This window comes from Marinilabilia rubra, from assembly GCF_003121985.1.
GTDB lineage: Bacteria > Bacteroidota > Bacteroidia > Bacteroidales > Marinilabiliaceae > Marinilabilia > Marinilabilia rubra.
On record NZ_QEWP01000008.1, the window covers coordinates 173,014 to 230,684 of the forward strand.

41 protein-coding genes (2 of these 41 only partly in view) are annotated in these 57,671 nt (G+C 40.9%); 28 read left to right on the forward strand and 13 right to left on the reverse strand.

Annotation, left to right across the window (positions count from 1 at the left end):
- From DDZ16_RS11675 to DDZ16_RS11700, 6 genes are all read left to right on the forward strand, one after another.
- Nucleotides 1-2,179, forward strand: the 3' portion of a protein-coding gene (locus DDZ16_RS11675) for an ATP-binding protein (RefSeq protein ID WP_158275656.1). The gene continues 614 nt to the left of window position 1, outside the view; the window shows 2,179 of its 2,793 coding nt (coding positions 615-2,793); its start codon lies off the left edge, out of view; it ends in the stop codon at nucleotides 2,177-2,179.
- Nucleotides 2,180-2,441: 262 nt separating this feature from the next.
- Nucleotides 2,442-3,023 (forward strand): thioredoxin family protein, encoded by a 582-nt coding sequence (locus DDZ16_RS11680; RefSeq protein WP_109264651.1) that lies wholly within the window; start codon nucleotides 2,442-2,444, stop codon nucleotides 3,021-3,023.
- 19 nt (nucleotides 3,024-3,042) lie between these two features.
- Nucleotides 3,043-3,738 (forward strand): fatty acid desaturase, encoded by a 696-nt coding sequence (locus tag DDZ16_RS11685; RefSeq protein ID WP_109264652.1) that lies wholly within the window; start codon nucleotides 3,043-3,045, stop codon nucleotides 3,736-3,738.
- Nucleotides 3,739-3,938: 200 nt separating this feature from the next.
- Complete coding sequence (gene gpmI / locus DDZ16_RS11690) at nucleotides 3,939-5,465, forward strand: 2,3-bisphosphoglycerate-independent phosphoglycerate mutase (RefSeq protein WP_109264653.1); 1,527 nt, start codon at nucleotides 3,939-3,941, stop codon at nucleotides 5,463-5,465.
- A 255-nt stretch (nucleotides 5,466-5,720) separates the two neighbouring features.
- On the forward strand, nucleotides 5,721-6,761 hold the full coding sequence (locus tag DDZ16_RS11695; protein ID WP_109264654.1) for a GMP reductase: 1,041 nt from the start codon (nucleotides 5,721-5,723) through the stop codon (nucleotides 6,759-6,761).
- Nucleotides 6,762-6,942: 181 nt separating this feature from the next.
- Nucleotides 6,943-7,542: a DUF3109 family protein gene (locus DDZ16_RS11700; RefSeq protein ID WP_109264655.1), complete on the forward strand. Its 600-nt coding sequence runs from the start codon at nucleotides 6,943-6,945 to the stop codon at nucleotides 7,540-7,542.
- A 68-nt stretch (nucleotides 7,543-7,610) separates the two neighbouring features.
- Here DDZ16_RS11700 and DDZ16_RS11705 read toward each other — a convergent pair whose 3' ends face one another.
- The gene (locus DDZ16_RS11705) at nucleotides 7,611-8,540 is read right to left on the reverse strand and encodes a GDSL-type esterase/lipase family protein (protein ID WP_109264656.1); all 930 of its coding nucleotides are present in this window, start codon (nucleotides 8,538-8,540) and stop codon (nucleotides 7,611-7,613) included.
- A gap of 164 nt (nucleotides 8,541-8,704) precedes the next feature.
- Between DDZ16_RS11705 and DDZ16_RS11710 the strand changes: the two genes are divergently transcribed.
- Nucleotides 8,705-9,415, forward strand: coding sequence for a YebC/PmpR family DNA-binding transcriptional regulator (locus tag DDZ16_RS11710; protein WP_109264657.1), 711 nt, complete (start codon nucleotides 8,705-8,707; stop codon nucleotides 9,413-9,415).
- 89 nt (nucleotides 9,416-9,504) lie between these two features.
- Here DDZ16_RS11710 and DDZ16_RS11715 read toward each other — a convergent pair whose 3' ends face one another.
- A complete protein-coding gene (locus DDZ16_RS11715; RefSeq protein ID WP_158275657.1) occupies nucleotides 9,505-9,972 on the reverse strand; it encodes a DUF302 domain-containing protein in 468 nt (155 codons plus the stop codon).
- Between the two features lie 218 nt (nucleotides 9,973-10,190).
- On the opposite strand from DDZ16_RS11715, the gene DDZ16_RS11720 reads away from it, so the two are divergent.
- From DDZ16_RS11720 to DDZ16_RS11780, 13 genes are all read left to right on the forward strand, one after another.
- Nucleotides 10,191-11,561 carry a dipeptidase gene (locus DDZ16_RS11720; protein ID WP_109264659.1) on the forward strand — a complete coding sequence of 457 codons (1,371 nt, stop codon included), beginning with the start codon at nucleotides 10,191-10,193 and terminating at the stop codon, nucleotides 11,559-11,561.
- Nucleotides 11,562-11,855: 294 nt separating this feature from the next.
- On the forward strand, nucleotides 11,856-14,048 hold the full coding sequence (locus DDZ16_RS11725) for a glutamine synthetase III family protein (RefSeq protein WP_109264660.1): 2,193 nt from the start codon (nucleotides 11,856-11,858) through the stop codon (nucleotides 14,046-14,048).
- A gap of 317 nt (nucleotides 14,049-14,365) precedes the next feature.
- Complete coding sequence (locus DDZ16_RS11730) at nucleotides 14,366-15,757, forward strand: carboxypeptidase regulatory-like domain-containing protein (RefSeq protein ID WP_232526627.1); 1,392 nt, start codon at nucleotides 14,366-14,368, stop codon at nucleotides 15,755-15,757.
- A gap of 109 nt (nucleotides 15,758-15,866) precedes the next feature.
- On the forward strand, nucleotides 15,867-17,027 hold the full coding sequence (locus tag DDZ16_RS11735) for an AIR synthase related protein (protein WP_198416705.1): 1,161 nt from the start codon (nucleotides 15,867-15,869) through the stop codon (nucleotides 17,025-17,027).
- Between the two features lie 213 nt (nucleotides 17,028-17,240).
- Nucleotides 17,241-18,329 (forward strand): peptide chain release factor 1, encoded by a 1,089-nt coding sequence (prfA, locus tag DDZ16_RS11740; RefSeq protein ID WP_109264663.1) that lies wholly within the window; start codon nucleotides 17,241-17,243, stop codon nucleotides 18,327-18,329.
- A gap of 62 nt (nucleotides 18,330-18,391) precedes the next feature.
- A complete protein-coding gene (gene pyrF, locus DDZ16_RS11745; RefSeq protein WP_109264664.1) occupies nucleotides 18,392-19,219 on the forward strand; it encodes an orotidine-5'-phosphate decarboxylase in 828 nt (275 codons plus the stop codon).
- Between the two features lie 1,056 nt (nucleotides 19,220-20,275).
- Nucleotides 20,276-21,565: a DUF2851 family protein gene (locus tag DDZ16_RS11750; protein WP_109264665.1), complete on the forward strand. Its 1,290-nt coding sequence runs from the start codon at nucleotides 20,276-20,278 to the stop codon at nucleotides 21,563-21,565.
- Nucleotides 21,566-21,639: 74 nt separating this feature from the next.
- Nucleotides 21,640-22,224, forward strand: a complete 585-nt coding sequence (locus DDZ16_RS11755) for a hypothetical protein (protein WP_109264666.1) — start codon at nucleotides 21,640-21,642, stop codon at nucleotides 22,222-22,224.
- A gap of 497 nt (nucleotides 22,225-22,721) precedes the next feature.
- Nucleotides 22,722-22,991, forward strand: a complete 270-nt coding sequence (gene rpsO / locus DDZ16_RS11760; protein ID WP_109264667.1) for a 30S ribosomal protein S15 — start codon at nucleotides 22,722-22,724, stop codon at nucleotides 22,989-22,991.
- A 189-nt stretch (nucleotides 22,992-23,180) separates the two neighbouring features.
- On the forward strand, nucleotides 23,181-25,316 hold the full coding sequence (locus tag DDZ16_RS11765) for a polyribonucleotide nucleotidyltransferase (RefSeq protein ID WP_109264668.1): 2,136 nt from the start codon (nucleotides 23,181-23,183) through the stop codon (nucleotides 25,314-25,316).
- 182 nt (nucleotides 25,317-25,498) lie between these two features.
- Nucleotides 25,499-25,990 (forward strand): hypothetical protein, encoded by a 492-nt coding sequence (locus tag DDZ16_RS11770; RefSeq protein WP_109264669.1) that lies wholly within the window; start codon nucleotides 25,499-25,501, stop codon nucleotides 25,988-25,990.
- A gap of 253 nt (nucleotides 25,991-26,243) precedes the next feature.
- Nucleotides 26,244-28,364, forward strand: coding sequence for a prolyl oligopeptidase family serine peptidase (locus tag DDZ16_RS11775; protein WP_109264670.1), 2,121 nt, complete (start codon nucleotides 26,244-26,246; stop codon nucleotides 28,362-28,364).
- A gap of 753 nt (nucleotides 28,365-29,117) precedes the next feature.
- Complete coding sequence (locus DDZ16_RS11780) at nucleotides 29,118-30,842, forward strand: tetratricopeptide repeat protein (RefSeq protein ID WP_109264671.1); 1,725 nt, start codon at nucleotides 29,118-29,120, stop codon at nucleotides 30,840-30,842.
- Nucleotides 30,843-30,918: 76 nt separating this feature from the next.
- On the opposite strand, the gene DDZ16_RS11785 is transcribed toward DDZ16_RS11780, so the two are convergent.
- On the reverse strand, nucleotides 30,919-31,455 hold the full coding sequence (locus tag DDZ16_RS11785) for an RNA methyltransferase (RefSeq protein ID WP_109264672.1): 537 nt from the start codon (nucleotides 31,453-31,455) through the stop codon (nucleotides 30,919-30,921).
- A gap of 124 nt (nucleotides 31,456-31,579) precedes the next feature.
- Between DDZ16_RS11785 and sucC the strand changes: the two genes are divergently transcribed.
- A complete protein-coding gene (gene sucC / locus DDZ16_RS11790) occupies nucleotides 31,580-32,767 on the forward strand; it encodes an ADP-forming succinate--CoA ligase subunit beta (protein WP_109264673.1) in 1,188 nt (395 codons plus the stop codon).
- Nucleotides 32,768-33,128: 361 nt separating this feature from the next.
- Here sucC and DDZ16_RS11795 read toward each other — a convergent pair whose 3' ends face one another.
- The 3 genes from DDZ16_RS11795 to DDZ16_RS11805 form a co-directional block, all read right to left on the reverse strand.
- Nucleotides 33,129-34,388, reverse strand: a complete 1,260-nt coding sequence (locus DDZ16_RS11795; protein WP_109264674.1) for an arginine deiminase — start codon at nucleotides 34,386-34,388, stop codon at nucleotides 33,129-33,131.
- 197 nt (nucleotides 34,389-34,585) lie between these two features.
- A complete protein-coding gene (locus DDZ16_RS11800) occupies nucleotides 34,586-34,873 on the reverse strand; it encodes a co-chaperone GroES (RefSeq protein ID WP_109264675.1) in 288 nt (95 codons plus the stop codon).
- Nucleotides 34,874-34,906: 33 nt separating this feature from the next.
- Entirely contained in the window at nucleotides 34,907-35,134 is a 228-nt protein-coding gene (locus tag DDZ16_RS11805) for a glutaredoxin family protein (RefSeq protein WP_109264676.1), read from the reverse strand.
- A gap of 144 nt (nucleotides 35,135-35,278) precedes the next feature.
- Between DDZ16_RS11805 and nfo the strand changes: the two genes are divergently transcribed.
- Both nfo and DDZ16_RS11815 read left to right on the forward strand, forming a co-directional pair.
- Nucleotides 35,279-36,130, forward strand: coding sequence for a deoxyribonuclease IV (gene nfo / locus DDZ16_RS11810; protein ID WP_109264677.1), 852 nt, complete (start codon nucleotides 35,279-35,281; stop codon nucleotides 36,128-36,130).
- Nucleotides 36,131-36,231: 101 nt separating this feature from the next.
- Nucleotides 36,232-36,849, forward strand: coding sequence for a DUF4294 domain-containing protein (locus DDZ16_RS11815; RefSeq protein ID WP_109264678.1), 618 nt, complete (start codon nucleotides 36,232-36,234; stop codon nucleotides 36,847-36,849).
- 37 nt (nucleotides 36,850-36,886) lie between these two features.
- Here DDZ16_RS11815 and elbB read toward each other — a convergent pair whose 3' ends face one another.
- Complete coding sequence (gene elbB / locus DDZ16_RS11820; RefSeq protein ID WP_109264679.1) at nucleotides 36,887-37,546, reverse strand: isoprenoid biosynthesis glyoxalase ElbB; 660 nt, start codon at nucleotides 37,544-37,546, stop codon at nucleotides 36,887-36,889.
- Between the two features lie 113 nt (nucleotides 37,547-37,659).
- Between elbB and thpR the strand changes: the two genes are divergently transcribed.
- On the forward strand, nucleotides 37,660-38,235 hold the full coding sequence (gene thpR, locus DDZ16_RS11825) for an RNA 2',3'-cyclic phosphodiesterase (RefSeq protein WP_109264680.1): 576 nt from the start codon (nucleotides 37,660-37,662) through the stop codon (nucleotides 38,233-38,235).
- A gap of 67 nt (nucleotides 38,236-38,302) precedes the next feature.
- Here the strand turns inward: thpR and DDZ16_RS11830 are convergent, their stop codons facing one another.
- The 6 genes from DDZ16_RS11830 to DDZ16_RS11855 form a co-directional block, all read right to left on the reverse strand.
- Nucleotides 38,303-39,679: an alpha-amylase family glycosyl hydrolase gene (locus DDZ16_RS11830; RefSeq protein ID WP_109264681.1), complete on the reverse strand. Its 1,377-nt coding sequence runs from the start codon at nucleotides 39,677-39,679 to the stop codon at nucleotides 38,303-38,305.
- Nucleotides 39,680-39,820: 141 nt separating this feature from the next.
- Nucleotides 39,821-41,689, reverse strand: coding sequence for a glycoside hydrolase family 13 protein (locus DDZ16_RS11835; RefSeq protein WP_109264682.1), 1,869 nt, complete (start codon nucleotides 41,687-41,689; stop codon nucleotides 39,821-39,823).
- On the reverse strand, nucleotides 41,676-44,003 hold the full coding sequence (locus DDZ16_RS11840; protein ID WP_109264683.1) for a family 65 glycosyl hydrolase domain-containing protein: 2,328 nt from the start codon (nucleotides 44,001-44,003) through the stop codon (nucleotides 41,676-41,678). The genes DDZ16_RS11835 and DDZ16_RS11840 overlap by 14 nt, the downstream gene beginning before the upstream one ends.
- 106 nt (nucleotides 44,004-44,109) lie before the next feature.
- Nucleotides 44,110-44,754, reverse strand: coding sequence for a beta-phosphoglucomutase (gene pgmB / locus DDZ16_RS11845; RefSeq protein WP_109264684.1), 645 nt, complete (start codon nucleotides 44,752-44,754; stop codon nucleotides 44,110-44,112).
- A 1-nt stretch (nucleotide 44,755) separates the two neighbouring features.
- Complete coding sequence (locus DDZ16_RS11850; protein WP_232526629.1) at nucleotides 44,756-46,099, reverse strand: MFS transporter; 1,344 nt, start codon at nucleotides 46,097-46,099, stop codon at nucleotides 44,756-44,758.
- Nucleotides 46,100-46,954: 855 nt separating this feature from the next.
- Nucleotides 46,955-47,971, reverse strand: a complete 1,017-nt coding sequence (locus tag DDZ16_RS11855; RefSeq protein WP_109264686.1) for a LacI family DNA-binding transcriptional regulator — start codon at nucleotides 47,969-47,971, stop codon at nucleotides 46,955-46,957.
- A gap of 649 nt (nucleotides 47,972-48,620) precedes the next feature.
- Here DDZ16_RS11855 and DDZ16_RS11860 point away from each other — a divergent pair.
- The 4 genes from DDZ16_RS11860 to DDZ16_RS11875 form a co-directional block, all read left to right on the forward strand.
- Nucleotides 48,621-51,623: a SusC/RagA family TonB-linked outer membrane protein gene (locus DDZ16_RS11860; protein ID WP_109264687.1), complete on the forward strand. Its 3,003-nt coding sequence runs from the start codon at nucleotides 48,621-48,623 to the stop codon at nucleotides 51,621-51,623.
- 15 nt (nucleotides 51,624-51,638) lie between these two features.
- Nucleotides 51,639-53,279 carry a RagB/SusD family nutrient uptake outer membrane protein gene (locus DDZ16_RS11865; RefSeq protein ID WP_109264688.1) on the forward strand — a complete coding sequence of 547 codons (1,641 nt, stop codon included), beginning with the start codon at nucleotides 51,639-51,641 and terminating at the stop codon, nucleotides 53,277-53,279.
- Nucleotides 53,280-53,297: 18 nt separating this feature from the next.
- Complete coding sequence (locus DDZ16_RS11870) at nucleotides 53,298-55,085, forward strand: SusF/SusE family outer membrane protein (RefSeq protein ID WP_158275658.1); 1,788 nt, start codon at nucleotides 53,298-53,300, stop codon at nucleotides 55,083-55,085.
- Between the two features lie 91 nt (nucleotides 55,086-55,176).
- Nucleotides 55,177-57,671 carry the 5' portion of an alpha-amylase family glycosyl hydrolase gene (locus DDZ16_RS11875; protein ID WP_109264690.1) on the forward strand. 292 nt of this gene lie beyond the right edge of the window, so only the first 2,495 of its 2,787 coding nucleotides appear in the window; the start codon lies at nucleotides 55,177-55,179; the stop codon falls past the right edge of the window.

The window sequence follows — 57,671 nt, forward strand, 5'->3', positions numbered from 1 at the left end:
CAATGCAAATAAAACCGGAAGGTCACAGTTTGTTGAAGAATTTTCACCGCTCTTCCAAAAATGGTTTTCGATAGATGTTACTCCCATCAACAATAAACAGGGAGCATCTGAAGAGTTCTTTTTGTCTGTTCATGATATCTCTGATTTGAAAGCTCAGGAAACCAAACTCAGAGAGACCAATCAGCAACTTAAAAAAAGAAATGCGGAATATGAACTGTTGAATGATGAGCTGGTTAGAAATAACATGCTCTTTGAAGCCACTCTTGAATCCACAGATAATGGTATTGTGGTTGTGGGGTGTGATGGAGATGTTTTGTTTTACAATAAAAGGTTTTTGGAATTGTGGAACCTTGACGAGAATATTTTTGTTCAGGGGGATGCAGACGGTTTGATGGAGGAAGTTAAAAGTCAGTTGAAATTTCCGAAAGCCTTTGAGAAAAAGATAAATGAGCTTAACGAAAATCCATCGATTTCAAGGGTTGATTACCTGGAATTTAAGGATGGTCGCATATATGAACGGTTTTCAAAATCCATTTTTTGGAAAGAAACCCCTTATGCAAGGGTTTGGAGTTTCAGAGATATTACCCGTACAAAACGGGCTCAAAAACGGTTGAAAGAGAGCGAGCATCGCTATTTGGAGATGTTTCGGAACATGCGAAGCGGAGTCGCTGTTTATGAAAGTGTTGAAGGGGGGGCTGATTTTAAATTCGTTAACTTTAACCGGGCTGCCGAGCAAATTTCCAAAGTTTCAAAAGATGAGGTTGTTGGACGAAGGCTTACGAAAATTTTTCCCGGGATGAAGAAAGGGATGTTGATTGAGGCAATGAGAAAAGTTTTAAAGACTGGTGAGCCTCTTGATCTGCCTCCGTTTTATTATAAAGATCAAACACGGGATGGATGGCGTAAGAATTATTTATACCGGCTTCCCTCTGGTGAAGTGGTTGCGATGTTTGACGATGTTTCGCTTGCTCTGGAGGCAGATAAAAAATTAAAGCAACATAATGAAGAGCTAAACATCATTAATCAGGAACTCCTGCTTGCCAAAGAAGCAGCTCAGGAAAGTGATCGCCTTAAATCTGCTTTTCTGGCCAACATCAGTCATGAAATACGGACACCCATGAATGGCATCATAGGATTTTCAGAATTGCTGGCCGGTAAAAAACTTCCCGTTGAAAAGGTTCAGTTTTATTCTAAAGTGATTGTTGACAGTGGACATCAATTGTTGAACCTTCTGGATGATGTTCTGGATACTTCCAAAATAGAATCCGGTTCATTAAAGTTGTCTGAGAAAGAGATTGTGGTGAATGATTTAATTAATGATCTTTTTGCCTTTTTCAACCCCATGACTGAAAACAAGGAGGTTTCTCTATATTTGCATAAGCCATTAAAAGATGAAGAGAGTTCCCTGAAAACGGATCCAAAGCGTTTACGTCAGGTGCTTACCAATCTATTATCAAATGCTTTTAAATTTACACTGAAAGGAGATGTCAGGTTTGGGTATGAAAAAAGGGGAAATACCTTCAGGTTTTTTGTGATAGATACCGGAATTGGAATAGCGAAGGATAACATTGAATTCGTTTTTGACCGTTTCTGGCAGGAGGAGAGTGGGATGAATAAAAATTTTGGAGGCACCGGCCTGGGATTGTCCATTTCCCAAAAACTTGTAGAAATATTGGGCGGCGATATTTGGGTAGAATCCCAAAAAGGTGAAGGGACGGCTTTTTATTTCGACATACCCGTTAAAAAAACTGAAATATCAGAGCCCGAAAAACCTGAAAAAGAAGAGCAGTCGGAAGTTCTCACAATTTTGGTAGCCGAAGATGAAGAGATAAACTACCTTTATCTTGAAGCTGTTTTATCCAAAGAGGATGTTGATGTAATACACGCTGTAAACGGTGCTGAAGCTGTTGATAAATATAAGTCTGTCAGCAATATAGATTTGGTGTTGATGGATATAAAAATGCCAGTGATGGATGGTTATGAAGCCCTGGATATTATTAAGGGGATAGATCCTCAAATGCCTGTAGTTGCACTGACTGCATATGCTATGGCTGAAGAGCGGGAGAAGGGACTTGAGCGCGGCTTTGATGAGTATTTGTCTAAGCCCCTAAAAGTAGATCAGCTATATGGAATAATTAAAAAAATAGAGAACCATAATGGCAAACTTACTCAAAAGTAGGAGAATCTGCGGCTTTAATCATTTCTATTAAACTCAATACTCCGTTGGATTTTTGTAAGGTGCTATAATTCAAATTTTTGAAATTGTACGCATAATCACTTTAAAGCCCGGTTATTAGTGTTATGTGGTTCGTCTTAAATCTTACCTGACTGCCGTCAGGCAGGTATCTAAAAATCTAAGGATCTATTGAAACTCAATAGACCTTTCAATTGTTATCTCACAAAGCATGAACTTAATTGTTTAATTGTGAAAACAGATTGAAATGGCATTTACGCTTGAGCCTGGGCAAAAAGCCCCTGATTTTAAACTGCCTGCTACTGATGGGCAAGAGTATTCACTCAAAGACTTTAATTCATATCCATGGTTGGTGGTGTTTTTTACATGCAACCACTGTCCTTATGTCCTGGGATCGGATGAAGAGACCAGAAAAACAGCAGAAAAATATGCCTCACAAGGCGTGAAGTTTTTAGGAGTCAACTCAAATAGCCAAAATACATATGCAGAGGATAGTTTTGAGCATATGGTGGAACGCATGAAGCAGCATCAGTTTCCCTGGTTGTATTTACGCGACGAATCTCAGGAAGCAGCAACAGCTTACGGAGCTCTCCGTACTCCCCATTTTTTCGTGTTTAATAAGACAAGAAACCTCGTTTATACGGGAAGAGGAGTCGATTCTCCCAGAGATGCCGGTAGAATGACTGAAAATACACTTGACATTGTGTTGGACGCTCTTGTTTCCGGTAAAAAACCACCAGTGGAAAAAACCAACCCCATTGGGTGTAATGTAAAGTGGGATGGTAAAGACGCCCATTGGATGCCGGCTGATGCCTGTGACCTTGTATAACCATATTTGATTTTGGAAAATGTCTGATAATTATAAAAACCGTGGAGTTATTATTGCCTCTTTGGTTGTCATCCTGTGGATAGGGCACCTTCTGTATGGCTTATTAGAGGTGGAGATCGCAGCAGATAATCCCTGGGTGTATTTACACATACTGGTGCAAACACATCTGTTTACCGGTCTTTTTATAACCGGCCATGATGGGATGCATGGTACCATAAAGCCACATAGTCCTGTCATAAATAAAGTATTTGGAACTGCAGCGAGTTTTTTGTATGCCGGGTTGTCTTTCACTAAACTTAAAAAAAATCATCAGAAGCATCACAATCATCCCGGAACACCTGAGGATCCGGACTACTGCGAAAGATCTCAGAACTTTTTCGTCTGGTACTTTACTTTTATGTGGCGTTACCTCACGATATGGCAAATTTTGGTGATGGCTGTACTGTTTAATGTTCTGGGAGTTTGGTTTTCTGAAAGCCGGCTCATTCTTTTATGGATTGTACCTGCGTTTCTGTCTACATTTCAGATGTTTTATTTCGGGGTTTATGCCCCGCATAAGCAACCTCATCTTAACCAAATGATGCCTTACCGGTCCAGGACTATGAACAAGAATCATATTTGGGCTTTTTTGAGTTGCTGGTTCTTTGGGTATCATTATGAACATCACCAATCTCCATGGACTCCCTGGTGGAAATTGCATGCTGTGAAGAAATGATCCGTCTTTATTTCAGTTTTTTAACTTCCTTAACACCCTCTGCTTTTTTTTTGATGGCAAATTAGGTACTTTTGGCGCGCGTTGGAAAACTGAATGTGGAGAAGTTTGTTTCTACAATGTAAAACTGCTGAAAATCTGGTGTTTTATTTAGCCGGTTATTCGGTGATTTATTACAAAAATTCAATAAAAATAAAATAATCATGGACAAAAAAACCATACTAATTATTCTCGACGGTTGGGGATACGGAAAAAAAGATAAGTCCGATGTTATCTCTGCCGGAGATACACCTTATTTCGACAGTCTTGTTAAAAACTACCCAAACTCTCAGCTTCAGGCTTCAGGCGAAAATGTAGGATTGCCGGACGGACAAATGGGTAATTCTGAAGTTGGTCACCTGAATATTGGTGCTGGTCGTGTTGTTTATCAGGATTTGGTGAAAATTAACCTGGCCATCAAGGATAATAGTATTTCTGAAAATCCTGAATTGGTTAAAGCCTATAACTACGCCAAAGAAAATAATAAGCAGGTTCATTTCCTGGGCCTTGTTTCTAAAGGTGGTGTTCACAGTAGTCAGGAGCATCTCTATAAATTGACTGATGTAGCTAAAGACTTTGGCCTGGAAAAAGTATTTGTACACGCTTTCATGGACGGTCGTGATACCGATCCCAAGAGCGGTAAAGGTTATATGAGCGAATTGGTTGACCATTTGAAAACATCAGCCGGACAGGTAGCTTCAGTGATTGGTCGTTATTATGCAATGGATCGCGATAAACGTTGGGAGCGGATCAAGGAGGCTTACGATTTGATGGTGAGCGGAAAAGGAAAAGAAACTTCCGACTTGATTTCTGCCATTCAGGAATCTTATGACAATGATGTAACCGATGAGTTTATTAAACCTATTGTCAATGTAGATGAAAACGGAAAACCTGTTGGAACCATTCAGGAAGGCGATGTGGTTGTTTTCTTTAACTTCCGTAACGATCGTGCACGTGAGATTACTCAGGTACTTACTCAGCAGGATATGCCTGAATATGATATGAAAACCATTCCGTTGCACTATTGTACATTGACACCTTACGACGCGACCTTTAAGGATATGCACATCCTTTTTGATAAGGACAATGTGAAAAATACCATGGGTGAGGTGGTTTCGCAAAACGGTCTTAAACAACTCCGCATCGCAGAAACTGAAAAATATGCTCACGTTACCTTCTTTTTCTCCGGAGGCAGAGAAGATGTTTTTGAAGGAGAAGATCGTATTTTGATTAACTCACCTAAGGTGCCGACTTACGATCATCAGCCCGAAATGAGTGCTTTTGAGGTGAAGGATGCCATTGTAGGTGAATTGAATAAACACAAATACGATTTTGTGTGTCTGAATTTTGCCAATGGTGATATGGTAGGGCATACAGGCGTTTATGATGCCATTAAGAAAGCCGTCAAAGCTGTTGATAACTGTTTGAAAGATGTGGTTGAAGCAGCCAAGAAGAACGGTTACGAGGCCATCGTTATTGCCGATCACGGAAATGCCGATAATGCTGTGAATCCCGATGGTTCACCTAATACTGCTCACTCTCTGAATCCGGTGCCTTTTATTTGGGTAACTGAACGTGAAGGTGACGTGAAGGATGGTATTCTGGCTGATGTAGCACCTTCATTATTGAAACTTATGGGTGTTGAAAAGCCTGGGGATATGACTGGTAACAGTCTTATTGATCTGAAATAATATTGAATTTCTCCTTGTGCAGATCCCCTGAGGTTTGCATATAATGTTAAGAAATATTTCAGAAGGACAGTAGTAATTTTAGCTGCTGTCCTTTTTTTGGGCTTTTTTTTAAGAGGAATTCTGCGCAGGGGTAATGGGGTGATATCTGGTTTTTATTTCAGACCAGCCTCATGGATTAATTTTGCACCCGCCCGGGTTTCGTTTTGTAATTGTTGAAGAGAAAATATTAACTTGTCTTGTTTAAAAACTTAAGAAATGAGAATAGAGAACGACATTAAGCTGGGATTTAAAGATGTAATGTTCCGACCCAAGAGGTCAACTTTAAAAAGCCGCTCGCAGGTTGAGGTGGAAAGAACTTTTAAACTATTGCATGCTGGTTTCGATTGGACAGGAGTGCCCGTAATGGCTGCCAATATGGATACGGTTGGCACATTTGAAATGGCCTTGGCTTTAGCCCAAAAGAAAATGTTTACTGCCATGCATAAACATTATTTGCCTGAGGAGTGGGATCAGTTTCTGGAATCGGCTCCTGGAGGTATTGAAAATTACATTGCCGTAAGTACCGGAACCGGTCGACAGGATCTGGAAAAGGTGAAATCGATTTTTGAAAAGCACCCAAACTTAAAATTTCTCTGTATTGATGTTGCCAATGGTTATTCAGAGCAATTTGTCGCTTTCGTAAAAGAAGCCCGCAAACAGTTTCCGGACAAAGCCATTATAGCCGGAAATGTGGTGACGGGTGAAATGGTGGAGGAGTTACTGCTGGCCGGAGCAGATATTATTAAAGTGGGCATTGGCCCGGGATCTGTGTGTACTACGCGTGTAAAAACAGGTGTGGGTTACCCTCAGCTTTCAGCCATTATTGAGTGTGCAGATGCAGCGCACGGAATTGGAGGGCAGATTATCAGCGATGGAGGATGTGCAACTCCCGGCGATGTTGCCAAAGCTTTTGGAGCAGGAGCCGACTTTGTTATGCTGGGAGGGATGTTGGCCGGACATGACGAAAGTGGTGGTGAAATTGTTGAGAAAGAGGGGTGCAAGTATAAACAGTTTTATGGTATGAGTTCGGCTACAGCTATGGAAAAGCATGTTGGCGGTGTTGCTGAATACCGCGCCAGCGAAGGCAAAACTGTGGAGGTTGAATACCGCGGACCTGTTGATCAAACTGTTAAAGATATTTTAGGCGGTGTCCGTAGTACCTGCACTTATGTGGGTGCTTCAAAATTGAAAGAGCTGACCAAGAGAACAACCTTCATAAGAGTGGCAGAGCAGGAAAACCGGGTATACAATCAGTGATATGTTTTCGAAGACCTTTGCCTTCTGACTTGCGATTGTATGATTTGGGGGTATTTGTGACCCACTGTTGGTCTCTTTTTTACTTCCTGATAGTTTGGAATTTATATGCAAAATGTAGGAGCGTGTTAATATTTCTTTAACTTTGCAGGTTCAAACTTTTAAAGAATTCAGCGAGACGTAAATGGTTCAGATTGACGATAAAATTATTAGCCTGGACATCTTTCAGAAACAGTTTTTGTGCGACCTGCCTAAATGTTTGGGAAGTTGTTGTGTAGAGGGTGAGTCAGGAGCACCTCTTGAAGATGAAGAGATCAAAATTATTGAGGGTCTTTACCCCAAAATCAAACATCTTCTGTCTCCTGAGGCAGTCGAGGTTATTGAGCAAAACGGAACCTGGGAAACCGATACTGATGGTGATAAGGTTACGCCTATTATTCACGGTCGGGAGTGTGTTTATACCTATTTTGATGGTGACGGGGTTTGCAAATGTGCTATTGAAAAGGCACATGATGAAGGATTGGTCGATTTCAAAAAGCCTGTCTCATGCCATCTTTACCCCGTCAGGGTTGACAAATACCCTGCCTATGAGGCTTTGAATTACCATGTTTGGCCGGTTTGTAATCCTGCCAGGGAATTGGGGAAGCAAATTGGATTACCAATATTCCGATTCCTGAAAGAACCAATAATTCGTAAATACGGAGAAGTCTTTTATAGTGAACTTGAGGATGTTGCAATGCATCTTGAAAAACAAGAGTCAGAGAAATCCGGCGAATTGAAGTAAAACAGGCAACTAAAAAACTTAGGCCATTGCTTTATCGGAAAAAAATCCGGAAGCTATGGCCTTCTTTTTTAACGTCCGGGAATTAGTATCTTACCCGATGCAATGAAATTGTTGTTGCTTTCCAGTCGTACGATGTACAATCCTGCATTAACAGAACTTAGCGCGATCTCATGATTTTGCTGAGGGGATAATCTCCTTTTTTGGAGTATCAGTTTCCCTTCAAGGTTGTAAATTTTTAAGTCTGTAGTCACACCTGTCGTGAGATATAAGTGATTGCCATTCAATGTGAGCCTTAATTTAAGCTTTTGGTTTTCGATGAAGGTGTCATCTGTAAAAACGATGTCCTCCATAATTTGATCAACCCATAGTTTATACATCTCTCCACTTGGGTGTAGTTCATCATCAGCAACCAGGTTGGGTTCTTCCAGTCCTCTTCTCGAAATTGGGGTGATGTTGTGGTAGGCAATATTATATTCGTTCGTGATCTCTCTGTTTGCTGCATTGAAGTCGTCAATTTCCCGGCTAATTGAGGTTGAACCATTGCCAAAGGGAGTGTAAGCATAATCAGGAATTGAAACAACCATAACTTTAGATCTGTCTCCTCCTGCTAAATCAATAGCTGTTTGTAATAGCTCCTCAAATTCCACCTCGTAGGCAGATAGGCTTCCTCCCTGGTACTGGTTGTTTACACCTATCAACAGAGAAACCAGATCGTACTCTTTCGTGAATGTTTGTGCATTAATGGCATCCTGTAAATTATCTGTACGCCAGCCTGTTTGAGCAATAATCCTTACTTCCTGAACATTGATGCCTCTGAATTGCAGAGCCTGCCCTAATTGAACCGGCCAACGTTCTCTTTCTTCCACGCTTTCCCCAATGGTATAGGAATCTCCCAATGCCAAAAAACTCAGTGAATTATTGGTGTTTATCGTTTGGGTGAAAATATTTCCGGCAAAGAAAAAGGCCATTGTTGCTAATATGTATTTTAAACGTTTCATTTTTTAAGATAAAACACTCCGGATTATATATTTGTTTAGGGCTCTTAAAATGAGATAGGAGGCAAAGTTTTTTTCCTGAAAATAATAGTTGCTGAAAGAAGGAATTTTAAAAAACGGGTTTAAATTTGCGACGCAAAAATTTTTCATCTAAAATCAGAATTAAAATGGGACGCGCATTTGAATACAGAAAAGCCAGAAAACTTAAGAGATGGGGTAATATGGCTAAAACGTTTACTAAAATTGGTCGTGAAATTGCCATTGCAGTTAAAGATGGAGGTCCCGATCCTGCGGCAAACCCGCGTCTCCGTGTGTTGATTCAGAATGCCAAAACCGCTAATATGCCCAAAGACAATGTTGAGCGGGCAATAAAAAAGGCTTCGGGAAAAGATCAGGCCGATTATAAAGAGGTCGTTTACGAAGGATATGCTCCACATGGTATTGCTGTTTTGGTTGAAACCGCCACAGATAATCCCACTCGGACCGTTGCCAATGTCAGAAGTTACTTCAATAAAGCAGGAGGATCATTGGGAACATCCGGAAGTGTAGATTATATGTTTGAGCACAAATGCAGCTTCAAAGCGAAAATGAAAGAAGGCATTGATCTTGAAGAATTGGAGCTGGAATTGATTGATTCAGGGGTGCAGGAAGTTTTTGCGGATGAAGGATTTATTATGATTTATGGAGACTTTGAAGCATTCGGGCCTATACAAAAGCACCTCGAAGAAAATGATTTCGAGATAGAAAATGCTGAATTTGAGCGCATTCCTCAGGATACACGAGAGCTTAACGAGGAGCAGAGTGCAGATATTGAGAAACTGTTGGCAAAATTTGAGGAAGATGAGGATGTGACAAACGTCTTTCACAATATGGGCTAATCACCATTTAATAAGAGAATGGGTTGAAGTTTTTTACAAATAAAAAAACCCGGGGCAGAACCTAATCTGTTCCGGGTTTTTAAGTTGCTTTAATCTTCAATAACCCCTTTAATTATATCATTTATATCATTTTGAACATTTGCCATTAATGCTTTTGTTTCCTGATCAGTGTTTTCAGAGAGAGCCTTGAGGTTCATCATAGATAAATATGTATTGCCATCAGCTTTTTCATAAACAGATACACGGCAGGGCATCAATGCCAGGAAGTGCTTCATTTGGTCGTTGTCCAATACCTTGAAAGCATGCTCCGCATTACATAGCACAATTATTTTGGTTGGCTTTACATCTTTGCCGGCCTTTTTCATGCTAGCCTGCATGTCGTGCTCGGTGGGAATGGACCAGCCGGCATCCTTTGCAGATTTTCGGATCGTTTCAACTGTCTTGTCAAGCTGAAATTTACTCTGTTTTTCAATGGTGATGGACGGGGACTTTTGTGCATTGGCCACCATTGCGATTCCAATGAATAATAATGTTGCTAAAACTCTGAATTGTTTCATGGCTTTTAGTTTTTTGCATAGAAACATTTAGATGTATCGAAATGTTCAGCGTTCTTTAATAACCTTGACATTGCTCATTCCATTTTTCGGGTAAATTGCCGTAATTTCGGTCAGGGTTGGGTTGAATTGAAAACAAAACAGCCCATTTGTTATTTTATAAGGTATAATATATGTGTCACCACCTTCTTTAGAAAAATTGAAGGATCAATAAAAGATTTATGCAAGACATTAAACAATACATTGAAGAGAACAAGGATCGTTTTTTAGAGGAATTGTTCGAGTTAATCAGGATTCCATCCATCAGCAGTGATTCATCCCGAAAGGAAGATATGCGCAAAGCCTCCGAACAATGGGCGAGGATTCTTTTGGAAGCGGGAGCCGACAACGCCCGGGTGATGGAGACCAAAGGACATCCGGTTGTTTTCGGAGAGAAAAAGGTAGATGAAAATGCACCGACAGTTTTGGTTTACGGTCATACTGATGTAATGCCGGTGGATCCGGTGGATCTGTGGGATACAGATCCTTTTGAGCCGGTTATTAAAGATGGTAAGATTTGGGCCCGTGGCGCTGATGATGATAAGGGACAGGCTTTTATGCATGCTAAGGCATTTGAGTATTTGGTAAAAACCAATCAGTTGAAATGTAATGTCAAATTTTTGATCGAAGGTGAGGAAGAGATCGGATCAGCGAATTTACCTGAGTTTTGTGAGAATAATAAGGATTTACTTAAAGCAGATGTAATACTGGTTTCCGATACTTCCATGTTGGGGGCCGGAACACCCTCTATTACAACAGGGCTTAGAGGGTTGGCATATTGGCAGGTGGATGTAACCGGACCAAACAGAGATTTGCATTCGGGAATTTATGGTGGAGCTGTGGCTAATCCTATTAATGTGCTGTCAAAGATGATTGGTGATTTGATTGATGAAAACGGACACATTACCATACCCGGTTTTTATGATGATGTAATGGAGGTGAGTGAGCAGGAGCGCACTTTAATGGCCAAGGCCCCCTTTGATGAGGATGCATATAAGAAATCCATCGATGTAAAAGAACTTCATGGAGAGAAAGGATATGCCACTCCCGAGCGCACAGGAATAAGGCCTTCGTTTGATGCCTGCGGAATATGGGGTGGATTTACCGGAGAGGGAGCTAAAACTGTTTTGCCTTCCAAGGCTCATGCTAAGTTGTCCTCCAGATTGGTTCCTAATCAAAATCATGAGAAAATTGCGCAACAGTTTAAAGAGTACTTTGAATCTGTTGCTCCGGACTCTGTTAAGGTTGAAGTCTCCGTACTTCACGGAGGTCAGGCATATGTTTGCCCTATTGATATGCCAGCTTATCAGGCAGCTGAAATGGCCTATCAGCAAACTTTTAAAAAGCGCCCGGTTCCTGTTCGCAGCGGTGGATCAATTCCGATTATTTCAACATTCGAACAAATCCTGGGTATAAAATCTGTACTTATGGGGTTTGGCCTCGAGAGTGATGCCATACACAGTCCTAATGAAAATTTTCCGTTGGACCAGTTTTTTAAAGGAATTGAAACCATTCCTTATTTTTACAAACATTACTCCGAAATGAAAAAGTGACAAAAATCAATCCTTGACAATAGAGTAGTGTGTTGATATATTTGAGGGTCATTTTTCCAATGACCCTCTTTTTTTTTGGATATGCTCAAAAAAACAATCTATTATGATTTGTAATGAGTGATTGTTTAAAAAGAGGGTTTTTATGGCTTTTTGTGTTGTTTATTTTTGATTTGGGTGAAAAAATGAAGGGTTTTGGATTGAAAAAACAATAAATTTTCAAAAAACACCCCAAATAATTACTGGTTTGTAATAAAGTTTGTATATTTGCCACAGCTAACTCGAAAAATAATTGTTATGCCAAAGTTGAGATTTTCCGCACTGGAGGAGCTCCTTGAAAGGGAGCCAAAAAAAGTAGAGGGAACAAGGATTCCCACATCAGACTACTATGGAGAACTGGTTTTTGACCGTTCTAAAATGAAGAAATACCTTTCTAAAGAGGCGTTTCAGCATGTTATTGAAACCATGGAAAAAGGGACCCGCATTGATCGCAAAATGGCTGATCAGATTGCTTTGGGGATGAAAGCCTGGGCCATGGAAAATGGGGCAACTCATTACACTCACTGGTTTCACCCGTTAACTGACGGAACTGCAGAGAAGCATGATGCATTCCTTACTTTTGGTGAGTTCGGTAGCATGGTTGAAAGTTTTTCAGGATCATTGCTGGTTCAGCAGGAGCCTGATGCTTCAAGCTTCCCATCAGGAGGTATTCGTAATACTTTCGAAGCTCGTGGTTACACTGCCTGGGACGTTTCATCTTCTGCCTTCATTGTTGGTACAACTTTATGTATCCCAACTATTTTTGTTTCCTATACAGGACACGCTCTTGACTATAAAACACCATTGCTGAAAGCAGTGCATGCTGTTGATAAAGCAGCTGTAGATGTTTGTCAGTTTTTTGATAAAAATGTTTCAAAGGTTATCAGTAACCTTGGATGGGAGCAGGAGTATTTCCTTATTGATGAAGCTCTTTACAATGCCCGTCCCGACCTTCACCTGACTGGTCGTACTTTGATGGGGCACTCTTCTGCTAAAGATCAGCAGTTAGATGACCACTATTTCGGTTCTATTCCTACCCGCGTAATTGCTTTTATGGAAGAATTCGAAATTGAAGCATACCGCCTGGGTATTCCTGTTAAGACTCGTCACAATGAGGTAGCTCCTAACCAGTTTGAGGTAGCTCCAATTTTTGAAGAAGCCAACCTTGCCAACGATCATAACCAGATGGTGATGGACGTGATGAAGCGTGTGGCTCGCAAGCATAAATTCAGAGTACTCTTCCATGAGAAGCCATTTGCAGGTATCAATGGTTCAGGTAAGCACAATAACTGGTCATTGAGTACCAATACCGGAGTAAACTTGCTTTCACCCGGGAAAAATCCAAAGAGCAACATGCAGTTCCTTACTTTCCTTGTGAACGTACTGAAAGCTGTTCATGATAACCAGGAGATTCTGCTTGGAAGTATTCTTACTGCCAGTAACTCTCACCGTCTGGGTGCTAACGAGGCTCCTCCGTCAATTATCTCTGCTTTCCTTGGAACTCAGATTTCAGCTATGCTCGACGAGCTTGAAACCAGGGTATCTGATAAAAAGATGACTCCGGATGAGAAGACTGCTCTTAAACTGGATATTGGTAAAATTCCTGAAATTCTTCTGGATAATACCGATCGTAACCGTACTTCTCCTTTCGCCTTTACCGGAAACCGTTTCGAGTTCCGTGCCGTTGGTTCTTCTGCTAACTGTGCTTCTGCTTTGATCGTTCTGAATACAGCGGTTGCTAATCAGTTGAAGGAATTTAAGACCGAGGTAGATGCCTTGATTGAGAAAGGTGTTAAGAAAGATGAAGCTATCTTCCAGGTAATTAAAGAATATATTACTGCTTCTAAAAATATTCGTTTTGATGGTGATGGTTACAGTCAGGAGTGGGTTGATGAAGCTGCCCGTCGCGGTTTGGCTAACATCTCCAATGTTCCTGAGGCTATTCAGTCATTCCTGATGGATAAGTCTAAGAAGCTGTTTACGGAAAATAACGTATTCACAGAAGTTGAGCTGGAAGCCCGCTGCGAAGTTGAAATGGAGAAATTTGCTAAGAAAATCCAGATTGAAGCTCGTGTTTTGGGAGATCTTGCTCTTAATCACATAGTGCCAACTGCCGTTCAGTACATGAATACATTGATTGAAAATGTACAGGGACTGAAAGATGTATTTGGCGATACCGAAGACTTCCAGGATCTGGCTTCTGATCGTCTTGATTTGATCAAGAAGATTTCGAACCATATCAAGAGCATCAAGAATAAGACTCACGAAATGGTTGAAGCTCGTAAAGTTGCCAACAAGGAGGACGATATGACCAAGCTGGCTGAGCAATACGATCAGAATGTTCGTCCTTACCTTGATGATATCAGATATCACATTGATAAGCTTGAATTGACTGTTGATAACGCAATGTGGCCATTGCCTAAATACAGAGAACTTTTGTTTGCCCGTTAATATTGCGGGAGAGGTTTTGACTCCGGAATGCCTGTTGTTTTCAGCAGGCATTCTTTTTTTATAACTGATCAATAAAAAAATAATTTTCTCATTTTTTCGTTACTGTTGAGGTTAATAGTAACTTTGAGAACTGTGTAAACTGTAATAATGTGATCAGTCTAATGCCCCTCATATTTTTTCGGATTTTTAAGAATATATTTTTTTCGGGCCTTTTGGTCGTTTTGTTTATAGGCTGTAGTGCTGAGACGAAACTGGCATCGGGTGTCAAGCTCTATGATATCGGCGAATACAATAGCGCGGTAGAAAAGTTTCGGAAAATGGACTTTGAAAACCGATATTACCGGGGGCAAGCTGCTTTCTATCTGGCCATGTCTTACTATCAGATTGGTCAGGGACCCCGGGCCTCAGCTTATTTTGAACGGGCCATTCGTTATGGGTTTTCCGATCCTGTTGCGTATTTTTATTTAGGTCAGTCGCTACGGATGCGTGAGGAATATGAGGAGGCCGTAACAGCCTACGAAAAATTTCTTGAGCATGATGTAGGGAATAGTGCTGCTCTTAATGGCATTCGGTCTTGTCGTATGGCTCTGAAAAATCCCAAAGAAACACGTTACGAATTGGAGGTGAACCGTGATTTACGCTCCAGGGAGAGCGACTACTCTTCTGCTTTTGCCGGAGACGATTACTCTACGGTTTATTTTTCATCAATGCGTGGCGGAGATAAAAAGAAGATTACAAATCCGATTACCGGACAGGGGAGTTCCCGCATATTTAGTGCCATTCAGGATGGAGAAGGAGGCTGGGAAGATCCTGTGCTTTTTGTGGGTGGGGAAGATCCTGTGTTTGATGACGGAACCCCTGCTTTTTCTTTTGACGGGAAAGAAATGTTTTTCACGCGGTGCACATTCTCTGAAGAAGGACCGCAGGGAGCATCGATTATGGTGCGGAAGCGATCAGGTGGAAGGTGGGGGGAGCCTGAAAAATTGGTTCTTGGTTCTGATAGTCTTGTATTTGCTCATCCGGCCATATCACCCGATGGTAATACCCTTTATTTTGTTTCAGATATGCCAGGCGGATTTGGTGGTAAAGATCTTTGGAAAGTAACCCGTTCATCAGGCAGCGATTGGGGAATTCCTGAGAATCTTGGGATTGAAATAAATACGCCTGCCGATGAAATGTTTCCAACTGTGCGAAGTGACGGGCGGTTGTATTTCTCTTCTGATGGTCTTGTAGGGTATGGCGGGCTGGATATTTTTGAAGCTGTCTTTGTAAGCGATACAGTCGGGTGGGCGGTTGAAAACCTTGGGCTTCCTTTAAATTCGCCCGGACATGATTTTGGAATTGTTTTTAGGGGAGAACGTAATATGGGGTTCCTTTCATCTTCAAGAGGAAGTTACCGTGGTGTTGATCAGATGTTTGATTTCCATTTGCCACTTATCGAAGCCATGATTGAGGGGGAAGTGCTTGATGAAGAGGGTGATCCTGTTGAAGAGGCAATGGTGAGAGTGGTAGGGAATAACGGAACTAATTTTACCACAAAAACTTCATCAAGGGGAAGATTCAATTTTGTGCTTCAGCCTGAAGCCAATTATATTATTATGGTTTCTGCAGAAGGTTTCTATAACGGGAAAGCTGATCTGTCTACCCGGGGTATGGAGGAAAGCGATGATGTTGAAACCTCAATTGTTCTTCAATCTGTGGAGAATTAGGATATTCAGATCTTCCATATGATCTTCCAGGTTTTTTAACCCCAAAAACTTTGTGTATTTTTGCAGAAAATTTACAGTTATCCAAAAAACAGATTCCGTGCAAACAGATATGAGATATAATCAACGTGGTGTTTCTGCATCCAAAGAAGATGTTCATAAGGCCATAGAGAATGTGGACAAAGGAATTTTTCCGAAAGCATTTTGTAAGATTATTCCCGACTTCCTCAGTGGTGATGAAGAGTGGTGCAATATCATGCATGCTGATGGGGCCGGAACAAAATCTTCTCTTGCATATCTGTACTGGAAAGAAACCGGTGATCTGTCCGTTTGGAAGGGTATTGCACAGGATGCGTTGGTGATGAATCTGGATGACTTGTTGTGTGTGGGGGTAACAGACAATATCCTGTTGTCATCCACTATAGGAAGGAATAAAAATCGTATTCCGGGTGAAGTTATTTCAGCCATTATCAATGGAACTGAGGAGTTACTTGCCGGCCTTCGGGAGCATGGAATTTCTGTTTACAGCACAGGTGGTGAAACCGCTGATGTTGGAGACCTGGTTCGTACCATTATTGTTGATTCTACCGTTACTGCCCGGATGAAGAGAAGCGATGTGATCTCCAATCATCTTATCCAGCCTGGTGATGTAATTGTGGGGCTTTCCTCTACCGGACAGGCCAATTACGAAGATTTTTTCAATGCCGGGATGGGGAGTAATGGCCTTACTTCTGCACGTCACGATGTTTTTGCACATTATCTGGCAGAAAAATATCCGGAAAGTTTTGATCCTGAAGTGGCCGATGAATTGGTTTATCAGGGGAAATATAAGCTGACCGATGCCATCGAGGCGCTGGGCATTGATGCAGGAAAGATGGTTTTATCTCCTACCCGCTCGTATGCCCCTGTGGTCAAGAGAGTTCTTGAGTCTTTGCGTCCTCATATTCATGGTATGGTTCATTGTTCCGGTGGAGCTCAAACCAAAGTGATGAACTTTGTGGAAAATATGCATGTATTTAAAGACAACTTGTTTGAGGTGCCAGAATTGTTCCGCATTATACAGGAAACTTCTGAAACGCCATGGCAGGAGATGTACAAAGTTTTTAACATGGGACATAGGTTTGAGTTTTATGTGAGACCTGACTCAGCTCAGGAGATAATAGATATTTCACAATCATTTGGTATCGATGCAAAAGTCGTAGGATACTGTGAGGCATCCCCCAATGGGAACAAGTTGACAATTAAAAGCGAAAAGGGAACTTTTCACTATTAAGTGTATTCAATTTTCAACCTGTTGCAGAGGCATCGGAACGCGTTTGCGGGCCGCTATCTGTAGTCAGGTTTTTTTGTGTTTGGAGGGGACGGTTGTGAGTTCAGAATTCTGAGTTCAGGTTGGATTATATAGGAGATTAATAGCCGAATTCAAAAAGAGTAGACTGGTGCACAGTTTAGTCTTTAAAAGGAGTTGTAAAAAAATAAAAATCATATGGCACAAGATAATTCATTGCTTGAGAAGATGGAGGCTCTGCGTTTGAGATTCGAAGAAGTGGGGCAGATGATTACCGATCCGGAAGTTATTGCAGACCAGAAAAGGTATGTTAAACTGAATAAAGAATACCGGGAGCTTGAGGATATTGTTGAGGTTGGTAAAAAGTATAAAAACCTTCTGGATAATATTGAATCGTCACGCGCAATGTTGAAGGAAGAGGATGACGAAGAGATGCGTGCAATGGCCCGGGATGAGCTGGATTCATTGGAAGCTGAGCGTCCGGGAATGGAAGAGGAAATTAAAATGCTACTGTTACCCGGTGATCCGGAGGATTCCAAAAACGCTGTAATGGAAATCAGAGCAGGAACCGGTGGTGATGAAGCCAGTATTTTTGCAGGTGATCTGTTTCGTATGTATACCAAGTATTGCGAAGGGAAGGGCTGGAAAACGGAAGTTACTCACGTCTCTGAAGGCACCTCTGGAGGCTATAAAGAGGTGGTGATGAAAGTTTCCGGAAACGGAGTTTATGGTATTTTGAAATACGAATCAGGTGTTCACCGTGTGCAGCGGGTTCCTCAGACTGAAACTCAGGGAAGGGTACATACATCTGCAGCCTCCGTGGCTGTTTTGCCTGAAGCTGAAGAGTTTGATATTGAACTGAAGCAGGAAGATATTCGTAAAGATACTTATTGTTCTTCCGGACCTGGGGGGCAGTCCGTGAATACCACCTATTCTGCCATCCGTCTTACGCACATTCCAACCGGAATTGTAGTTACCTGTCAGGATCAGAAGTCGCAGCTGAAGAATCTGGATAAAGCGATGACCGAGTTGAGAACAAGGATCTATAATCTTGAATATCAAAAGTACCTCGATGAAATTTCATCTAAAAGAAAAACGATGGTTTCAACAGGCGACCGTTCAGCAAAAATCCGAACGTACAACTATCCTCAGGGCAGGGTTACCGATCACCGAATCAACTATACTATGTACAACCTTCCGGCTGTAATGGATGGTGATATCGGAGGCATTATTGATAAACTCCAGATTGAGGAAAATGCCGAGCGCCTTAAAGCCAGTGAGATGTAAAACTGGTAAATAGAAAATACATCAATTAAAATTAAAACAAGAACTCCCAAAATATCTTTGCCATGACAAGTCAGGAAATTTTTGAACAAGTAAAAAAGAAGAAAAGTTTTTTGTGTGTTGGATTAGATAGTGATGTCAATAAAATTCCTCATTTCCTTTATGATACAAGCGATCCCGTGTTTGCTTTTAACAAAGAAATAATTGATGCAACACACGACCTTGCTGTGGCCTATAAGCCCAATCTGGCATTTTATGAAAGCATGGGGGTAAGCGGTTGGAATACCTTGGAGAAAACTGTGAATTATATACGTTACAATTATCCTGATATTTTCATCATTGCGGATGCCAAAAGAGGGGACATAGGAAATACTTCAAATCTTTATGCCAGGGCATTTTTCGATGCAATGGACTTTGATGCCGTTACCGTGGCTCCTTATATGGGAGAGGATTCTGTAAAACCATTTCTTACCTATGTAGGAAAATATGTTATTTTACTTGCATTAACCTCCAATAAGGGGGCTTCCGATTTTCAATATATGGCAGAAGACGGAGAACGGTTATTTGAAAAGGTGATAAAAAACTCTCAAGAGTGGGGGGATTCAGAAAACATGATGTATGTTGTTGGTGCAACAAAAGCTGAAATGCTTAAAGATATTCGAAAAATTGCACCTAAACATTTTCTATTGGTGCCAGGAGTGGGAGCCCAGGGAGGAAGTTTGGCTGAAGTTGCCCGCAATGGTCTTAACAGTAAGTGTGGGTTGCTGGTGAACTCATCAAGAGGAATTATTTTTGCCGGAAATGGAGAAGATTTTGCTGCAAAAGCAAGGGAAGCAGCTCAGGAAGTTCAGTCCGAAATGGCTGGTCTGCTTTCAGAAGCCAATCTGCTTTAAATGTGAGTACTAAGAGATTCTTAGATGTAGGATGATTCGCATGATACTGAAAATCTGCACGTCATGTGTGCCGGGAATGTGCTTGTAATCAAAGAAATGTAGATTTGTTGTGTGCGTTTAACGAAGTATTGAAGTGAAGATTTTAAAATAATAAGAAAAGGTCTGCTCAGATGGAGAACAGGCCTTTTTTGCTATATGATGATTCCGGGGGGAGGGCTGGCATGTTTTGACAACTCTTAGGTTCTGAATCTCCGTCTTCTCAATAGCAGATCATAATTTTTTTGTAAAACGATACAGGAGTCAATGCTTCTCTAAGTAGTGTTTGTCTATAAATTACCATTTGCTTCGTTACGCTTACCTGAAAATTACTCATCCCGAAGGATCGGGACTCCGTATTTTCTTGCCTCGCAAGCCTCGCAACTGGAATTTTTTAAACAAACACTTGTTCAAACTTAATATCTTTGCCGACTTTATGGACAGGGCTAAGTAGTGCCCGCTGAAAAACGCATATTTTATTAGCCATTAAAATTTTAAATCATCTTAACTAACACTTAAGTGCAAGGTCATTTCACAATAGACTCGAATTTTTTTGCACTTGTGATTATATGGAAATGGCTAATCAAAAGAACAAAATCTACTTCTCCGCCACAATCTTGAAGTATTTCAATACTACTTCGGTTGGGGGGGATTCTGCTCTTTTGACTTTTTAAGCAGCTCCTGAATAATAATTATGCCCGATAACCAATTTGAGATTAGGGGATTTGAAAATAACTTAGTATTTTGCATTGAATAAAGGGCTGGGATGCATCATTTTTGATGGCAATGGTGTTGTTGTTTCTTATTGTTTAAGAGCAATGATTACCATCTAGAATTTTTTATCAGACTAATGTCAAGTGTAGAATGTCGGGTAAGCCGCCACTATTCTTTACCTTGTGCAAAACAACAAAAAAGTAAGCATAGCCGTAGTTACGTGAGTCTTTATTGAGAAGCACAAGGTAGAAAGAGCAAGGCCTGGACCGTCAGAGTATGCTTGACTTTACACTAAACCCCTTTATTATGAACGAAGAATTCCTTCACTTTCTGTGGCAACATAAGTTTTACAAGCAGGGCTTGTTTTATACATCTTGCGGACAAAAAATGGAAGTTATTCATCCCGGATTGATTAACACCAATTCCGGTCCTGATTTTTTCAATGCAAAAATAAAACTCGATGGCGTTCTGTGGGCCGGCAATGTTGAAATCCATTACAAGGCATCGGATTGGTACAGGCACAATCATTATAAAGATTCTCTTTATGATAATGTGATTTTGCATGTGGTGGTTTCTGATGATGAGGATGTTTTTACAGGCAAGGGGCGCAGGATACCGGCCTGGGAAATGGAAGTGCCGGAACGCACTTACCAGGATTATGATAATCTGCTTAGAAATCGTGGATGGATCCCTTGTCAGGGAATGATAGATGGAGTTTCGGGGTTTGAATTGGCAGGGTGGGTAGAGCGTATGCTTATCGAAAAGCTTGAAAAAAAAGTGGAAGGCATTGAAACCATTCTGCATGCTTCAAAAAATGACTGGCAGGAAGTCCTGTTTATTGTGTTATCCCGAAATTTTGGATTTGGTTTAAATGGAGACCCTTTTGAAAGATTGGCCCGTCAAACTCCATGGAAAATAGTGGCAAGGAATTCTGATGCACCTGAAAAACTTGAGGCTCTTTTTCTTGGACAAGCTGGTTTCCTGAATCAGGGGCGGACTGACGATCGCTATATGTCACTGCTTCAGCGGGAGTACAATCTGATAAAACACAAATATGGACTTGAGCCCATTCCTGCCCATAACTGGAAGTTTTTGCGTTTAAGGCCCGGAAATTTTCCAACAATTCGTTTGGTTCAGTTGGCCGCACTCATAGCCCGGAGCCCTTTTCTTTTTGACCATTTACTGCGGTGCAATAATTTGTCTGATGTTCGTTCACTTTTTTACTCAGAGCCACAACCATACTGGATCAACCACTATCGACCCTTCGCTTCTGCCCCTGAAAAATCTAAGAAGCTTGGGAAACAGGCTGTTGATTTGATAATCATAAACACTGTGGTTCCTCTGTTTTTTTCGTATGGGAGATTACGCGGACAGGAATATTTTAAAAACAAAGCCATTGACTGGTTGAATCAATTACCTGCGGAAAAAAATCAAATTGTAAATGGATGGAAAAAACCGGGAATAGAGCTTGACATATCTTCGGCAGCCGAAAGTCAGGGGTTGGTTTATTTGAAAAAGATGTATTGCGATCAAAGAAAATGTTTATCTTGCCGCGTCGGACATAGGGTTGTTTCACAAAATACTACGCGGATTTAAATTCTGGTTCGTTTTTTGATATGACTATTGTTGTTAAAAAATATTAATTTCTGGTACACAAAAATTTGAACGTTATGAAACCAAATTATTTATTAATTGTCGCTCTTTCCCTTTTTATGATTGCTGGTTTATCCAGTTGTAAATCAAAAAAGAAAGTATCTGCCAAGAGTGAAATTGGTGATATCATTGAAGAGCTTCCTTGTGAAAATAAAGGTCAGTCGGACAAAAACTATTTTCGGGCTAGTGCCATGTCTACCAGTGCCGATTTGAGCCTTGCTAAAGAAAAAGCTTTGTTGCAAGCCAAGCAACGATTGGTGACTTTGATCAATTCCAATACCAAATCGGTAACAGATCGTTATGTCAATGAACGCGAAATTGGTGATGCTTCCGAGTTTGAGCAGAAATTTGAGAACATGACCCGTGAAGTGGCTGATGAAACGATCAATAATATTGTAGTGATTTGTGAAAAGGCCAGTGTCATGGACAATGGTAAATACCATGGTTTTGTTGCTATTGAAGTGCATCGGGATGATGTTTTAAAGGGCATTGATGATCGTATTTCAAACAATGACAGACTTCAACTGGATTATGATAAAAAGAAATTCCAGGAGATCTTTGAAGAAGAAATGGAGGAGATGGCTGAAGAAAGAGGCTATTAATTTGATGTTGTCCCAAGCAAGCGTGACGGCGCAAATGGTACTTTATGGACCGACACTAAGTAGTCTCTGTCCATAAACTAAGCGTTTTTCACGTGTTTGAACTAGAAAGTTCAAATTCAAGGCGTGTGAAAAATCTAAACCGCAGAATACTATTGTATTTGAGGATTTAGATTTTGAGCAACAACGCAGAAGTTGGACTTTATAGACAAACACTAAGTAGTGCCAGCGAGAAAACTCATGCTTTTCATCTGTGTCTGCATGAAGGCGTCAAGTGCAAGGCTTGCGATGTCAGAAAAGCAGGAGTCCCGATGCTTCGGGATGACTGTTTTGAAGACAAGCATTGAGTTTACCCCGACCCTTCGGGGCAGCAATTGTCGTTTTCTTGCAAACACTAAGTAATTGCATTTAATAAAAACCGGATACAAACAATTTGCATTGCGCCAAATTATTATCTATCTTTGCGGCCTATTTGTAAATCATATATTTAAAAAGGTCGTATGCATCTGACAAAAGAAGAAAAACAAGAGATCTTTGCGAAGTACGGGAAGTCGAATTCTGACACTGGTTCACCTGAAAGCCAGATAGCATTATTTACCAACCGTATCGCACACTTGACTGGACACCTGAAGTCTAATAAGAAAGATTTCAGTACTGAGTATGCTCTTAAAAAGATGGTGGGTAAACGTCGTCGTTTACTTGACTATTTAAAGGCAAAAGATATTGAAAAATATCGTGCTTTGATTAAAGAGCTCAACATCCGTAAGTAAGTCAAGAAGGATAGTATTGAAGAGGCAGTTCTCCGGGAGAATTGCCTCTTGTTTTTTGTAGACTGATCATTTTTTCTGAATATTTGACAGCAATGATGCAAAAAAAATGAATAATGTAAGGCTCAGAATTTAGATATTATCTATATTTGGAGCTGACTAAGAGATTGTAAGAAAAATAGAGATTTATTTATGATTAAGCCGATTGAAAAAAATATTGACCTTGGAGATGGAAGGTCAATCGTAATTGAAACTGGAAAGTTGGCCAAGCAGGCCGACGGATCGGTCGTTGTTAGAATGGGCAATACGTATTTGCTCGCTACTGTGGTTTCTGCAAAAGAAGCGAAACCTGATGTCGATTTTATGCCACTCTCTGTTGATTACAGGGAGAAATTTTCTGCTGCGGGTCGTTTCCCCGGTGGTTTTCAAAAGAGGGAAGCGCGTCCTTCAGATTATGAGATTTTAGTATCCAGACTGGTCGACCGTGCATTACGTCCTCTTTTCCCTGAAGATTATCATGCTGATACATTTGTCAATGTGAGTTTGATTTCCGGTGATGCCGAGAGTACTCCGGATGCTTTAGCCGGACTGGCTGCTTCTGCTGCATTGGCTGTTTCCGATATTCCTTTTGGAGGTCCTATTTCAGAAGTAAGAGTAGGCCGGATTAATGGCGAACTGAAAATCAATCCTACTGCCTCAGAAGTAAAAGAGGCAGATATGGAGATTATAGTTGCTGCTTCCAAAGAAAACATTATGATGGTGGAAGGAGAAATGGATGAGGTTTCAGAAGCTGAGCTTCTGGAAGCTATGAAATTTGCCCATGAAGCTATCAAGGTTCAATGTGATGCTCAGATTGAGCTTGCTCAAATGGTAGAAGGCGCTAATGAAAAGCGTGAATACTCACATGAAAACAATGATGAGGATCTTCGTCAGAAGGTTTGGGACGCCACCTTTGAAAAAGCTAAGGAAGTGGCACGTTCTGCCAATCCAAACAAACAAGAGCGTTTCGCTGCTTTTGATGAAATTGTAACCGAATTCATTGAGAATAATTACAATGCTGAAGAAGACGAAATTCCTGAAGGACTAATTAAACGCTACTTTCACGATGTTGAGAAAGACGCGGTACGTCGCGTAATGCTGGATGAAAACATTCGTTTGGATGGCCGCGCCATGGACGAGATTCGTCCTATCTGGTGTGAAGTCGATTCTTTGCCTGGTCCTCATGGTTCTGCGATTTTTACACGTGGAGAAACTCAGTCATTGACCACCGTTACATTAGGCTCCAAGCTTGACGAGAAAATTGTTGACAATGTACTGGAGAAAAGTGTTGACCGCTTCTTGTTACATTATAATTTCCCTCCTTTCTCTACCAATGATGCCAAGCCATACAGAGGTGTTGGTCGTCGCGAGATTGGTCACGGAAATCTGGCACACAGAGCATTGAAGAGAATGCTTCCAGATGAACTGCCGTATGTTTTGAGGGTGGTTTCTGATATCCTGGAATCCAACGGTTCTTCGTCGATGGCAACTGTATGTGCAGGAACAATGGCACTTATGGATGCAGGTATTAAATTTAAAAAACCTGTATCTGGTATTGCTATGGGATTGATCACAGATAAAGACAGTGATAAATATGTGGTACTTTCAGATATTCTTGGTGATGAAGACCACCTTGGAGATATGGACTTCAAAGTGACCGGTACCCGTGATGGAATCACTGCTACCCAGATGGACATTAAGGTGGACGGACTCTCTTATGAAGTACTTGAGAAAGCACTTGAGCAAGCCAAACAAGGACGTTTCCACATTCTGGACAAGATTACCGAAACCATTGATAAACCGCGCGAAGATTACAAACCTCATGCTCCGCGTATCGTTACTTTGAAGATACCTAAAGAGATGATTGGTGCTGTAATTGGACCAGGTGGAAAAATCATTCAGGAAATTCAGGCTGAAACTGAGACTTCAATTGCTATTGACGAGGACGAAAACTTTGGTATTGTTGATATCTCTGCCAGCAATAAAGATAATATTGACAGGGCCCTTTCACGAATTGAAGCTATTGTTGCTGTTCCTGAGGTAGGGAAAGTATATACCGGAAAAGTGAAGTCGATTGTGCCTTTTGGTGCTTTTATTGAGATTCTGCCCGGAAAAGACGGCTTGCTTCATATCTCAGAAATTGAGTGGCGTCGACTTGAGAAAGTTGAAGATGTGCTGAAAGAAGGAGAAGAAGTTGAGGTAAAACTGATCGATGTTGACCAGCGTTCAGGAAAACTTAAGTTGTCTCGCAAAGTACTTTTACCTCGTCCGGAGCGTAACAATAAGTAATTATTAATACTTTATTCCATTATTGATTTTTGTATAATGGTTTATCAGAATATCAACAAATCCCCGGTGGTAAAGGTTATACCATCGGGGATTTTGTTTTTCGCTCTGTTTTATTTAATTTGAATCGCTGATAAGAGGCGCGTTCTGTCTTTCTTTTTTATTTTGAAAATCTGATATCTGCTATGAGCCATTACAGGACAATTCAACAATGGTACGAAATTCTTAGTAATCGTTTAAAAGGTGCTCCGCGTGAAAGCATTCGTTTTTATAGCCTTGAAGCTTTTCCAAGGTTAATGCATCATCTGGAATCCCATAAATCTGAATGCTCAGTTTGCGCAAGTCACTTCCAGGCGTTGGATGAAATGAGCTTTGAATTAGGGCAGTGGATGAAAAATGATGCACCTGAAATGTCAAAGTTTCAGGTTGAGTTGGAAGAAAGTGTTCGGCATTTAAGGACAGACCATCAGGTTTTTCCCAAAGGCCTTTGGCTGTCGCGTTTTGTTTTGATGGGCATTTTAGTGGGTGTTCTTGGGGCTCTGATTACTATTGTTGTTGTGGCAGGTGTTGTGATTGGTGGCGTTTTGCTGACCGGGGCTTTTATTGGAATGCTTGTAGGCTGGATTGCCGGAAAAAGTAAGGAGAAGAGAATCAAAAAACAAAATCGTTTATATTAACCGGAATAAGGGGCACAGGCTGTCATTATTCAACACTTTGAGCCAAGGTTTGCCTGCAAAACAAACATCTAACGTGTTTGAGTTAAAAGATTGAAATGTACTTATTTTTAATCTTGAGTTAGATGAGAGGTGAAATATATATTATTGAAAATCCGCATTCTAATTCAAAAAGTATTTTAGGGGTAAGTGAGCGAATTTGAGGATCTTTCAAAATCATAACGGAGTATTGATCTAAAAACCAAATAGTTAAAAAATGAAACACCGTATTTTATTTATAGTATTGTTGACTATGGCAACATTTTATTCTTGTAAAAATGGTCCCGACAAACCCGATTATCCGGAAACCAAGAAGGTGGACACTGTGGATATTTATTATGGAACAGAGGTGAGTGACCCATACCGATGGTTAGAGGATGATCAATCGGAAGAAACAAAGGAGTGGGTTAAAAAGCAGGTTGCTGTTACCAATAAATATCTGGAGCAAATTCCCTTCAGGACTAAGATTGAAGAAAGACTAACCGAAGTCTGGAATTATACCAGACAGGGAACTCCTTTGCGCAAGGGGGATAAATGGTTTTTTATGCGTAATGACGGATTGCAGGACCAGTCAGTTCTTTATGTAAAGGAGGGGGAAGACGGGAATGAGCGTGTTTTGCTGGATCCTAACAATCTTTCTGAAGATGGAACTGTCGCTCTTGCCGATTATGAGATTTCAGAGGACGGAAAATATATGGCTTATGCTATTTCCAGAGGTGGATCCGACTGGCGCGAGATTTATGTCAGGGATGTAAAAACCGGTAAGGACCTTGATGATCATCTGAAATGGGCTAAGTTTTCCAATATTTCCTGGGTTGCTGAATCTGGTTTTTATTACAGTCGTTACGATGCCCCTGCAAAAGGAGAGGAACTTACAAATTTGAATGAGTTTCAACAGGTTTATTTTCACAAGATAGGTCAACCTCAAGCTGAGGACGAACTTGTTTTTAAAGATTCTGAGAATGCTCTTCGCAACTATACAGCCAGTGTAGATGATGATGGTGAGTATTTGTTGCTTTATGGTACACGGTCAACCAATAATAACTCATTAATGATAAAAGCCATTGGTGAACAGAATTGGATGGTTGCCGATACCACATTTGAGAATAATACCAGTTATCTGGGAACAGTCGATGGTAAATACTGGGTGTTGACCGATTTTGGAGCTCCCCGCTACCGGGTTATGACCATTGATCCTGAAAATCCCGGGATAGAAAACTGGACGGAAGTAATTGCGGAAGAGTCTGGTGTTTTGAAAAATGTAAGTCTTTCAAAATCATTTGCAGTTGCAATGTATGTGATTGATGCAGAATCACATCTTAAAGTTTTCAATCAGAAAGGCGGGCATGAATACGATATTGAGTTACCAGCCCCCGGATCTGTTGGATCATTGCGTACCATTCACGGCAATGACCGCATTTTTTATTCATTCGAGTCATACAATGTTCCCAATAAAATATTCAGTTACAATCTGGAACGTCGGAATCAGCAGATTGAGTTTGCCTCTGATGTTGACTTTGACGGAGATCAGTATGTAACCAGGTTGGTTTTTGCGGAAGCTTCCGATGGGGCCCAGGTGCCTATGCATATTGTCCATAAAAAAGGCATCCGGATGGATGGTTCAAACCCTCTTATGCTTTATGGTTACGGTGGCTTTAATATTGTTTATCAGCCCGGGTTTGATGTACGTTTGATTCCCTGGTTAGAGAATGGCGGTGTTTATGTTAATGCTCATATCCGTGGAGGAGGAGAGTATGGAGAAGACTGGCATCAGGCCGGTACCAAAATGAATAAGCAACGGGTTTTTGATGACTTTATTCTTGCCGCCGAGACGGTTATTGAAATGGGATATACCAACTCCGACAAAATTGCCATCCGAGGTGGATCGAATGGGGGATTGTTACTCGGAGCTGTAGCCAATCAGCGCCCGGACCTTTTTGAGGTTTCTCTTCCCGCTGTAGGTGTGATGGATATGCTGAGATATCACAACTTTACAATTGGTTGGGCCTGGGCCAGTGACTATGGACGAAGTGATGACAGTGAAGAGATGTTTCGTTATTTGTATGGATATTCTCCGGTCCACAACATTAAAAGCGGACTTGATTATCCCGCAACACTGGTTTTTACTGCTGATCATGACGACCGTGTAGTTCCTGCGCACTCATTTAAATATATTGCAACACTACAGGATAAATACAAGGGTGAAAAACCCGTTTTGATCAGAATTGAAACTAAAGCGGGTCATGGGGCAGGAAAACCTGTTTCTAAGCAAATTGATGAAGTGGCTGATATGTATGCCTTTACTTTCTACAATATGGAGGAAGAACCTTATCAATAAAGCCATGGGCAATACAGATTGCCTTTGCATTTAGTTTATTGAAAAGTGAAAGAAAAAGTTGAATATCCCATGGGCGATGCAGCTCTTGGGGTATTTAGTGCCAGTAAGAAAACTCATGCTTTTCATTTGTGTTTGCATGAAGGCGTCAAGTGCAAGGCTTGCGATGTCTGAAAAGCAGGAGTTTACTTTCGTAAATAACTGATTTGAAGACAAGCATAACGCAGCAATTGACGCCTTCATGCAAACACTATTTATGATCCTGAGCCCAACGGGGCAATGATTAGTTCACAGTTCTGATAATTATTGATGGAACTTTTTCTGCCACTTTCATTCGTCTGTATACTTTATGCGGGAAATAAATGAAGTTAATGGCATTTATCTATCCTGTTTGTTGATTTAGAGTGTTTTATTCTTGTGTTTTTGTTTTGAAAAACCATAAAATGGACAGGAATGTAACAGGAGACACATTATTTCTTTATATTCACGCTCTGCAAGGCAATAATACCTGAAGATGAATTTGTTTTATTGCTAAAAAATATTTATTTTGATAGTTCATTTTGTAAAGTATAGGAATTGTTGATTAATTCTTTTTTTTGAGGGTGCGAAATTTAAGTGGAATTTTTCACTTGAAAAACTTCAGCGATTGTCTATATTTGCAATAAAACATGGGCTAAGTGTTTTATTTATTAAAAACATTCCTAAATTTGTATAGAAGATAGGATTTATTCAAGAACAAATAATTCGGTTAACATTATGAAAAGAACAAGAATTAATCTTTTTGCAACTGTAGCTCTTGCAGCATTGCTGGCAAGTTGCTCCGGTTTGGATAAGATGAAAGAAAATGCACCTGACGTTAACTACACTGTTACTCCAGAGGTTTTAGAAACTCATGGCGGACAGGTGCCCGTAACCATTAAGGTGCAGATACCTGGTGGCTATTTCGATAAAAAGACTGAGCTGGAAGCAACTCCGGTATTAGTTTATGAAGGTGGAGAAACTGCTTATGCTCCTTACAAACTTCAGGGGGAGAGTGTAGATGGAAACGCCAAAGTCATTTCATATGCCAATGGTGGCCAGTTTACTTACGAAGGAACTGTTGATTATAATGAGAATATGCGTGTTTCTGACCTTGTTGTTCGTATGACTGCAACAAGAGGAGAAACTACTCTGGACTTCGAGCCTGTAAAGATTGCAGAAGGAGTTATCTCAACAGCTCATCTTCTTGGTAAAAAAGGTGCTGTTGCTGCTTTAGGAGAAGACAACTTCCAGCGTATTACTCCCGAAACAGGTGAAGCTGATATTCACTATGTGATTCAGCGTTCATACGTTCGTCGTTCAGAGTTGTCAGAAGACGATATCAAAGCACTGGAAGAATTTGTTAAGGCTGCTAAAGAGGCTGAAAATAAAGAATTCAAAGGTGTGAACATTTCAGCTTATGCTTCTCCTGACGGACCTATTGACTTGAACACCAGACTTGCTGAAGAGCGTGAAGAGTCCGCAAAAGAGTACATGACTGAAGCATTGGAAGATGCAGAAGTGGAAGGTGCTGACGCAGAAGATTTCTATGAATTGCGTAACACTCCTGAAGATTGGGAAGGTTTCAAAGAGCTTGTTCAGAATAGCGATATTGAAGATAAGGATATGATTCTTCGTGTTCTTTCTACTCATAACGATCCTGAGGTTCGCGAAACAGAAATTAAGAATATGGCTGCCACTTACAAAGTATTGGCAGAAGATATTCTTCCTGAACTTCGTCGTTCAAAACTTAACGTAAATGTTGAAGTTATTGGTAAGTCAGATGAAGAAATTTCTGAACTTGCAGAATCAAATCCTTCAGAGCTGAAGCTTGAAGAAATTCTTTATGCTGCTACTTTGACCGAAGATCTTGATAAGCAACTTGAGATTTATGAAACTGCCCTTGAACAGCATTCTAATTGCTGGAGAGCTCAAAACAACATCGGTGTTGTTCATTTCGAAAAAGGCGATATCGATGGTGCAAAAGGCGCTTTTGAGAAAGCTAATGAAATGAAAGCTAATCAGCCTGAAGTATTAAATAACCTTGGTGTTATTGCACTCTATGAAGACGATGTAGAAGGTGCTCAGGAATATTTCGACTCAGCTGCAGGTGCTGGTGCTGCTTTGGATAACAACCTTGGTGTATTGGCAATTTACAATGGTAACTATGACGAAGCTGTTCGTTATTTCGGAAACAGCAACAGTTGCAATGCTGCTCTTGCTAAGCTTTTGAATGGCAATTATGATGCAGCTTTGGCTACATTGAATGCCAATGATAATGAAGTAGCTGTTAAGTATTATCTGAAAGCTATTATTGGTGCTCGTCAAAATGACACTGATATGCTTTTCGAAGAGCTTGGAAAAGCTGTTGAATTGAATCCTGAAATGAAAGAAACTGCAGCTTCCGATATGGAGTTTGCTCGTTACTTTGAGGATGCATCATTCAAAGAAATTGTTCAGTAAGCAACAATCTCTTGTTTAAATAAACTAAAAAAGGCAGCGCGGAAGCGCTGCCTTTTTTAGTTATAATTAATACTCTTTACTGTTTCCTGAGCCAGGGTTTTGCAAGTTCCCATAGTACGATTCCTGCCGTTACTGATACATTAAAGGAGTGCTTTGTCCCATACTGCGGAATCTCAATACAACTATCACACTGATTAATGACTTTTTGATCAACCCCTTTTACTTCATTTCCAAAAACAACTGCATATTTTAGTTCTGTGTCGGGTTTAAAAGTATTCAGATCTGTGCTGCCTTCTACCTGTTCAATCCCAATAGCTAAATATCCTTCACTTTTCAACTTTTCTACTGCATCTGTTGTTTCATTAAAGTAATGCCATTCAACAGAGTCTTGGGCTCCCAGTGCAGTTTTGTGAATTTCTTTGTGAGGCGGGGTTGAAGTGATGCCACAAAGATAAACTGCTTCCAGTCGAAAAGCATCGGAAGTGCGAAAAATACTTCCCACATTGTGGAGGCTTCGGACATTGTCCAATACTACTACAATAGGTGTTTTTTCAGACTCTTTGAATTCATTGACCGAAATGCGGCCCAGTTCATTAAGTTTTAGTTTTCGCATTTTGTTTTTGTTTTTTCAGAGATGGCAAAAGTAGTTAAAGTTCTGCATTCGATTTATGTTTGCTTTAATCAAATAAGAATCAAAATTTTAAAATGCTAATTTTTAATAATCAAATCCTTGTTATATGAATATTCATGAATATCAGGCCAAAGCCATTCTAAAAAAGCATGGGGTTACAATTCAGGAGGGAATAACCGCTTCTACCCCGAATGAAGCCGTTGATGCGGCAAAAAAACTACAGGAAGAAACCGGCACCCAATGGTGGGTTTTAAAAGCCCAGATTCACGCCGGAGGTCGAGGCAAAGGCGGAGGTGTTAAACTTGCTAAAAGTCTGGAAGAGGTTGCGAAAATTGCAGAGGGCATGATAGGAATGCAGTTGGTTACTCACCAAACAGGTCCCGAAGGCAGGAAAGTCCATAAAATTTTGGTTGCACAGGATGTATATTATCCCGGACCTTCTGGGAAAATGGAGTTTTATATGGGCGTCCTTTTAAATCGGCAAACAGGTAAGAATACCGTAATGTATTCTACCGAAGGCGGAGTTGATATTGAAGATGTCGCTGACAAAACACCGGAATTGATATTTAAGGAAGAGGTTGATCCGGCAACCGGTATTCTTCCATTTCAGGCGCGAAAAATTGCTTTTAATCTTGGTTTGAGCGGACAGGCCTTTAAGCAGATGACACGCTTTGTTCAGTCATTATATGAGGCATATGTTTCAGTTGATGCTTCTCTTTTCGAAATTAATCCTGTACTCAAAGCAACCGATGATAAAATTCTGGCTGTAGATGCTAAAGTTGGTCTTGACGACAATGCATTATTCAGACATCCGGAACTTGCAGCTATGCGTGATCTTTCAGAAGAAGATGCTACTGAGGTGGAAGCGGGCAAGCACAACCTCAATTTTGTGAAACTTGATGGTAATGTAGGGTGTATGGTGAACGGTGCCGGTTTGGCCATGGCTACTATGGATATTATCAAATTGAGTGGGGGTGATCCGGCTAACTTTCTTGATGTGGGAGGGGGAGCCAATGCACAAACTGTAGAAGCAGGATTGAGAATCATCCTCGATGATCCTGCAGTAAAGGCAGTTTTGATTAATGTTTTTGGTGGCATTGTAAGGTGCGACCGGGTGGCTGCAGGTGTCGTTGAAGCTTACAAAAAACTTGGTAACATTCAGGTTCCGGTTATAGTGAGGTTGCAGGGCACAAATGCCGAAGAAGGAAAAGAAGTGATTGATAATTCCGGCCTTAAAGTGCGTTCTGCCATTTCATTAAAAGAGGCTGCAGACATTGTTAAGGAGGTTGTTTAATAAAATTTATCTTTAGATTTTGAGACATAAGACAAGTCTTAAAATGCCGAAAGTCAGGTTTGTGTCAAGTTTGTTGCAACTGTATTAAATGATTGGTAATGGTATTTTACAATACTCTGTTGAATTTTTGTAAAAATCTGTAAATCAACTTTTTGGAATCATATGCAAAATTGCTTGAAAGCTCTTTTTATTAGCGTTATATGGTTTGTCTTAAATCTGATATCTAAAAATCTAACGATCTATTGATTTTATAAAACCTTGATAAATTATTGTAAAATCTGAATTAATCTTATCCTTTTCATGTTATTTGATTTGAATCAAAAATCCCGGGGTTCTTTGTTGAACCCCGGGTTTGTAATATTTACCATTTTATATTTTTTCGTCTTACCGGCATTGTCATACATCGGGCGCCACCACCTCCGCGAGGGAGCTCTGATCCTTCAATGGTGACCACATATTTCTCATAATCATCCAAATTGACGGCATTATTAATTACTTCTGAAGCCTTAATTATTTTGTAACCAATTTTGCTTAGAGCCTCGAGAGTGTGGCCATTTCTTGCATATCCCATAAGCTTGCCGGGACCTATGGCAAAGAAGTTAGCTCCGCTATGCCACTGTTCTCTTTCCTGATGCCACAATTCAGTGCCGCCGCAGGGGACTGGTTTTAAATTCATTCCCAGGTTTCCTAATGCTTTCAGTAAGCCCGGCTGACGTGTTATTTTGGTGACTTTGCCATTATCAATAGTCATCAGGATCGTGGCATAAGTATGCTCGTGTTTTATCATTGGTTCATATACCATACATGTTTCCCGGTCCAATAAGGTAAAGACCATATCAAGATGAATAAATGATTCAGGCGACCTGGGTAGTTGCTGAACAATTATATGCTTTCTGCCTTTTTGCTTTTTCATTTGCTCTGCCAGAAAATCAATCCCTTGAGAAGAAGTTCTGGCACCGTTTCCAATGATTAATATGTCATCTCTGGCGATGAGTACGTCACCTCCCTCAATAAACGTCTCTTCTCCAACATGCCAGGTATTCATGGGGTTTAGGGTGGAGGTTTTAAAATGTGGTGAATGGTTGAATATTGCATCCATAATAATTGATTCCCTTTCCCGTACTTTATTGGCCATTTTAGAGATCATCACTTCGTTATAAACAGTGACTGAAGCATCTCTGGTAAAAAAGAAATTATGCAGCGGTCGAAGTGCGTACCTTTCATCTGACAAGTAAGTGGTGAGAGAATCTCTTTTGAGCGCGACTCCTTCAATAAGTTGAGTGGCCAGTTCCTTGTGATTAAGTGCCAAAAGATCCTCTTTTATATTGAGGACTTTCTCCTGGGTACAAATTCTTTCAACAAGTGAAACTTTAAGCTCGGGATCTATCAGTATTTCTGCTAAAAGTTCTTTTACCTGAAATGTTTTGGTGACTTTCTCCAAAACACCCTTAAGTTGATTGTATTCTTCCCGTGCCACTGGCAGGTTGAGTATGTCACTGTAGAGGGCTCTCTCGGCATTTCCCGGTGTCATGTTTTCCACTTCGGGGCCGGGTGTATGTAAAATCACAGCTTCCAAATCTCCAATCTCTGAAGTCACGCGGGGAATAATGGGGGTGCTCATAAATGGTTGTTTTTAGGTTTCAAAATGCATTTTAGGTATTCATCACGCAATTTACGAATAGTTTCAGAGAAAAATTCTGACTTTTGTCTACTGACTGTAGCGGTTAAAACAACCATCCGGGTTATTAAAAAAAGGCCGGCAAATGCCAGCCCTTTAATATGGAATAATTAAATGTTTTTCGTCATCGGCCTTAACTCCTAAATCGCATCGGTCTCAACGACTTTTCCCAGAATGTCGGCATAAGGAACCAATAGAAAACTCTTGCTCTCAAATTCAAGTTCGGTGCCTGAAAATTCTTTGTAAAGAACTACGTCACCAACAGCTATCTCGGGATTTTCAATGTTGCTGATACCTGACACTTTTCCTGTTTTTTCTTTGCTTTGGGCACTCTCGGGAATAATGATGCCCGATGCTGTTGTTTGCTCCGCTTTGTCGTCCTGCAACTCAAGCAAAACATTCTGATTAATGGGTTGTAACTCTTTCATGGATATTGCTAATTTTTAGTTGTTTAAAATGGTTTATGCTTTTATCTCTAATAAACTGTTTATTTTGTTTCTGTCAAATCCAACTACGGCCTGTCCGTTAATTAAACTTTGAGGAACGCCCTGTTGACCGCTCCTTTTAACCATATCAGCAGCTGCTTTTTCATCTTTGCTGACATCTATCTCCCGAAACTTTATGCGATTATTGGTCAGATAATCTTTAAGGGTTCGGCACCATGAACAGGTTGGGGTTGTGTAAACGATGACTTGCTTCTGCGGTTTATCGTCATCCTTGTCAAAATGACAGTTTTGACAGAAGTAGTGTTATTATTTACACAAGATTATTCTTTGGATTAATTATCTTGCACAATTATGAAAACGAATATTAACTTTCAAAATACAGAGCAAATGGCAACAAAATTTATAGGAGCTCATGTTAGTGCAGCAGGTGGTGTAGAAAATGCCCCGGTGAATGCTTCCAAAATAGGAGCAACGGCTTTTGCGTTGTTTACAAAAAACCAGCGACAGTGGAAAGCAAAACCGCTGACGGATGAGAATATAGAAAAGTTTAAAAGTAATTGTAAAGAATATGGCTTTTCTCCCAGGCATATCCTGCCTCACGATAGTTATTTAATAAATTTGGGACACCCCGAGAAGGCAGGTATTGAAAAGTCCCGTGATGCGTTTTTGGATGAGATGCAGCGTTGTGAGCAGTTGGGACTTGAGTTGTTGAATTTTCATCCCGGAAGCTATTTGAAAAAGATTTCTGAAGATGACTGTTTGAAAAGGGTTGCTGAGTCGGTGAACATTGCCTTGGATAAAACGAATGGTGTAACAGCAGTGCTAGAAAATACAGCCGGCCAGGGAACCAATGTTGGGTATAAATTCGAGCATCTTGCACGTATCATTGAGTTAGTTGATGATAAATCAAGGGTGGGTGTTTGTATAGATACCTGCCATGGATGGGCCGGTGGATATGATTTTCTATCAGATGATGGTTATGAAAACAGTTGGAATGCCTTTGATGATATTGTAGGTTTTAAATATCTGCGGGGTATTCATCTGAACGATGCAAAAAAAGATGTTGGCAGCAAAGTGGACCGGCATGCCAGTTTAGGAGAAGGATATATGGAAAAGAAAACTTTCTCACGGATGATGAAAGATAAGCGTTTTGATGATGTTCCCATTATTCTGGAAACACCCAATCCCGATATTTGGGCTGATGAGATCGAATGGCTGAAGAAGGAGGCAGGTAAATAAAATTAGTATCTCTTGATTATTGGGAAAATAGATGGAACAACCCTTTAGCTGGAAAATATATTTTGGCATTGCACTTGTTGTACTGAATTCAGGTATAAATAATGAAGTTGTTTTTTAAGTATATGATTCTTCCTGGCATCCTGCTGTTTTGTGGGATGGGTTCTGTTGCTCAGGTGGTTAAAACCACTGAAATGGCAGGAGAGGAGGTGCATATGCTTGAATCAAGAGTAATTAATGGAGATACCATTCCTCATATAGTATTGGCTGAAGTAAAAGTTGTCCCTGAATGGAAATACCGAAGTAACCGGGAGCGTAGAAAATACAATCGATTTGTGAAGAGTATAAAAGTGGCACTTCCTTATGCGCGGGTTGCAGCCCATAAACTTGAGGTAATTAATGCCAATCTTGCCCGTATTGAGAATGAAAAGGAACGCAAGGAGTATCTGAAGAAAGCCGAAAAGAAGTTATTTAAAGAATTTGAGAAGCCGCTCAGAAAATTGACCTTTTCTCAGGGACGAATGCTTATTAAGCTCATTGACAGAGAGACAGGAGATACCAGTTATGACTTAATCAAAGAGTATAAAGGTGGTTTTTCGGCTTTTTTCTGGCAATCTGTAGCCCGTTTATTTGGCTCCAATTTGAAAGATGAATATCATGGCGATCGTGAAGACCACATGGTAGAGCATATTATCATTTTGATAGATAATGGGATGTTGTAGAGATCATAAACAGACCTCTACAACATTCCAATTTCATTTAAGAGGTCATCTTCATAACTGCATTTACAATATTTTCCGCCCCTTCTGCAATCTGGGTTATTTTAGCATCCAGCATATAACAGGGCGTGGTTGCTATTTTCAGATTTTTGTCGGTAACTACTTCTCCATGTGTGGTGTTTACATGCGAAGCCCCCATGGCCTGTAAGGCATCTGCAACGCTTTGATCCGAACCAATGGTCAACTTGGCTTCACCAAATATTTTGGCCATTATTACCGGGGTAATGCACAAAGCACCAATGGGCTTGTCTGCTTTATGGGTTTCACGGACTGCTTTTTCAACTTCGGGATGAATGGAGCATTCCGGGCCATCAAAAGCAAAACTACTCAGGTTCTTGGCTGCACCAAAACCGCCCGGAAACATGAGAGCATCATAATTCTCAGCATTGAATCCACTGAGAGGTTTTATGTCTCCGCGCACAATTCTGGCAGCTTCTACCAAAACATTGCGGGCTTCTTGCATTTCTTCTCCATTGATGTGATTGATTACCTGACGTTGCTCCATGTCGGGTGCAAAAACTTCATATTCAGCACCAGCTTTTTCGATGGCCAACAAGGTAGTAACGGTTTCTGTAATTTCAGCACCATCGTAAACGCCGCATCCTGATAAAACAACTGCAAATTTCTTTTTTTCAGACATATTATATGTATTTTGGTTTTACAAAATAGAAATTTCTTATGTCCCTTTTGTAGAAAGGCGACTTTCTCAGGCTAATTTAAAATATTTACGACCATTGTGCAAAATCAAACTTTATGAGTAAACTCAGGACCTTTGTGGCGACCCCTGTTATTGATATCGAATATTTGAAAAAGTGGGTATTTAATTTGAGGAAGCAGCCAGTTTCGGGCAAAATCAAATGGACCAATCCGGATTTGTGGCATCTGACGTTTAAATTTATTGGTGATATAGAAAAAGGGCAACTTAGCTCTTTAATAGAATCAATGTCCCAGGCGCTGGATGGATGTAATGCAGGAAAACTACATTTTGAGGGGGCAGGATATTTTGGATCCACTAAAAATCCCAAGGTAATCTGGGCCGGTGTCAGGAAAAATGAATGGCTGGATTATATAAAGAAACAAGTAGACCGGGGAGTTTCTGTTCTTGATCTTTTCATTGATGATCGCCCCTTCAGACCTCACTTAACACTGGCAAGGGTTAAATATCTTAAAGATTCTAGACCTTTGATTGAAGCTGTAAATGGGAAAGATGATTCCATATGGGGCGATTTTGAACTAAACCGGGTTGTTTTGTACAAGAGTCAATTGACTTCTGACGGGCCGGTATATTCCGAGCTGAAAAGCTTTGAGCTTATAAGGGATGCAAAATGACAAATAAAAAAACTGATACCCCGGATTTTGGGAATATCAGTCTTTGAAGTGGTTTAAAATTAAAAAACTACTGTGTGGTATAAATCTTATATTCCCAGGGCTGAAGCAGTTCTCCTTTCACGGGGAGTGTAACATTTTTGCCAGAGCCTGCTTCTGCGAAAGTGCCTTCAGGTCCACCTTCAAAAAATACACTGACGGATTCGCCCGAAAGGTTGAAAAGTGCTATTACTGTATTATCGTCTTTCTGGCGGGCAAAACAGAAAATCGACTCCGGACTATTGGTTACAATGGATTGCAAATCACCTCCTGCTGTACCGTTCCATAAAGCAGGGTTCGCTTTCTTTAAGTTGATGAGGGATTTATAAAAATCGGTCATTTCAGATTTTTTCCACTGAATGGTGTCTTTTTCGAAAAACTCCAGGCTTTTATTCAAGCCTGCTTCCTGTCCTGAGTATATCAGTGGCATTCCTTCTACTGTAAAGGTCAGGGCAGTCATGGTTTTAAAGGCTTTCCCCATCCGCTCATAAGCAGTGCCATTCCAGCTGTTTTCATCATGATTGGTGGTAAACTGCAGAGGCCAGGTTCCGGAAGGTAACAGGGTGTCTGTTTTTTCGAAGAATCCGGAAACATCGAGGGCATTTTTTTCACCTTTAGCCACATCGTTCATAATATGATGCAATTCCCAGGCGTAATTGGCATTGAAGGCATTTTCCAAAAGTCCCGTTTCCATTTCATCTTCTGCCAGCATCCATACGGGCTTGATATTTTCAATGTCCGCACGTGCGTTTTCCCAGAAATCGACAGGTACCATTCCTGCCATATCGCACCGATAACCGTCAATATTAGTTTCCTCAACCCAGAAGGTAAGTGCGTCAATCATGGCTGCTCTCATTTCTTGATTGGAGTAGTTCAGGTCAGCTACATCGGACCAGTCTTCTACCGGAGCTACTATTTCTCCTTTTTCATTTTTTGTGTACCATTCAGGATGCTCCTCAATCCAGGGATGATCCCAGGCAGTATGGTTTGCTACCCAGTCCAGAACAATATGCATGTCCATCTCATGAATCTTTTTTACCAGGGATTTAAAATCTTCCATGGTTCCAAATTCCGGATTGATGTTCTTAAAATCCTTAATGCTGTAATAGGATCCCAATGTTCCTTTCCGGTTTTTCTCGCCAATGGGATAAACCGGCATCAGCCAAAGAATATCCACTCCTAACTCCCTAAGGCGGGGAAGATGTTCGGCAAAGGCATTGATTGTTCCTTCCTCCGTGTACTGCCTGATATTGACTTCATAAATAACGGCATCCTTACTCCACTTGGGAGTAGGGGTATTGCTGGTGTATTGGTTGTCACCTTCCTGCCCTTCGCGGGTAGAAGTTTGGCAGGCAGAGAATAGTAATATGGCCGACAGAAGCCAATAAATGGGATTGAATTTTTGCATATTTCAGTGTTTGGTGTGTTCCAATGAATCGTATAACAATAAGTCGCATTAAAATACTGAAATTTCCCCACCTTTTTATTAAAGGTGAGGATTTCAGTTTGGGATTTTAGAAAAACATGGACTTAAAAACTGGTTTGTTGTTTATTTAAGTTCTATTATTCTGGCCGACTTGGCCGGAATTTCAAAACTCTCAAATGACGAAATGTTTTCTCCGGTCATGACGTCCTTTCCTGAATGGTATTTCTCAAGGATTTCCACAAATCGTTTACCATCGATGGTTCTTGATTCGTCGTTGGAATTGTTCAGCATGACCATTACAGCTTCGTCTTCCAGATATCTGAAATAGACGTAAACATTATTCTGAGGCACAAAATGTAACGTTTTACCATAATGGATAGGTTTGCTGGTTTTGCGGTATTCCAGTATTTTTTTCAAATAATCGTAAATTTCATTTTGCTCCTCAGTCCGGCCGTCCCTGGTAAAGGCGTTGGTCTCATCACCGGCCCAACCACCAGGAAAGTCATGACGAATATGCGAGTGTCCCTCATATCCGTTGCCATCCATCAACAATTCTGTGCCATAATACCATTGTGGAATTCCTCTGATAGTTCCGGTAAAAGCAGTCACCATTTTAAGACTGTTTAAGTCCTTGTTGAGAATGTTGTAGATGCGGCTTACATCATGATTTTCCGGGAATATCACAATGTTTTGAACATCTGCATAGATGAAATCATTGGCCAAAACATCGTACAAGCGCATGAGACCGTCGCTCCAGCCACCTCCATTTTCATTAAAGGCTTTGTGCATGGCATCCATTAAAGGAAAGTCCATGATAGATTTTAGATGAGAGTTGAACCCATCACTGTTATTGGCGTCTTTCTGCCAATAGCTGAGCTTGGACGCTTCTCCAATCCAGCATTCTCCCACAATGTTGAAGTTGGGGTACTCCTGGTTGATGCGTTTGTTCCATTCTGCCATTCCGTATTTATCAGGATACGGATAGGTGTCCTGTCTTATTCCCTGAAGTCCGGCATATTCAATCCACCAAATGCTGTTCTGAATAAGATAATTGAGCATGAGGTCGTTTTCGAGGTTCAGATCAGGCATAGCTCTGGCAAACCATCCTTCCGTGGCCAATTTCAGATCGGCTTTAGAGGCATGAGGATCTGAAATAGATGACAAACGGTAGTTGGACTGCACAAAGCTGTCGTAATTGATCCAATCTTCAGTAGGAAGATCTTCCATCCACCAATGTTTGCTGCCACAGTGATTAAAGATCATGTCTTTGATCACCTTTAAACCCTTTTCGTTGGCTTTTTGGATGAGTTCTTTATAATCTTCATTGCTTCCAAACCGGGGGTCAACCTGGTAATAATCAGTCGTAGCATAACCATGATAGGAGCCTTCAGGTTGATTGTTTTCCAGGACAGGATTCAGCCAAATGGCAGTGAACCCCATATCGGCAATGTAATCCAGGTGATCCGAAATGCCTTTTAGGTCACCACCATGACGACCATAAGGGGCATCGGGGTCTGCTTCCTCTGCCATGCCATCTACGTTATCGTTATCCGGATTACCATTCGCAAACCGATCAGGCATCAGCAAATAAATGGCATCGGTGGTGTTGAATCCTTCGCGCATGGCAGATCCTTTGCTGCGTTCCTGAAGCTCAAGGGCCATTGTTCTTTTAACGACCTCACCATCCACAAAATTGATCTCGACCTCGCCTGGTTTAGCATCCCCGGCAATGCGGATGTCAATAAAGAGGTAATTGGGATTCTCTACTGCTGTCGATTTCTCAATGGTTACACCAGTGTGATTGATTTCAGGTCTCAGCAAACCAATATCTTCACTGTATGCCATTACCTGTACTACAGGATTCTTGAAGCCAATCCACCACGATGGTGGTTCCAGTCGTGGTTTAATTTCGGATTGTGCAAAAGTGTTCAGGGCTCCTGCAGTAATTAAAAAAAACGACAAAAATATGGATACGATATTACTTTTTGACATGATACTTAATATTAAGAGGGATGGTGACTGATTTTCCTGCGGGGATGCTTATTTCCTTGTCGTAAAGGGTTAAAGTGGCTTCATCTTTTGCATGAGAGATAATCTCTACTTGTTCCTGATCTACCCGTACTTCCAGATCATGTCTGCGGAAACGGATTCTAAAAGAATACTCTTTCCATTGCTCAGGAATAATAGGGTACAAACGAAGCTTGCCATCTTTGTAAACGCGCTTGCCACCAAATCCTTCAACTATCGACATCCAGGTGCCGGCCATGCTTGTAATGTGAAGACCTTCGTGAACCTCTCTGTTATAGTCATCAATGTCCAGACGGCTGGTTCGAAGGTACATTTCATAAGCCTTGTCCAAATCGCCAATGCGGGCAGCCAGTATGTTGTGGACGCAAGGGGAAAGCGACGATTCGTGAACCGTGCGGGGTTCATAAAATTTGAAGTTTCTGCGAATAGTTTCAGTATCGAATTCTTCTTCAAATAAGTACATTCCTTGCAAAGTGTCTGCCTGCTTGATGAAACAGGAGCGCAAAATCCGGTCCCACGACCAATGCTGATTCAATGGTCGAACCGAAGGACTCAACTCATCAGCCATGATTTGTTCCTTATCCATAAAGCCATCCTGTTGCAGGAAAACTTCTTCTTCTTCATTGTAAGGCAGATGAATGTTTCCGGCCACTGATTTCCATACGCCCATTTCAGTGGGGGGGTCCATGTTGACTTTTTTAGTGATTTCGCTAAAACGCCCGGGATTGTTCTTTTTAACAATTTCTGATGCCTCCCTTGCATAGTTCAGACACCACTGTGCAATTTTATTGGTATACCAATTGTTGTTAACGTTGTTTTCGTATTCGTTAGGGCCTGTAACGCCCAATATCACGAATTTCTTTTTATCATGAGAGAATGTTGCTCTTTGACTCCAGAACCGGGCGATACCGATTAGTACTTCAAGACCATATTCTTCAAGATATTTCTCATCTCCGGTATGCCTGATGTAGTTGTGAATGGCAAATGCAATGGCTCCGTTCCGATGAATCTCCTCAAAGGTGATTTCCCACTCGTTGTGGCATTCTTCACCGTTCATAGTTACCATTGGATAAAGAGCAGCTCCGTTTGTGAATCCAAGTTTTTCAGCGTTTTCAATGGCTTTCCGGAGATGCTTATAACGGTAAATTAAGAGGTTTCGAACCACTTTTTGGGGGGATGTCATCAGGAAGAAAGGGATGCAATAAGCCTCGGTGTCCCAATAGGTACTCCCTCCGTATTTTTCACCGGTAAAGCCTTTTGGACCAACGTTGAGACGCTCGTCTTCACCTGTATAGGTCTGATTGAGATGGAAGATATTGAAACGGATGCCTTGCTGAGCTGCGATATCTCCCTTTATTTTAATATCGCTGTGCTCCCATATCTCGTTCCAGTGCGCAATTTGCTCTTTCAGGAGAGTGTCATAACCAAGAGTTTTAGCTTCCGAGGCTTTTTTTCTGGCAACAGAGAGCAATTCGTCTTTCTCGTGGTTCATAGAATTGGCGACCCCAACATATTTGGTTAAAGAAATTTCTTTTCCTTTAGAGGCCAAAACAGGGATGTGGTTGCCTGAGTGCAACTCGTCGCTGAAAGGCTGTTCCTCGGAGGCTTCAGCTCCAACCAGTTCTGTTTCCATCGCATAAGAAACCCTGAAATCCAGTTTTTTGGTCTGGCAAAGCAAGTCTGCCTTATTTAAAACGGCATTGGTTTCCAGAATATTCCAGAATTTCTCATCGTAGTTGGCGTCTTCATTTTCAACATCTCCATTAATGTAAGGGGTGAAAATGATTTTACAATCTTCATTGGGAGTCATGGTGTATTTTACGACTCCGGTTTCGGGGCGTTCCATGCTCAGAAACCGATCGGTTTTTACTGTCAGTCGTTTCCCATTATTAAGTATCACCGAAAATCGACGGCTTAAAACACCATTTTTCATATCCAGGATACGCTCGAAGTTATCCACCTTTTGCGCTTTAAAGAGATCAAGCATCTCACCGTCAACGGTCACATTAATGCCTATCCAGTTGGGAGAGTTGAGCACTTTTGCAAAGTACTCGGGATATCCGTTTTTCCACCACCCCACACGGGTTTTGTCAGGATAATAGACTCCTGCTATATAACTGCCTTGCAAAGTAGGACCGCTCCAGGCCTCCTCAAAATTGGCCCGCTGCCCCATTTGTCCGTTGCCAAGGCTGAAAATACTTTCTGATGCTTTATGGTGATCAGGATCAAATCCTTCCTCTATTATCCGCCACTCGTCTTGCTTCAAATATTGTTTCATCTTTTTCTTTTTTAATGTGTTTAGAAAGCTTATTGGGGGAGGGGCTTTGATTTAAAAGCTTTCTAAAACAACATATTGTCCTTACGAATTATATCCCTGGATGAATCTATAACCGGGACAACTTTTCAATATCCATTTCGTGAAGTCCCGGCACCACAAGGTTGGCTTTGCCCAATACTTCAGGTGATCCAATTCCAACGCATTTCATCCCTCCTGCAAGGGCTGCTTCCACACCTGCTTCAGCATCTTCGAATACCACGCATTCAGACGGAGGGAGATTTAAGGCTTCAGCCCCTTTTAGAAATACCTCCGGGTCGGGTTTTGCATTGGAAACTTTGGTGCCATCAATAACAGCATCGAACCACGAGGTTAACTCAAGTCTGTCGAGTATGGTCATGGCATTTTTGCTGGCAGATCCCAGGGCAATTTTTAAGTCGTTGTCTTTGAGTTCTTTGATGAACTTCATGGCTCCAGGCAGTATTTCATCGGGAGTCATCTCGAGAATAAATGAGCGGTAGTGTTCATTTTTTCTTTTGGCAAGTTCTTCTTTCTTTTCTTTAGGAAGATCCAAGCCGCCAATTTCCAGAAGAATATCGAGGGAAGTCATTCGGCTAACCCCTTTAAGGCGTTCATTGTCCTTCTCGGTGAAATCAAATCCCAGTTCGTCTGCAAGGGCTTTCCACGCAATAAAGTGATAACGGGCTGTGTCCACTATAACGCCGTCCAAATCGAATATACAAGCTTTTATCATTTTATTCTTCTTTATCTTCAACAAAATAGACTGAGATAGCCGCAATAAGTAAACTTACTCCTGCGATGATTAATGCATAGATAGCCTGAGAATTGAACAGACTCTTTATAATAGGGCCACTAAATACCCCATTTACAATTTGAGGTATGGTGATGAAAAAGTTAAAAAGCCCCATGTAAATACCCATTTTTTTAGCAGGAAGAGCTCCTGAAAGAATGGCGTAGGGCATGGACAGAATACTTGCCCAGGCTATGCCAATACCAATCATTGGGAAAATAAGAGCGTCCGGGTCATTTATGAAATATATTGAAATAAGTCCTGCAGCTCCGAACAGCAGAGAAATGGCATGTGTGGTTTTTCTGCTGGTCATTTTGGCGATAAATGGCAACAGGAATGCATAAAGAGCTGCCACGCCATTGTATACGGCAAAAAGAACCCCCACCCAGTTGCCGGCATCGTTATACAATTCAGAACTGGTGTCGGAAACAGGAAGGTTATATACGTGCTGGGCAATAGCCGGGGTTGTATATACCCACATGCCAAAAAGAGCCAGCCATGAAAAAAACTGGACAACACCAAGCTCTTTCATGGTACGGGGCATGGCTGCAAAATCTTTGAATATTTGCATAATGCCATGATCTTTTTCAGCTTTCGCGACTTCTTTGTCTTCCTTTTCTCCTGTATATTCTTCCAGTTCCCGGGGAGAATATTCTTTGGTAGATACCACCGTCCATATAATGGAGATGATCAAAACCGCTGCTCCAATGTAGAAGGAATAGACAACATTATCCGGCACGCTCCCTGATGGAGCTACTTTATCGACATTAAACCATTCGGCCATGGCATAAGTGATCCAGGAGCCTACCACTGCTCCGACACCGATAAGTGATGATTGAACCGAAAACCCCATAGTTCTTTGGTCTAGAGGTAGTTTATCTGCCACCAAAGCCCTGAACGGTTCCATTGAAATATTAATGGAGGCGTCCATAATCATGAGTAATCCGGCGCCAACAAACATTGGGGGAATGAGGGCTGCTAAAATTTCCGCATTGGGCATAAATATTAGGGCGAGAGAAGCGAAAACAGCACCAAAAAGGAAGAATGGGCGGCGACGTCCTAAACGGGTCCAGGTGCGATCACTGTAATGTCCTACCAATGGCTGAATGAGCATTCCTGTAATGGGCGCAGCAAGCCAGAACCATCCCAGGTGTTCTATGTCAGCTCCAAATGTTTGTAAAATCCTGCTGGCATTGGCATTCTGAAGTGCAAACCCAAACTGGATGCCCAGGAAACCAATGCTCATGTTCCATATCTGGCGTTTTGTTAAACGAGGTAATTGTTTCATGTTTCTGCTAATTCCTTTAAATCAGAAAATAATTCAGCTTGTTAACGACCCTTAAATTAATAAAGCCGATGGTTTTTAATTGCTGAATTTACGTGTCTTTGAAATCCCGACAATTCTAAATATCCGAACCTTATAAAAAGGTTAAAGTTCAGATAGTCTGAATAACACTGGTCAGAAAAAATGACTTTGGACTGATGTTCTATTAATGAAGTGAACTACGGGGTTTCGGAAATGGGATTCCAAACCTCGTTAAAGGGGGAAATGTCAGGAAATAAAGTTTTATAGATCAGACCATGTGTGGGGAAAATCTTAGTTCCCCAATGGTTGATTTATAAAATGAATCTCACAGAATTAAAATACGGTACATTGCAAATGTAAGCATTCCTATCTTTCAAAAGCAATATTTCATTTGCTGAAAAATGTGGAAACAGCTTAAAATATCAGGTTTTATCCTATTTCAAACGATTGCGGTTTTTGTTGAAAAAGTGATAAAAAACTGATTGTTAAAAATCGCAAACGATTTCGGAGCGTTGACTTCCTGGTTAATGAGAGTAATAATTTTACAATATCCAGCGGTTGTTGGAAATGCTTAAAAGGCAATTTTTATGAATTGTTCAATAATAATATTTTGCTGAGCTCTTTTGAATGGATAAAAATCAATTTTTTATAATTCAGGCACAACTGCAATAAAGCTCCGTTTATCAGTATTATATGGTTCGTCTTAAATCTAATATCTAAAAATCTAACGATCTATTGATATAAGGGAAGCCTCAGTATTAACGATCTATTGTAATAATAGGATAGATGGTAATTTTGGAGTTTCCCGGCTAAAGGAATTTAAAACACAGCTCATTATTATGTGGACTGGCGTTGTTTTAAATTGGGCGTCAGGACTTTTGTTGAAAAGTTAATTTCTATTCCCGGGTTCTCCAACCTTTGAAGAAGCAACCTCATTGCCTCCCGTCCGGTTTCATAACCTTTCTGCTCTACGGTACTTAATGGGGGATAAGCTATGTTGGCATTTGGACCATCTCCAAAGCCAATTACTTTAATGTCCTCCGGAATGCTGTATCCGGCTGATTGGAGGACTTGCATAACGGCTATAGCCGTACTGTCATTTACCCCGAAAATACCGGTTATGTGTTTTTCTTTTATGAGTTTGAGCAGATGTTCCTGCATGCTGAATACATAATCTCTTGTGTCGCACTTTACGATTAATTCTTCGTCTACCTCTATGCCGTTTTCATTGAGTGCCTGGATATAGCCTTCTTTTCTTTGTTTGCCAATAACAAGGTGTTGAGGAGCAGATAAATGAAGGATTTTTGTGCAGCCTTTTTCTATTAAATGAGACGTAGCAATATTTGCCCCCTTTAAGTCATCAGTAATAACACGGTCTGTTTGCAGATCTTCGCATATCCTGTCAAAGAAAACCATGGGGATGCCGTTTTCATAAGCATTTTTCAGATGCGAAAAATCGCGGGTTGTTTTACTTACCGAGACTAATATGCCATCTACTCTGTGATCAATTAGAGCTTGTGTGTCAATTACCTCGCGTTGGTAGTTTTCGTTTGACTGGCATATCATAACATTATATCCTTCGCCATAGGCCAGATCCTCGATTCCGCTAATCACGGAAGAGAAGAAATGATGGACTATCTCCGGAATAATTAATCCGATGGTGTTGGTTTTTTGGCGGCGCAGACTTAATGCCAAAGCATTGGGCCGATAATTAACCTTTTCGGCAAAAGTTTTTACGAGCTTCTTGGTTTCTTCATTGATGTCCGGATGATCTTTCAACGCTCTGGAGACCGTAGAAGGGGATAATTCAAGAATTCTGGCTATATCTTTTAGTGTTACGTGACTTGACTTCATGTTCCTGTCTATATTAATAAAGGTGTTTCCTGGTCGTCAGAGATTAAGATAAGTTATTCCGGTTCTTTTGGGGAATGGATAAAGAGTATCATTGTTTAAATATATAAAAAAGTGTGGGTATAATATATAAATGTCCTGTATAAACTGATTTATTAAGTGGACGCCCTGATTACTCATTTGTGACATTTTTCTATACTTCCTCTCCGAAATGTAAATAAAAGTTAACAGAGTTGTGGATTTCTGAATACTTCAAAATAAGAGAGCAGGATTTACTATCAAATGCCCTTTGTTTATGGTTTCGAAAACGATTGCAGAAATAATGCAGAGATGTTGTAAAACAGGCCGTTTTTCTGCAAACGATGTCGCAAACGATGCCGCAAACGTTTGCAGTGATTTTTGTGTGAAAAGGCAAGAATCAATGTTAACAAATGTTTACTCCGGGCGGTTTTATTCATAATTTTGTAGAGTTAAGAAAAATGATTTTGTCCTGTTTCTAATCGTCTGTTGAAAGTGTAACGACATTGTTTAATTGGTAGTTAGTCAGGTTTTTGATTGTTTTTCACAGAAAAAATCCGGTACAGCAAAGGCTTCCAAAAGAGGAAATGCCTAAAAAGATGTTTAATCAAGTTTATTTTTAAATTAAGGTTTTATGAAAAAACAGTTTAATTTCTACAAGATCCTGTTTCTCTTTTTAGGGCTGGGCTTATTTATAAGCGCTTCTGCCCAGGAGATAACAGTGACAGGAACGGTAACGGATGCCGATAATGGCGAACCGCTGCCGGGCGTAACTGTAGTTATAAAAGGAACACAACAGGGTGCTATTACTCAGCCAGACGGAACTTATTCTGTTCAGGCACCTGAAGAGGCAGTATTGGCTTTTTCATTTATAGGGTATAAAACTTCTGAAGTAGCAATTGATGGCCAGAATGTTATAAATGTAGGTCTTCGACCTGATGTGCTTGGTCTTGAAGAAGTTGTTGTTATTGGATATGGAGTTTCCAAGAAAAAGGATCTTACAGGTTCAGTGCAGACTGTTTCAGCTGATGATTTTAATCAAGGGTCGATTACTTCTCCACAACAACTGATGAATGGTAAGGTAGCAGGTGTACAGATTACTGATGGAGGTGGTGCCCCTGGTAGTGGTACAACCATTCGAATTCGTGGTGGATCCTCATTGTCAGCGAGTAACGATCCTTTGATTATTATTGATGGAGTGCCCATTGACAACGAAGATGTATCCGGGATGCGTAACCCATTGAATGTGGTTAACCCCAATGATATTGAAACTTTTACTGTTTTGAAGGATGCCTCCGCTACTGCCATTTACGGTAGTCGGGCTTCGAACGGTGTTATTTTAATTACCACTAAAAAAGGAAAAACCGGCGAACTGAAAATTGACTATACCGGGAAGATGTCTGTTCACCAGCCTACCGAAATGGTCGATGTTGTTGATGCAGGACAATACCGTGAAATGTTAGGAAAATTTTTCCCTGAGAATACTAATCTTATGGGAGATGCATCCACCGATTGGCAGGATGAGATTTATGAGACAGCTATAAGTACTGATCATAATATTGCTTTTTCTGGTACAGTAAAAGATGCTCTTCCTTTTAGGGCTTCTGTTGGATACAATAATTCCAATGGTATTCTCAAGAAATCCAGTATGGAAAGGGTGACAGCTGCTTTAAACCTCAATCCATCATTTTTTGGGGATCATCTTAGAATTAATACCTCTCTCAAAGGGATGTCTATAAAAAATAATTTCTCAAATGAAGATGCCATTGGAGATGCCATAGCAATGGATCCCACTCAACCCATAAAGGCTGATGAATATGATCGATTTGGAGGTTATTATGCCTGGACCAACGCAAGTGGTAATCCCAATAATATTGCACCACAAAATGCGGTAGCACGTATCAACCAAAGAACTGACTTATCTATGGTACAACGTTTTGTTGGTAATTTTCAGGCAGATTACAAATTCCACTTCCTTCCTGAATTGAGAGCCAATTTAAACGTTGGTATGGACTACTCCAAGAGTGAGGATGATGGAGGGGTTCAAACTCCTGCCAATGCAGCCTGGGATACAGAAGCGTTCCTCAGGGGAGGAGCTTATAGTCATTATGCTCAGGAAAAACGGAATGAGTTATTGGACTTCTATCTTCAATATACAAAACCCCTGGATGATATTGATAGTAGAATTGATGTGATGGGGGGATATTCCTGGCAGCATTTCTGGAGAAATAATGAAGATGAGGCTTACTTTAATGAGGCCGATAGCGAAGGTAGTTTTGTTAGAGATCCATATAATTTAACTAAAACAGAGAACTACCTGGTATCCTTTTTCGGGCGTTTAAATTATGTCTTTAAAGAAAAGTACTTCCTCACTTTTACTTTGAGAAATGACGGATCATCACGTTTTTCAGAAGAAAACCGCTGGGGCTTGTTCCCATCAATGGCATTGGCCTGGAATATTAGTGATGAAGCCTTCCTTGAGCAGAGCTCCGCGGTTTCGAACTTAAAGCTTCGTTTGGGATATGGTGTTACAGGTCAGCAAAACATTGGAAGTGATTACGGGTATTTTGGAACCTACCGCACAGGCCAGCCAACCGCGCAGTATGTTTACTATAATCCACAATCAGGAAATTATGTGAAGATTCCTGTAACAACTTTAAGACCGGAAGGGTATGACAAAAACCTTAAGTGGGAAGAAACAACTACTTACAACGTGGGGCTTGATTATGGTTTCATGAATGACAGAATTTATGGTAGTCTGGATGTTTATCTTAGGAAAACAGAAGATCTGTTGAATGAAATCCCGGTTCCGGCCGGAGCCAATCTGACCAATCAACTTTTTACCAATGTGGGTAACCTGGAAAACAAAGGGTTCGAGATATCCTTGAATACAATTCCATACGAATCAAATGATTTCACATGGGAATTGGGTGCCAATTTCACCTATAATGAAAATGAAATAACCAAACTTACTCAGGTAGATGATCCCAATTATCTGGGAGTTCAACATGGTGGAATCAGTGGAGGTACCGGTAATAATATCAAAATTCATCAGGTAGGTCAGCCCGCAGGATCCTTCTTTGTATATGAGCAGGTATATGATGCCGATGGTCGTCCTCTTGAAGGGGTTTATGTGGACCAGAATGAAGATGGCCAAATTAACGAATCGGATCTTTATGTTGCAGGAAGTGCTTCTCCAAAATATATAATTGGTTTAAATACGTCATTACGTTATAAGAATTGGGACTTGAGCGTTTCAGGCCGGGCAAATCTGGATATGTATGTGTATAACAACATGGCATCGAATGGTGCTTTTTACAATAAACTGCAGGTTAATGGAAACTTTCTAAACAATATTCACAGTGATATTTATAACACAGGTTTCTACGATCCAAATTATTTCTCTGATTACTATGTTCAGAATGCTTCTTTTTTCCGTCTCGATAATGTGACTTTAGGTTACAATGTAAATGATTTATTGAATTCAGGTTTAAAGATTCGTGTTTATGGTTCTGTGGATAATGTACTAGTAGTCTCAGAATATGACGGAATTGATCCTGAGATTAGCGATGGAATAGATAATAATATGTATCCTCGTCCACGTACCTATATGATGGGTGTTAATGTGTCATTCTAAAAAAATCAATGAACGATGAAGAAAATAACAATTCAAAATATTGCAATAGCACTGTTTTTCATCATTGGCCTGGGTTCGTGTGTCGATGATCTGGAACTGGTGCCTATAGATCCCAATCTTGATACTGCTGATAAAGTGTATACAAGTGAGGAGAAGTTTGAACAAGGTCTGGCCAAAATTTATGCAGGATTTGCAGTGTCAGGACAAACCGGTCCTGACGGTGAGGGCGACCTTGGTGGATTTGATGAAGGCCACAGCCAATATTGGCGTGGGTACTTTGTGCTTCAGCAATTGCCTACAGATGAAACAGTGAATGGTTGGGCTGACGGGAATCTTCCAAAAATCAGCCAGGTTAATTGGGGGGCAAACAATGAATTTATTCGTTCTTTCTATTACCGGGCGTTATACCAGGTTTCTTTGGCCAATGAATTTATTCGTCAGGCCAATAACAATGCACAAGAGGATTGGAACGGTGTGCCTCAAATGGTGGCTGAAGCTCGTTTTTTGAGAGCTCTTTCATATTGGCATGCTCTGGATTTATTCGGTAACAGAATTCCTTTTGTGGATGAAAATTCTCCTATTGGGTCAACTTTACCTGAACCTGCTGGTGAAAATGTTCGGGGGCCTGAACTGTTTAACTTTATTGAGTCCGAACTTCTTGAGATTACCGGCGAACAAGGAGATTCTCAAAATATTCTCCCTGATCATTCAAATGCGATGGTCGGTCAGGCCAGTAAAGGTGCTGCCTGGATGCTTTTAGGGAAATTGTATTTGAATCATGCCGTTTATTTGGGACAGGAAAATGATGAGTATTACCAACAAGCAAAAGTTTTTGTTGATAAAGTGATCAACGAAGGTGGGTTTAGTTTGGTTGACGCAGAAGATGTTTCACCGAATGATTCTGCATACAATACTCCTTATGAGTACTTGTTCCTGGCTGATAACTACAGATGTAATAATGAGATTATCTTCTCAATCAACTTTGATGGTGACAACAGTAAAACCTGGGGAGGTACTCCATACATATTGAATGCTTCCATTGGAGGCGAAATGATTCCTTCTGATTATGGTACCAGCGAAGCTTGGGGGGGAAACAGGACTACTGCAAAACTGGTTTCAAAATTTGATAATAGTGATTTGAGGGCTATGTGGTTCACTGAAGGACAGAGTCTTGATATCGCCCAGCTTGATCAGTTTACGCAGGGGTATGCGGTGACCAAGTATAAAAATATTACGCGTGAAGGAGGTTTTGGGTCCAATGGAGGCAATAGTGCTTTTGTTGACATTAATGCACCCGTCTTCAGATTGGCAGATGCTTACTTAATGGCTGCTGAAATTGATTTGAGGTTGAACGGTTCTGTTTCATCAGCCAGCCAGAACTACATAGCTGCTTTGCGCGACAGAGCAGGCGTAGGCATGCCAGGGACCATCGATCTTGATTTTATACTGGATGAGCGGGCCCGCGAGTTATACTGGGAGTGTCACCGACGTACTGACCTGGTACGTTTTGGCAAGTTCTCTGGAGGTGACTATGTATGGCCTTTTAAAGGAGGAGCGGTAAATGGTACCTCAGTAGATGCCAAATTCGATTTGATGCCCATTCCGTTTACCGACATTACAGCTAACCCCAAACTTGAGCAAAACCCGGATTATTAATCGTTAACAATGAGAGAAATGAAAAATATTAAAATATTTGCACTGTTTTTTATGGTGATCGGTTTATTTTCGTCTTGTGAAGATGAACTGGATCCCAAAGTACCTTCCGATGCGGTGGGGCCTGAACTGCTTTCTCCCTCAGGAGGAGGTTCATATGTACTGGAAAAAGTGAATGAAGATCAGGTGTTTGCTACGTTTGATTGGACTGAGGCAGATTTTAAACTACCTGTTGTTGTGGAGTATGCTCTGGAAGTGGATGTTCAGGGTGGTGATTTTTCTAAGCGCAACATATTGCTTTCCAATATTGAGACACCATTAGAAATTTCGGTTTCAGATTTCAATAAAGGATTATTAGCTGCCGGATTTGAAGAAGGTACGGCTCATGATATACAGGTTCGTGTGGTGGCAAATCATGAATTAGTTACTGAACCTATTAACATGACAGTCACTCCTTATTTCGACGTTGATTCATGGACCGTAATCGGAAGTGCGGTAGGAGGCTGGAACCCAGAGAATGACCAGTATATGGACTACGACAAAGAGGCGGGAGTTTACAGGCTTACTCTTGATCTTTCACCGGGTGAGTTTAAATTCAGAGCACCTAATAAAGATGCTGACAATCCCTGGGCGTTTAACCTAGGGCTGGATGGTGATCCACGTACTATATTCGATGAGGAGAATGTAGTGTTAAGTGATGGAGGCGCTAATATTGGTACTACAGGAGGTAACTATACTCTTATTTTGGATGTAAATGCTGGAACATTTACCATTATTCAAAATGAAGCGCCTGAATTGACTGATTGGACAGGAGTTGTCCTTGATGCTGTTGGGTCCGGAATTAGTTCAGATAACCCTGATGCCACAGCTGATGGCAGTAGTTGGAATTGGGGCAATGTGCTTGTTGCTGATAACGAGGGAGCACCCACTTCAAGTGCAGGCGTTTATACCTGGACATGGGAAGGAATCATTCTCGAGGCCAACGAAGGCTTTAAGCTCCGGACTCTTAACGGGGAACCAGCTCCGCAAAATGAGATAGCTTTTGATTTAGGTTATGGTGCACTTGATGTTGATAATAGTTCTGAATTAGTAGTTGATGCTGACGGAAATCTTTCTGTAACAGAGAAAGGGGAGTATGATATTACTCTTGTTGTTGATGCCATAAACGGTGACATTAAAACTGTTACTATCACTGAATCCGCTCCTGCAACCTTGTACATGATTGGTGGTACCATCGGCGGATGGGACTGGGCTGCTAACAGCATTGAAATGATTCCTGTTCATAGCCATGAAAATCTGTACTGGAAAATTGTTTGGATGGAAGCTGGTACTGATGGGTTTAAGTTTTCACCTGTTATGGACTGGGGAGATGATTTTGGAATGGCCGAAGATCTTGGCGGAGGTGAGTACTCTTTTGGGGGAGATAATATTTCTGCTCCTGTCGAGAGTGGTTATTACATGGTAGTTGTTGATTTGGAGGCAGAAAAGATTTCAGTTGTTGAACCTGAGGTTTACCTTATTGGTGATGCAGTAGGAAGCTGGGATGCCGCTAATGAGGCTGCTAAATTCACCATTGACAATGCCAATGAAAAACTTTCATTCCAGGGAACGCTCAACAATGCAGAGCTTAGAATGTATGCATGGCATTCGTATTTTACCGACTGGTGGCAGTCAGAATTTATGATCTTTGATGGTAATATCGAATATCGTGGTAATGGTGGTGATCAGGACCGTGTAAATGTGGATGCAGGTGATTATATTATAGATCTGAATTTTAAGAATGAAACCGGCTCAGTTACTTTGCAGTAACATTGGCTTTACTATTATTCACGGGATCAGGATTCTCTGGTCCCGTGTTTTTCTTTTCAGACTATTACTTTTTATCAAAAGGACATATTGTATGAAACAAATCTTTTTAATAATTGCCTTGTTGTTTATGGGTATTTCCGGAATAGCCCAGGTCGTTACTTCCGATCCGGCTTTACCTACTGCCGATTCTGGAGTGACCATTACATTTCATGCCGATCAGGGCACAGGTGGACTGAAGGATTATACAGGAGATGTGTATGCCCATACCGGGGTTATTACCAACGCTAGTACTGATGGTGGTGACTGGATGCATGTCATTGCAGATTGGGGAGTGAATGTGGATGCGGCTAAAATGACTCGTGTTTCAGATAACACTTATGAATTACAGATATCTCCGGACATCCTTACATATTATGGTGTTGATGAAACAGAGACGGTTTTGCAGATGGCTTTTGTTTTCCGAAGTGGAGAGCAAGTTGGAGGCTCGTACCTGGAAGGAAAGGCTGAGGGAGGCGAGAATATCTTTGTAGATGTATATGAAGCCGGTTTAACCGCTGTTATTTCCACCCCTGATGATGGCGTACTCTTTAGCCCCGGCGAAACAGTTGATGTTGAAGGACAAGGACAACAATCCACCTCTCTGGAGTTGTTTCTGAACGGCAACTCTGTTGCTACTTCTGCTTTACAGGAATTAAATCATACTTTTTCTGCTCCTTCTTCGGGAAGTCATGAGTTAGTGTTGGTAGCCACTGCTGATGGAGAAACGGATGCTGATACGGTTAATTTTTATATCAAAGAACCTGTTGTTAATGAAGCTTTACCGGCAGGACTAAATAAAGGAGTAAATATTATTGATGACAACACTGCGACCTTCGTTCTTCAAGCTCCAGAAAAATCTTATGTGTATATAATAGGCGATTTTAATGATTGGGAACCTCGTCCCGAAGCCCAGATGAAAAAAGACGGTGAGATGTTTTGGTTAACTGTTGCAGATCTTCAGCCAAACACAGAGTATGCTTACCAATATTACATAGATGGTGATGTGAAAGTGGCTGATCCTTATACCAATAAAGTGCTTGATCCTTGGAATGATAAATATATTCCTGAAGATATTTATCCAAATCTTAAGCCGTATCCCAAAGCAAATGGTGCAGAAGGAATTATTTCTGTATTTAGTACCACTCCTGATGTCTATCAATGGAAAACATCCGACTTTACACCTCCGGCCAGCGAAGATCTGGTGATTTATGAATTATTGATCCGAGATTTTACCGCCAACCAGGATATTAAAACGGTCACCGATACGCTTGATTATCTTCAAAGATTGGGTGTGAATGCCATTGAATTAATGCCTTTTAATGAGTTTGAAGGCAATGATAGTTGGGGATACAATCCTTCATTTTACTTTGCAACAGACAAGGCTTACGGAACCTTAAATGACTATAAAGAGTTTGTGGATGAGTGCCACGCCCGCGGTATTGCCGTGATTATGGATATGGTTTTGAACCATAGTTACAGTCAGTCGGCTTTTGCTCAGATGTACCTGGATGGAGGAAAACCAGCTTCCAATAATCCCTGGTACAACAGAGATCACAATATGGAAAATACCGCTGCTCAGTGGGGATACGACTTTAATCATGAGAGTCCTTATACAAGAGAATTGGTTGATAGTATTAATTCTTTCTGGATGTCTGAGTTAAGAGTCGATGGCTTTCGCTTCGACTTTACCAAAGGTTTTACTAATAAAACTTATGGTCCCAGTTCATGGGCAAGTGAGTACGATGCCAGTCGCATTCAAATTCTAACACGGATGGCAGGTGAAATATGGAGCCAAAACCCAGATGCTTTTGTCATCTTCGAGCATCTCGCTGATAATTCAGAAGAAAAAGTCTTAGCGAATAATGGCATTCTCCTTTGGGGAAATATGAATCATCCTTTTAGTGAAGCCATTATGGGGTATCATGAAGATAGCAAGTCAGATTTTTCCTGGGCCTCTTATAATTTAAGAGGATGGAATAACCCTAATGTTCTTGCATACATGGAAAGCCACGATGAAGAACGCGTAATGTACAGAGCTTTAAATTATGGGAATGCTGCTGCTGGATATCAGGTTTCAGAACTGGAAAATGCCTGTATGAGGGTAGGAATGGCATCTGTGTTTTTAATGTCTATTCCCGGCCCCAAGATGATTTGGCAGTTTGGAGAGTTGGGGTATGACATTAGCATCGATGAAGGTGGGCGTCTTGGGCAAAAACCCCCAAAATGGGATTATCTGGAAAATTATGCTCGCGAATCATTATGGGAGTTTTATGCCAATATTATTAACCTTAAGGTAAACCAGTCTGTGTTTCGAACAGCTGACTATGAGATGGATGTGGCCAATTCTGTTAAGAGGATTAGTTTAAATGGTGAAGAGGTTGATGTTAGACTTGTAGGTAATTTCGGGCTAACCAATTCAGGGAAGGCTCCTTTTTTTAGTCGTACCGGTTGGTGGTACAATCATTTCCAGGGTGATAGTATTAATGTTACGGATCCTAATATGGTGGTTACCCTTCGTCCGGGTGAGTTTGCTTTTTTTACATCTAA

Excerpts from the sequence above, each read along its gene's own strand:
- DDZ16_RS11855 (WP_109264686.1), bottom strand. The coding sequence starts at position 47,971 with ATGAAGTCAAGTCACGTAACACTAAAAGATATAGCCAGAATTCTTGAA.
- DDZ16_RS11725 (WP_109264660.1), top strand. The coding sequence starts at position 11,856 with ATGCCAAAGTTGAGATTTTCCGCACTGGAGGAGCTCCTTGAAAGGGAG.
- DDZ16_RS11800 (WP_109264675.1), bottom strand. The coding sequence starts at position 34,873 with ATGAAAGAGTTACAACCCATTAATCAGAATGTTTTGCTTGAGTTGCAG.
- DDZ16_RS11830 (WP_109264681.1), bottom strand. The coding sequence starts at position 39,679 with ATGCAAAAATTCAATCCCATTTATTGGCTTCTGTCGGCCATATTACTA.
- DDZ16_RS11680 (WP_109264651.1), top strand. The coding sequence starts at position 2,442 with ATGGCATTTACGCTTGAGCCTGGGCAAAAAGCCCCTGATTTTAAACTG.
- pyrF (WP_109264664.1), top strand. The coding sequence starts at position 18,392 with ATGACAAGTCAGGAAATTTTTGAACAAGTAAAAAAGAAGAAAAGTTTT.
- DDZ16_RS11705 (WP_109264656.1), bottom strand. The coding sequence starts at position 8,540 with ATGAAACGTTTAAAATACATATTAGCAACAATGGCCTTTTTCTTTGCC.
- DDZ16_RS11770 (WP_109264669.1), top strand. The coding sequence starts at position 25,499 with ATGAGCCATTACAGGACAATTCAACAATGGTACGAAATTCTTAGTAAT.
- DDZ16_RS11780 (WP_109264671.1), top strand. The coding sequence starts at position 29,118 with ATGAAAAGAACAAGAATTAATCTTTTTGCAACTGTAGCTCTTGCAGCA.
- prfA (WP_109264663.1), top strand. The coding sequence starts at position 17,241 with ATGGCACAAGATAATTCATTGCTTGAGAAGATGGAGGCTCTGCGTTTG.
- pgmB (WP_109264684.1), bottom strand. The coding sequence starts at position 44,754 with ATGATAAAAGCTTGTATATTCGATTTGGACGGCGTTATAGTGGACACA.
- DDZ16_RS11720 (WP_109264659.1), top strand. The coding sequence starts at position 10,191 with ATGCAAGACATTAAACAATACATTGAAGAGAACAAGGATCGTTTTTTA.
- DDZ16_RS11860 (WP_109264687.1), top strand. The coding sequence starts at position 48,621 with ATGAAAAAACAGTTTAATTTCTACAAGATCCTGTTTCTCTTTTTAGGG.
- DDZ16_RS11840 (WP_109264683.1), bottom strand. The coding sequence starts at position 44,003 with ATGAAACAATATTTGAAGCAAGACGAGTGGCGGATAATAGAGGAAGGA.
- DDZ16_RS11695 (WP_109264654.1), top strand. The coding sequence starts at position 5,721 with ATGAGAATAGAGAACGACATTAAGCTGGGATTTAAAGATGTAATGTTC.
- DDZ16_RS11850 (WP_232526629.1), bottom strand. The coding sequence starts at position 46,099 with ATGAAACAATTACCTCGTTTAACAAAACGCCAGATATGGAACATGAGC.
- DDZ16_RS11710 (WP_109264657.1), top strand. The coding sequence starts at position 8,705 with ATGGGACGCGCATTTGAATACAGAAAAGCCAGAAAACTTAAGAGATGG.
- DDZ16_RS11815 (WP_109264678.1), top strand. The coding sequence starts at position 36,232 with ATGAAGTTGTTTTTTAAGTATATGATTCTTCCTGGCATCCTGCTGTTT.
- DDZ16_RS11735 (WP_198416705.1), top strand. The coding sequence starts at position 15,867 with ATGAGATATAATCAACGTGGTGTTTCTGCATCCAAAGAAGATGTTCAT.
- sucC (WP_109264673.1), top strand. The coding sequence starts at position 31,580 with ATGAATATTCATGAATATCAGGCCAAAGCCATTCTAAAAAAGCATGGG.
- nfo (WP_109264677.1), top strand. The coding sequence starts at position 35,279 with ATGGCAACAAAATTTATAGGAGCTCATGTTAGTGCAGCAGGTGGTGTA.
- DDZ16_RS11750 (WP_109264665.1), top strand. The coding sequence starts at position 20,276 with ATGAACGAAGAATTCCTTCACTTTCTGTGGCAACATAAGTTTTACAAG.
- DDZ16_RS11785 (WP_109264672.1), bottom strand. The coding sequence starts at position 31,455 with ATGCGAAAACTAAAACTTAATGAACTGGGCCGCATTTCGGTCAATGAA.
- DDZ16_RS11795 (WP_109264674.1), bottom strand. The coding sequence starts at position 34,388 with ATGAGCACCCCCATTATTCCCCGCGTGACTTCAGAGATTGGAGATTTG.
- DDZ16_RS11865 (WP_109264688.1), top strand. The coding sequence starts at position 51,639 with ATGAAGAAAATAACAATTCAAAATATTGCAATAGCACTGTTTTTCATC.
- DDZ16_RS11730 (WP_232526627.1), top strand. The coding sequence starts at position 14,366 with ATGGACTTTGAAAACCGATATTACCGGGGGCAAGCTGCTTTCTATCTG.
- DDZ16_RS11765 (WP_109264668.1), top strand. The coding sequence starts at position 23,181 with ATGATTAAGCCGATTGAAAAAAATATTGACCTTGGAGATGGAAGGTCA.
- DDZ16_RS11700 (WP_109264655.1), top strand. The coding sequence starts at position 6,943 with ATGGTTCAGATTGACGATAAAATTATTAGCCTGGACATCTTTCAGAAA.
- DDZ16_RS11685 (WP_109264652.1), top strand. The coding sequence starts at position 3,043 with ATGTCTGATAATTATAAAAACCGTGGAGTTATTATTGCCTCTTTGGTT.
- gpmI (WP_109264653.1), top strand. The coding sequence starts at position 3,939 with ATGGACAAAAAAACCATACTAATTATTCTCGACGGTTGGGGATACGGA.
- DDZ16_RS11715 (WP_158275657.1), bottom strand. The coding sequence starts at position 9,972 with ATGAAACAATTCAGAGTTTTAGCAACATTATTATTCATTGGAATCGCA.
- rpsO (WP_109264667.1), top strand. The coding sequence starts at position 22,722 with ATGCATCTGACAAAAGAAGAAAAACAAGAGATCTTTGCGAAGTACGGG.
- DDZ16_RS11755 (WP_109264666.1), top strand. The coding sequence starts at position 21,640 with ATGAAACCAAATTATTTATTAATTGTCGCTCTTTCCCTTTTTATGATT.
- DDZ16_RS11870 (WP_158275658.1), top strand. The coding sequence starts at position 53,298 with ATGAAAAATATTAAAATATTTGCACTGTTTTTTATGGTGATCGGTTTA.
- DDZ16_RS11835 (WP_109264682.1), bottom strand. The coding sequence starts at position 41,689 with ATGTCAAAAAGTAATATCGTATCCATATTTTTGTCGTTTTTTTTAATT.
- DDZ16_RS11775 (WP_109264670.1), top strand. The coding sequence starts at position 26,244 with ATGAAACACCGTATTTTATTTATAGTATTGTTGACTATGGCAACATTT.
- thpR (WP_109264680.1), top strand. The coding sequence starts at position 37,660 with ATGAGTAAACTCAGGACCTTTGTGGCGACCCCTGTTATTGATATCGAA.
- elbB (WP_109264679.1), bottom strand. The coding sequence starts at position 37,546 with ATGTCTGAAAAAAAGAAATTTGCAGTTGTTTTATCAGGATGCGGCGTT.